Annotated in this window: 45 protein-coding genes and 2 rRNA genes (1 of these 47 running past the window's edge); 13 read left to right on the top strand and 34 right to left on the bottom strand. The window is 45.2% G+C overall.

Annotation, left to right across the window (positions count from 1 at the left end):
* The 5 genes from VNM22_05220 to VNM22_05200 form a co-directional block, all read right to left on the bottom strand.
* Window positions 1–535: the start of a hypothetical protein gene (locus tag VNM22_05220; protein ID HWP46540.1), read on the bottom strand. Its footprint begins 1,376 nt before the window's first position; the window shows 535 of its 1,911 coding nt (coding positions 1–535); it begins with the start codon at window positions 533–535; its stop codon lies beyond the left edge, outside the window.
* 587 nt (window positions 536–1,122) lie between these two features.
* Window positions 1,123–1,338, bottom strand: a complete 216-nt coding sequence (locus VNM22_05215; GenBank protein HWP46539.1) for a hypothetical protein — start codon at window positions 1,336–1,338, stop codon at window positions 1,123–1,125.
* A 301-nt stretch (window positions 1,339–1,639) separates the two neighbouring features.
* Window positions 1,640–2,815, bottom strand: a complete 1,176-nt coding sequence (locus tag VNM22_05210) for a P1 family peptidase (GenBank protein ID HWP46538.1) — start codon at window positions 2,813–2,815, stop codon at window positions 1,640–1,642.
* 53 nt (window positions 2,816–2,868) lie between these two features.
* Window positions 2,869–3,732, bottom strand: a complete 864-nt coding sequence (locus VNM22_05205) for a formylglycine-generating enzyme family protein (protein ID HWP46537.1) — start codon at window positions 3,730–3,732, stop codon at window positions 2,869–2,871.
* A 197-nt stretch (window positions 3,733–3,929) separates the two neighbouring features.
* Window positions 3,930–5,564: a glycosyltransferase family 39 protein gene (locus tag VNM22_05200; protein HWP46536.1), complete on the bottom strand. Its 1,635-nt coding sequence runs from the start codon at window positions 5,562–5,564 to the stop codon at window positions 3,930–3,932.
* A 478-nt stretch (window positions 5,565–6,042) separates the two neighbouring features.
* On the opposite strand from VNM22_05200, the gene VNM22_05195 reads away from it, so the two are divergent.
* Window positions 6,043–6,333, top strand: coding sequence for a SelT/SelW/SelH family protein (locus tag VNM22_05195; protein HWP46535.1), 291 nt, complete (start codon window positions 6,043–6,045; stop codon window positions 6,331–6,333).
* Here VNM22_05195 and VNM22_05190 read toward each other — a convergent pair.
* From VNM22_05190 to VNM22_05160, 7 genes are all read right to left on the bottom strand, one after another.
* Window positions 6,320–7,633, bottom strand: a complete 1,314-nt coding sequence (locus tag VNM22_05190) for an APC family permease (GenBank protein ID HWP46534.1) — start codon at window positions 7,631–7,633, stop codon at window positions 6,320–6,322. The genes VNM22_05195 and VNM22_05190 overlap by 14 nt on opposite strands.
* A gap of 3 nt (window positions 7,634–7,636) precedes the next feature.
* Window positions 7,637–8,062, bottom strand: coding sequence for an alternative ribosome rescue aminoacyl-tRNA hydrolase ArfB (arfB, locus tag VNM22_05185; GenBank protein HWP46533.1), 426 nt, complete (start codon window positions 8,060–8,062; stop codon window positions 7,637–7,639).
* A 7-nt stretch (window positions 8,063–8,069) separates the two neighbouring features.
* Window positions 8,070–9,263 (bottom strand): acyl-CoA dehydrogenase, encoded by a 1,194-nt coding sequence (locus tag VNM22_05180; GenBank protein ID HWP46532.1) that lies wholly within the window; start codon window positions 9,261–9,263, stop codon window positions 8,070–8,072.
* 337 nt (window positions 9,264–9,600) lie between these two features.
* Window positions 9,601–10,677 (bottom strand): phosphotransferase family protein, encoded by a 1,077-nt coding sequence (locus VNM22_05175; GenBank protein HWP46531.1) that lies wholly within the window; start codon window positions 10,675–10,677, stop codon window positions 9,601–9,603.
* A gap of 50 nt (window positions 10,678–10,727) precedes the next feature.
* Window positions 10,728–11,702 carry an NADPH:quinone oxidoreductase family protein gene (locus tag VNM22_05170; protein ID HWP46530.1) on the bottom strand — a complete coding sequence of 325 codons (975 nt, stop codon included), beginning with the start codon at window positions 11,700–11,702 and terminating at the stop codon, window positions 10,728–10,730.
* Window positions 11,703–11,888: 186 nt separating this feature from the next.
* Complete coding sequence (ggt, locus tag VNM22_05165; GenBank protein ID HWP46529.1) at window positions 11,889–13,499, bottom strand: gamma-glutamyltransferase; 1,611 nt, start codon at window positions 13,497–13,499, stop codon at window positions 11,889–11,891.
* A 125-nt stretch (window positions 13,500–13,624) separates the two neighbouring features.
* Window positions 13,625–14,854: a hypothetical protein gene (locus VNM22_05160; protein HWP46528.1), complete on the bottom strand. Its 1,230-nt coding sequence runs from the start codon at window positions 14,852–14,854 to the stop codon at window positions 13,625–13,627.
* Window positions 14,855–14,953: 99 nt separating this feature from the next.
* Here VNM22_05160 and coaE point away from each other — a divergent pair, with 99 nt between their 5' ends.
* Window positions 14,954–15,616: a dephospho-CoA kinase gene (gene coaE, locus VNM22_05155; GenBank protein ID HWP46527.1), complete on the top strand. Its 663-nt coding sequence runs from the start codon at window positions 14,954–14,956 to the stop codon at window positions 15,614–15,616.
* Here coaE and VNM22_05150 read toward each other — a convergent pair.
* From VNM22_05150 to VNM22_05095, 12 genes are all read right to left on the bottom strand, one after another.
* Complete coding sequence (locus VNM22_05150) at window positions 15,594–16,949, bottom strand: acetyl ornithine aminotransferase family protein (GenBank protein ID HWP46526.1); 1,356 nt, start codon at window positions 16,947–16,949, stop codon at window positions 15,594–15,596. The two genes, coaE and VNM22_05150, sit on opposite strands and share 23 nt — an antisense overlap.
* A gap of 96 nt (window positions 16,950–17,045) precedes the next feature.
* Complete coding sequence (locus VNM22_05145; protein HWP46525.1) at window positions 17,046–18,194, bottom strand: PEGA domain-containing protein; 1,149 nt, start codon at window positions 18,192–18,194, stop codon at window positions 17,046–17,048.
* Window positions 18,195–18,299: 105 nt separating this feature from the next.
* Window positions 18,300–18,959 carry a tetratricopeptide repeat protein gene (locus tag VNM22_05140; protein ID HWP46524.1) on the bottom strand — a complete coding sequence of 220 codons (660 nt, stop codon included), beginning with the start codon at window positions 18,957–18,959 and terminating at the stop codon, window positions 18,300–18,302.
* Window position 18,960: 1 nt separating this feature from the next.
* Window positions 18,961–19,725, bottom strand: coding sequence for a protein phosphatase 2C domain-containing protein (locus VNM22_05135; GenBank protein ID HWP46523.1), 765 nt, complete (start codon window positions 19,723–19,725; stop codon window positions 18,961–18,963).
* 74 nt (window positions 19,726–19,799) lie between these two features.
* Window positions 19,800–21,269, bottom strand: a complete 1,470-nt coding sequence (locus tag VNM22_05130; protein ID HWP46522.1) for a protein kinase — start codon at window positions 21,267–21,269, stop codon at window positions 19,800–19,802.
* Between the two features lie 58 nt (window positions 21,270–21,327).
* Window positions 21,328–24,786 (bottom strand): penicillin-binding transpeptidase domain-containing protein, encoded by a 3,459-nt coding sequence (locus VNM22_05125; protein ID HWP46521.1) that lies wholly within the window; start codon window positions 24,784–24,786, stop codon window positions 21,328–21,330.
* 449 nt (window positions 24,787–25,235) lie between these two features.
* Window positions 25,236–26,528: an adenylosuccinate lyase gene (gene purB, locus VNM22_05120; GenBank protein HWP46520.1), complete on the bottom strand. Its 1,293-nt coding sequence runs from the start codon at window positions 26,526–26,528 to the stop codon at window positions 25,236–25,238.
* Between the two features lie 58 nt (window positions 26,529–26,586).
* The gene (locus VNM22_05115; protein HWP46519.1) at window positions 26,587–28,596 is read right to left on the bottom strand and encodes an ATPase, T2SS/T4P/T4SS family; all 2,010 of its coding nucleotides are present in this window, start codon (window positions 28,594–28,596) and stop codon (window positions 26,587–26,589) included.
* A gap of 240 nt (window positions 28,597–28,836) precedes the next feature.
* A complete protein-coding gene (locus VNM22_05110) occupies window positions 28,837–29,892 on the bottom strand; it encodes a chemotaxis response regulator protein-glutamate methylesterase (protein HWP46518.1) in 1,056 nt (351 codons plus the stop codon).
* Between the two features lie 51 nt (window positions 29,893–29,943).
* The gene (locus VNM22_05105; protein HWP46517.1) at window positions 29,944–30,774 is read right to left on the bottom strand and encodes a protein-glutamate O-methyltransferase CheR; all 831 of its coding nucleotides are present in this window, start codon (window positions 30,772–30,774) and stop codon (window positions 29,944–29,946) included.
* Window positions 30,746–33,079, bottom strand: coding sequence for a HEAT repeat domain-containing protein (locus VNM22_05100; GenBank protein HWP46516.1), 2,334 nt, complete (start codon window positions 33,077–33,079; stop codon window positions 30,746–30,748). Before VNM22_05100 ends, VNM22_05105 begins: the two co-directional genes overlap by 29 nt.
* Before the next feature lie 9 nt (window positions 33,080–33,088).
* Complete coding sequence (locus tag VNM22_05095) at window positions 33,089–33,952, bottom strand: protein-glutamate O-methyltransferase CheR (protein ID HWP46515.1); 864 nt, start codon at window positions 33,950–33,952, stop codon at window positions 33,089–33,091.
* 220 nt (window positions 33,953–34,172) lie between these two features.
* Between VNM22_05095 and VNM22_05090 the strand changes: the two genes are divergently transcribed.
* The 6 genes from VNM22_05090 to VNM22_05065 all read left to right on the top strand — a co-directional run bounded on the left by VNM22_05090 (window position 34,173) and on the right by VNM22_05065 (window position 43,127).
* The gene (locus VNM22_05090; protein HWP46514.1) at window positions 34,173–34,619 is read left to right on the top strand and encodes an Hsp20/alpha crystallin family protein; all 447 of its coding nucleotides are present in this window, start codon (window positions 34,173–34,175) and stop codon (window positions 34,617–34,619) included.
* A 97-nt stretch (window positions 34,620–34,716) separates the two neighbouring features.
* Entirely contained in the window at window positions 34,717–37,128 is a 2,412-nt protein-coding gene (gene lon, locus VNM22_05085) for an endopeptidase La (protein ID HWP46513.1), read from the top strand.
* A 152-nt stretch (window positions 37,129–37,280) separates the two neighbouring features.
* Window positions 37,281–38,597: a glucose-1-phosphate adenylyltransferase gene (gene glgC / locus VNM22_05080; GenBank protein ID HWP46512.1), complete on the top strand. Its 1,317-nt coding sequence runs from the start codon at window positions 37,281–37,283 to the stop codon at window positions 38,595–38,597.
* A gap of 123 nt (window positions 38,598–38,720) precedes the next feature.
* On the top strand, window positions 38,721–40,100 hold the full coding sequence (locus VNM22_05075) for a glycosyltransferase (GenBank protein HWP46511.1): 1,380 nt from the start codon (window positions 38,721–38,723) through the stop codon (window positions 40,098–40,100).
* A complete protein-coding gene (locus VNM22_05070; protein HWP46510.1) occupies window positions 40,097–41,245 on the top strand; it encodes a putative sulfate/molybdate transporter in 1,149 nt (382 codons plus the stop codon). Before VNM22_05075 ends, VNM22_05070 begins: the two co-directional genes overlap by 4 nt.
* Window positions 41,246–41,534: 289 nt before the next feature.
* On the top strand, window positions 41,535–43,127 hold the full coding sequence (locus VNM22_05065; GenBank protein ID HWP46509.1) for a protein kinase: 1,593 nt from the start codon (window positions 41,535–41,537) through the stop codon (window positions 43,125–43,127).
* 115 nt (window positions 43,128–43,242) lie between these two features.
* On the opposite strand, the gene hisB is transcribed toward VNM22_05065, so the two are convergent.
* The 6 genes from hisB to VNM22_05035 form a co-directional block, all read right to left on the bottom strand.
* Entirely contained in the window at window positions 43,243–43,830 is a 588-nt protein-coding gene (gene hisB / locus VNM22_05060) for an imidazoleglycerol-phosphate dehydratase HisB (GenBank protein HWP46508.1), read from the bottom strand.
* A 285-nt stretch (window positions 43,831–44,115) separates the two neighbouring features.
* Window positions 44,116–45,783, bottom strand: a complete 1,668-nt coding sequence (locus VNM22_05055) for a SpoIIE family protein phosphatase (protein HWP46507.1) — start codon at window positions 45,781–45,783, stop codon at window positions 44,116–44,118.
* A 5-nt stretch (window positions 45,784–45,788) separates the two neighbouring features.
* Entirely contained in the window at window positions 45,789–46,550 is a 762-nt protein-coding gene (locus tag VNM22_05050; GenBank protein ID HWP46506.1) for an Hpt domain-containing protein, read from the bottom strand.
* A gap of 10 nt (window positions 46,551–46,560) precedes the next feature.
* Window positions 46,561–47,253, bottom strand: a complete 693-nt coding sequence (locus VNM22_05045) for a PspA/IM30 family protein (protein ID HWP46505.1) — start codon at window positions 47,251–47,253, stop codon at window positions 46,561–46,563.
* A gap of 73 nt (window positions 47,254–47,326) precedes the next feature.
* Window positions 47,327–47,713: a YbjN domain-containing protein gene (locus VNM22_05040; protein ID HWP46504.1), complete on the bottom strand. Its 387-nt coding sequence runs from the start codon at window positions 47,711–47,713 to the stop codon at window positions 47,327–47,329.
* A 177-nt stretch (window positions 47,714–47,890) separates the two neighbouring features.
* The gene (locus VNM22_05035; GenBank protein ID HWP46503.1) at window positions 47,891–49,540 is read right to left on the bottom strand and encodes a long-chain fatty acid--CoA ligase; all 1,650 of its coding nucleotides are present in this window, start codon (window positions 49,538–49,540) and stop codon (window positions 47,891–47,893) included.
* Window positions 49,541–50,122: 582 nt separating this feature from the next.
* On the opposite strand from VNM22_05035, the gene VNM22_05030 reads away from it, so the two are divergent.
* From VNM22_05030 to hemC, 3 genes are all read left to right on the top strand, one after another.
* Window positions 50,123–52,261, top strand: coding sequence for a DUF3352 domain-containing protein (locus VNM22_05030; GenBank protein HWP46502.1), 2,139 nt, complete (start codon window positions 50,123–50,125; stop codon window positions 52,259–52,261).
* Between the two features lie 92 nt (window positions 52,262–52,353).
* On the top strand, window positions 52,354–52,569 hold the full coding sequence (locus tag VNM22_05025; GenBank protein HWP46501.1) for a hypothetical protein: 216 nt from the start codon (window positions 52,354–52,356) through the stop codon (window positions 52,567–52,569).
* Window positions 52,570–52,611: 42 nt separating this feature from the next.
* Window positions 52,612–53,550: a hydroxymethylbilane synthase gene (gene hemC, locus VNM22_05020; protein ID HWP46500.1), complete on the top strand. Its 939-nt coding sequence runs from the start codon at window positions 52,612–52,614 to the stop codon at window positions 53,548–53,550.
* An 89-nt stretch (window positions 53,551–53,639) separates the two neighbouring features.
* Here hemC and VNM22_05015 read toward each other — a convergent pair whose 3' ends face one another.
* The 3 genes from VNM22_05015 to lexA form a co-directional block, all read right to left on the bottom strand.
* Entirely contained in the window at window positions 53,640–54,683 is a 1,044-nt protein-coding gene (locus VNM22_05015; protein HWP46499.1) for a DNA-directed RNA polymerase subunit alpha, read from the bottom strand.
* 82 nt (window positions 54,684–54,765) lie between these two features.
* Window positions 54,766–54,882: ribosomal RNA gene (gene rrf / locus VNM22_05010) — 5S ribosomal RNA — on the bottom strand.
* A 235-nt stretch (window positions 54,883–55,117) separates the two neighbouring features.
* Window positions 55,118–55,732: a transcriptional repressor LexA gene (lexA, locus tag VNM22_05005; protein HWP46498.1), complete on the bottom strand. Its 615-nt coding sequence runs from the start codon at window positions 55,730–55,732 to the stop codon at window positions 55,118–55,120.
* 247 nt (window positions 55,733–55,979) lie between these two features.
* Here lexA and VNM22_05000 point away from each other — a divergent pair, with 247 nt between their 5' ends.
* Window positions 55,980–56,189 (top strand): cold shock domain-containing protein, encoded by a 210-nt coding sequence (locus VNM22_05000; GenBank protein ID HWP46497.1) that lies wholly within the window; start codon window positions 55,980–55,982, stop codon window positions 56,187–56,189.
* A 126-nt stretch (window positions 56,190–56,315) separates the two neighbouring features.
* On the opposite strand, the gene VNM22_04995 is transcribed toward VNM22_05000, so the two are convergent.
* On the bottom strand, window positions 56,316–57,269 hold the full coding sequence (locus VNM22_04995) for a phosphoglycerate dehydrogenase (GenBank protein ID HWP46496.1): 954 nt from the start codon (window positions 57,267–57,269) through the stop codon (window positions 56,316–56,318).
* A 260-nt stretch (window positions 57,270–57,529) separates the two neighbouring features.
* On the opposite strand from VNM22_04995, the gene VNM22_04990 reads away from it, so the two are divergent.
* A 16S ribosomal RNA gene (locus VNM22_04990) occupies window positions 57,530–57,671 on the top strand; the annotation flags it as partial.

Below are 57,671 nucleotides of genomic sequence, written 5' to 3'. Positions count from 1 at the left end.
TATTGTCCAGGAAGCCGAAATCTTTTGTCTTAGATATTTTGAACGAACCCCTGGCGATCATATTCCCTTCCACATACAAATCTACATGATAAGAACCGGCTTCCCAATGTCCCGGCTCATCCCAGCCATAACCAAAGGTTTGATAAGACCAGGTCCAATTGGGTTCTATAGAAGTCTTTAGAACCTGTTTTCTAAGAAGACTTCCATCGGGACGGTACCAGAAAGCCTCGATGGCAAGGTTAACCTGACGACCCGGGGCTGGATGTTCAAGATTCAGCTCCCAAAAAATGAATCGTGCCTCTGAATCTCCAAAACGAATATCATAGTTCCTTTCTTTGAGAGGTGGTGCGGTGGCCCCACTTTCAAAAAACCATAAGGCCGTCACCCGGGCCTTAAAAGAGGGAATATAACCTGTTGGATTTTCGGCCCAGCCATACGGGGATAGAAGCAGCCCTACCAGGACCATCCCCAGGGTGGAAACCAGTAAACTTCGTAAGCGGGGCTTTTGCGCCCATAGCATAAAAAAGTATTTCATAGGTCCTCCTTCTTTAGGTCTATAGGTTGTTTAACCTACGACAAGATTGGATTTATTCGAGGTTTTGAATTATCCTGAATATCCTTCAGGTTTTTTATCTTCTAAAATTAGAAACACGGCAGTAGGGGATGAGTTAACTCCTCAACGGGATTTTTCAAAGAGGCAGGCTAATCCTATTTCTACTTGAAATGTTGTAGAGTGGTAGGGACAACTTCCAGTTGCTACGCTATCTAATAGCTACTTTCTCTAAGGGCGACTCCACAGGTTGTTCCTAAACATCCAGCAACATTTTTATATGGAATGATACCATTTTCCCATTGAAACACCGTATAAACCCTGAGGGTAGCTCTACTTCTGGCTACCCTATTCAGGGGTAATTACAAGGATCACCCTTACGCAAGCAGGTAATCTTTTCATAACGAATGGGCATCAGGATATTAATCTGACCTTAGCAGGTATCTTCCAAAGTGTCAAAGAAAATTGGATGATGGTTTAGGATTTAAATTCTTTGTTAAAGAAGGAAAGTCTATAACCATTCCAAAACCGTTGGAGTTAATTGGAAAGGAAGGGAAAGATTTTGGATGAGATCAGGCGGGGGTCGTATAGCGTTTCTCAATAGCTGCTTTGATCAGATGACGACTTTCCTGAGGAGAAAGGTTGGTTTGTTCCTCGATGTGGCTAACTTCGGTTGCAAGATCTTCGTCTTTGATTGCCTCCCGGAACCAGCGGGAATAATCTCCTCTTTGGAGATGGTAGAGCCAAGTGGTATCATCGACTCTTTCTGCCAGTTGGATGAAAAGCACGAGATTTTGGGCGCGTAAATTAAGTTTTCCCCCAGGGCCTCGGAAGTAAAAGCTTTTATCCGGGCCAAGCTCTCCCTCTGCGTATTTACGAATATGGCGGCGACGTTCTACACGGGGTAGAACACTACGAAACCAAAAGGGATCCGTATGGGTTCGCCAGGACCAGAAAAGGGCTTCACCGGGTTCCAGGGTTATCGGAGCAACGATCGGTGGACGTTGACTGAGGGTTTCACTGAAGATTTGAAGGGTTTGCTCCGGTGAGGTACCAACTTCTTTCCCTTCAGACTATCGAACCAAGAATCTATTCTTGGTTCGGTTCCTTTAAACGATTATATTTTCCCATTACTTCTCTCAGACGATCCTGGGGAATAGCGATTACTTTATGATCGTCAACTCCTACCATGGTTTCTGCAGCAATTAAGGCATTGATAATTGCTTCTTCGGTTGCCTGCACCGTTGCTTCAAAGAAAGGATTCAGTTGTTGGTTTGGAAGCATCCTTAAGGGTGCAACCCCTTCAGAGCCAGCAATTCCAGGATTTGCCGTTGAAAAGGCGATAAAAAGATCCCCCGAGCTATTCAGAGCTACCCCTCCAGTTCGCGCAATGCCCAGAGATACCCGTCGAGCAATCCGTTTCAATTGATGGGGTAATAGAGGTGCGTCTGTTGCAACAACCACAATGATGGAACCGTCGATTTCAGGAATCAGATGAGCTTCCTTGGGAGCATAAGGTGGATCTTCGTTAATCTCAAGACCGACCGGAACTCCTGCAATTCGAAGTTGATCCCTGCGACCAAAATTGGCCTGTACCAGCACACCTAATGTGTAAGTACCGGATTGTTCGCTAAGTTTTCTCGAGGCTGTCCCAATACCCCCTTTGAACCCGTAGCAAATCATTCCGGTACCTCCGCCGACATTCCCCTCCAAGACCTCTCCCGATCTGGAATTTTCCAGAGCTGCCCATACATGCTCCCTCCGAATGTGAAATCCGTTAATATCATTTAAAAAACCATCATAGGTTTCAGCTACCACCGGATAAGAAAAGGGTTGAAACAGCAGACCATTCTTTATCTGCCATGCTATAACAGCATCTCGAACGACTCCCACACTATGGGTATTGGTGAGCATAACCGGACCCTCTAAAAAGCCGGATTCCTCCACCCAGGTAGTTCCCGTCATCTCTCCATTACCGTTCAGCGAGAACCAGCCTGCAAAGGCCGGATCTTTGGATTTTTTGCCCCTGGGCAATATGGCAGTAACCCCTGTTCGAACAGGCCCAACTCCCACCTGGAGTTTTCCATGACCGAAGATGAGAGTCGTATGTCCAACCTCTACCCCTTTCACATCGGTAATAGCATTGAACGGTCCTGGCGTTCCTTCAAACGGAATCCCCAGATCCCGGGCCCGGGGTTTGCCCTGAACCGACATAGTGTGGAGAACCAGGAACAAGACAAGAAATAAGCTTAGGATTTTTGGCACAGGTCTAATTCCTCTCGAATCAGGTTACGTTGGACAGGATCAAAGAACCCGAATTACTCCATCGTCCGCACTAAACGAAAACCCAGTCGACCAAGACGATTATCCGGAGCATACCAATCCCGGTTTGCGGATCGACAGAACCGTGCGATAACGTTCCAACCACCCCCACGAACCGCCCGATTTATACCTTCAGACGGTCCCGGTGGATCTATATCCGGACTGTATTGATAATAATTCTCATCATACAGGTCCTGTAACCATTCCCATACGTTCCCATATACATCGTAAAGACCCCAGGGATTAGGTTTGAGCTGACCCACCGGATGGGTTCGATTTCCAGAGTTTTTCGCATACCAGCCATACTGGGCTAACAGCTCTTTATCATCCCCAAAAAAATACTTGGTTGTAGTTCCCGCTCGCACGGCATACTCCCACTCCGCTTCTGTCGGCAGGCGATAGTGCTTTCCACCTTCCCGGGCATTCAGCCGGTCGATAAACTCCTGAACATCGGGCCAGGAAACGCTCTCCACCGGATTTTTAGGATTTTCAAATCTACTCGGATTCTTTCCCATGACGGCAACCCATTGCTCCTGAGTGACCTCATATTTGCCCATGTAAAATGCCTTACTGATCGTTACCCTGTGCTGAGGCATTTCTTCCCGTGTTGCTTCCTCTTCTCGACTCTTATCGGCACCCATTAAAAAACTACCTGCTGGAATTAACACAAACTCCATGCCAATACTGTTTGTAAATTCCCCAGGAGTTGAGGACGTTGGAGAGGCAAAAAGCCCGTCCTGTGAAAAAATAAGTCCCACGATAAAACTAAGAAACATCATGGGATAGAGAAAGTATCCAACGATTTTTTCCCTTCCAGGAATCCCCCTTCTTAGAACTTCAGTTATTGCGTTGAAACGCATTTTTCCCTTCCACCAGGATCCTTTCATCCTGTTACCTTTTTCCATCTAATTTTGAATAAGACATTCTCAATTAAATTGACTATCCCGGGTAGTTTTAGACACTACCTGTAAGTTATAGTAATAGCCCCCTCTTTGCAACTAAAAGGGTCGGAATATCCACTTCAAATTTTACCCGGCAAGGTGAAGCAAGACCCATCTTATGGAATATTTTTTTTGTTACAATGGGCTACAGAAACCGAAACTATTTGTAAGATCTCTTTCGGATAATTTATCCGGGATAGCTCTCTACAATAAGGATTCAAGGACTGAGGCCCTGCTATCAGATAATAGTCACCAAAATTTGCACTACGCCTGGAATAAATCGGCTTTCTGATGGTTCTTTCAATATCTAAAGCCAGGCGCATATGGACTACCTCGTTATCAATCACTATAGGTTTGTTTTTATCAAGGTCTTTAACAAGAAGACCCGCCGTATCTTTATAATCTGGACGCGTTTCTATCCTATGAAAATAAATCCCATTTTCATAAGCGACCAGGTAAAGGAGGGAAAGGATAAGAATGTAATCCAGAATCCGGTACTGTCTTCGGGATATTAAACTGGAGATAATGGCTAATAGAAAAAAGACAACCCCATTAACATAAAAACTCCCTCTCAAAAAGTAAATTCCTGCCGATAAACACACTCCTGAGAAAATCCAAAAAGACAGTCGACTAAATGTTTGGTTTAAGGGCTTAGGAGGGTTTATATGAAAGGCGGCTACGACAGCAAAAAACGGAAATGCCGGCATCAGATGCCTGCTTCTACTACCGGCAATTATCATGAAAATTAAAAACGAACTGGCAAAGATCAGGAAACTGGATTCGTAAACCTCGTTTTTGATTTTCTCCTTTTTGAAGGTAAAAAATAGAACCAAGGACCAGGGTAGTAAAGCTGCCAAAACCTCCCAGGGATAAATCAGCAGATAAGATAAAAATTTCTTAAAATTTCCCTTTGCTCTCCCTCCCACCTCGAATAAAAATCCATTTATAAAGCTATGGCTATCGGTGCGAAAATAATATAATACGACCCAGGTTAATGGAAGTATTGACGAGAACAGCAAATGAAAAAATAAAGACTTTAATCTTTTAATCCTGATCTCCGGATTCAATAGAGCGTGAAGGATCAGGCCGGGATAGAAAAATAAGGGTGATACCCCCTTGGTTAGAATTCCCAACCCCATACATACCGAAGAGATCATAATATATCTTATATCAGCAGGATTTTTAATATAGAAAAAATAGGCCAGCCAGGTGAACAAAACTTGCAGGATTTCAGGCTCTGCTTTGTTTCCATACTCATATAACATTGAATAATTGGTCACCGACACAACAAAAGCAACAAAGGCCATATCAACGGAAATTCGTAACAAAAGGAGGTAAACGGTTATACCCACCAACAGTAGAGAAGCCACAGAGACTATCCGGGCATTAAAATTTGAAACAATCCCATCTCTGATGGAAACAGCCACCATTAGCCAGTTATGTAGAGGAGGTTTTTTATGATAAAATTCTTGATAAACTTTTGGAATGATATAGTCTCCGGTTAGGATCATTTCCTGGGCAATGATAGCCCTTCTTGGCTCTTCGTGGAATAAAGGAACCCGGTTGATATACAGAATAAGATTAACAAAAATAAAAACTAATATCAGAATGACCTGTAGGTGTCTGCTTGTTCGATATTTGTCCTTCAGACTCCGGGATAAGGATATAAATCTTCTATCGGATCGATGAGGAAGATCTCGAAAGGTTGTAAACCTGGAAGTTGTAAGAGATTTTAAAGAAAATCGCCGCAATTCTTTAAACTTCGGTAAAAACAGACTCTACTATTACATAATAGGTTCTATTCGCCTGTGTCAAGGATTAGTGGAAGATTTTTTATGTTTTTAAGTATGGCCTCCATTAGATTGGATCTCATTATACGATAACCCTTTTGACTCCTCTTCCCTTCCAGGGAAGAGGGAGCATTGAGACCTAGGCAATCCCCGAGTTCCCCTTTCCCGATGCAGGAAGAGGGCCAGGTTAGTAAAAAAGATTCCCTTGAAAGATTCCCTCCAGGGGGGAATGGGGTGAGCAACTTTCTAAATCCCCCTGGAGGAGGCAAGGGGTCTACGTGCCAGGATAAGAGGGTTAGCCTCGGCGGGGCGACCTGTTTAACAGCTACAAAGCTTGAAGAAATTCTGAATTTCCGAATCCCCTAATGGGGCTTTTCAGCTTAACCTGACGCATAGGGGGGCAAGGGGGTGTCTAGATCCCAGGTCCGATAATCGAGTCATGAAAAATCGACCCCGCATAGAGATTGAATACTGTACCCGGTGCCGCTGGCTCCTACGTGCGGCCTGGATGGCTCAAGAACTCCTGACGACGTTTGAGACAGAATTGGGAGAGGTTGCCTTGATTCCGGGGACCGGGGGTATTTTCGAGGTACGGGTGGACGGGGAAACCGTCTGGTCACGTAAAGATCAGGGACGCTTTCCCGACCTAAAAGAACTGAAACAACGGATTCGTGATCGTGTTGCCCCGGGTAAAGATCTGGGGCATTCAGATCGTTTCAGTCCGTGCTAATGGTTTGCCGGGGAAAGGGGATTATCCATCTGGCCAGAGCATGCCAGAGGAGACCACCGAAAATCAGCCCCAGTCCGACGAGCCAGGTTTGTCGTTCCACCCAGAAGGCCAAAAAAAGACAGGCTATCAGACCTAAGCCTGATATCCAGGGTGGATAAAGTCTTTGCTCTGCTGAAAGGCGTAGGGCGGCTAAATTGGTAAGGGCATAGTAAATCAGAACTGTAAAGGCGCTGAACGACCAGGTTGTTTTGACGTTACCGATAAGCACCAGTCCTGCAATGACAAAGCCAACCACCAATACGGCCCAGTAGGGTGTTGTTTGGGCTTTATTAAGGCGTGCCAGTGAGGTGGGCATGTCCCGGCGACGACCCATAGCCAGAAGTACACGGGACAGACCCAGGATGAGATTGAGGAGGACACCCAGCATCGCCGTCATAGCTCCAATGGCCAGAATCTGAGAGCTGAAAGGTACTTTGAATTGCCGTGCAGCAACTGCCAGGGGCGCTACCTGGGTGTTGGCCGCCACACTCAATTTTTCGGCTCCTACGGTGCCAACACCCACCAGTGCCACTGCGGTGTATAGCCCCATGGTGATCAGCATAGTGGCTATAATGGCTCTGGGAATTGTATGGATGGGGTTGTGAACCTCCTCACCTAATGTGGCAATCCGTCCATACCCTGTATAGGCAACAAACATCAAGGCAGTAGCATGGAATAGCGCGGCCAGGGGGCCACTTCCTTCTCCAGAGGTTTTGAAGAAAGGGGTAAGATTCATAAAACCGCCGGAGATGACCAGGGGTAGACCGACCATTACAAAGAAAACCAGAGAAAAGAGGGTCGTTGTCACGATGAAGAGGTTGGCAAGATGGGAGCGTTGAATGCCACCCAGGACGATCCCAACAAAGAGAATTACGGCCATCAGAGCGCTGGGGATTAAAAATTCTCGCGAAACACCCAGAAAGTTTAGCAAGTAACCGGCAAAACCCAAAGCTGCGGTTGCCGCAGAGGTAGATTTAGCCAGTAAAAACATCCAACCTGCTGTAAAGCCCAACCAGGGAGTAAGGTATTTATAGCCATATTCATAGGTACCTCCGCTGACCGGATGGCTGGCAGCAAGCTGGGCACTACTCAATCCATTACAGAGGGCTACCCCTGCGGCCAATATGACCGCCAGAATTACCGATGGGCCGGCAATTCCTGCCGCAATACCAATACTCACGAATACTCCCGTCCCAACCATGGAACCCAGACCCATGAGGATGGCCCCCCAAATTCCCAGTTCTCGTTTGAGTTGGAGCATAGATTAATCTTCCGAGGGTGAAACCGACCTCCGTCTGCGTTTGGTCTCACTTCGATGGCGTTTGGTCTTTAGCCGATGTTCTTTTGAAGCCGGAGATGGTTTCGTTTTACGACGGGGCTTAGGCTCTTCGGAAGCTTTGCGGATTAATTCTATCAATCGATCCAGAGCATCCCGACGATTTTGTTCTTGCGTACGAAATCGCCGGGCGTCGATCCTCAATATCCCCTCTTTGGTGATCCGTCGACCGGCCAGATGAATTAAACGCTTACGGACATCTTCCGGTAAAGAAGGGGAGTTAACCACATCGAAGCGAAGTTGCACACCGGTAGCAACTTTATTGACGTTCTGTCCGCCTGGACCGGAGGTACGGATGAAATCCTCCTGAATCTCGCTCTCATCAATGGCCAGAGAGGGTGTAATTTGAATCATACCCTGGTTATTTGTTCAGTTCCATCCTGGCAATGGCTTCACGATGCACTTCATCGGGTCCATCTGCAAGACGCAGGGTACGCGCATGGGCCCAGGCCCTGGCCAGGCCAAAATCCTCACATACCCCGGCACCCCCATGGGCCTGGATGGCCCGGTCGATCACCCTCAAAGCCATATTAGGAGCAACGACTTTAATCATGGAGATCTCAGCACGGGCTGCTTTGTTACCCACGGTATCCATCATATAAGCGGCTTTCAACGTGAGGAGTCGAGCCTGTTCGATCTCTATTCGTGAGTTGGCAATATCTGCTCGAATGGTACCCATCTCGGCCAGGGGTTTACCGAAGGCAACCCGAGATTTAACACGTTTGCACATGGCTTCCAGGGAACGTTCGGCTAATCCGATTAGACGCATGCAATGATGGATACGGCCCGGTCCTAACCGACCCTGGGCAATCTCAAAACCCCGACCTTCACCCAGCAAGATGTTCGATACCGGAACTCGAACATTTTCATAAATAACCTCGGCATGCCCGTGGGGGGCATCGTCGTAACCGAAAACCGTCAGCATCCGTTTAACGGTAATCCCCGGGGTGTCCATGGGGATGAGGATCATGGATTGTTGTTTATACTTGGGAGCTGTTGGATCGGTCTTACCCATAAAGATAATAAGCTTGCACCGAGGATCCCCGGCCCCGGAACTCCACCATTTGCGACCGTTAATAACATACTCATCCCCATCTCGAACGATACTGGATTGGATATTAGTGGCATCTGACGAAGCCACATCGGGTTCGGTCATGGCGAAGCAGGAGCGAATTTCCCCAGCCAGCAAGGGTTTGAGCCATCGCTCCTTCTGCTCCTGGGTCCCATAACGTACTAGAACCTCCATATTACCCGTATCCGGGGCCGAGCAGTTAAAAACCTCAGGGGCTATAGGGGATCGGCCCATGATCTCACACAGGGGAGCATATTCCAAATTGGTAAGACCGGCTCCATATTCACTATCCGGCAGAAACAGATTCCATAATCCTTCTGCCCTGGCCTTCGCCTTTAATTCCTCAAGAATGGGGGGAGGTTGCCAGCGATTTCGTTCAATCTGCTCGTAATAAATCCTCTCGTTGGGGTAGATATAGGCCTCCATAAACTCCATAAGTTGTTTCTGAAGCTTCTTGACTTTATCAGAATAATCGAAATTCATATAACCCTTCACATTTCTGTATCTGGTTTATTTGACTTTGATGGATCGGCCCTTCCTTTACCTGTCCTGAGCGCGTTGAAGAATGATCTTTGACTATCTGCTCTGGTGTAGAGGTTGAGGATTACCCCTCGACCCGACTCGAGGCAAACGGAGGAAGGAGTACCTTGTAAAGTTAGATTTGAAAAACCGTTCTCCCCTCTCCCCCTCCCTCCCCGTCCACGGGGAGGGAGGGGGTGAGGCGGGGAAGAGGGGAGAGAATAACCCAAAATTGACTTTACAAAGTAATAACATATCCTCCGATTATCAAAACCAAGATAACCAAGTACAGATCATTTTTTTAATAAAACTTTCCCCTCTCGGCTGCCCGAACCGCGATTCTACTCAGGAGAATTACACGTTGAAGCAAGTTAGCAAATCGTTCATCCTGCGTGTATCCTTTAACATAGCGATAGTAAATTTGCTGGACAATGACGGCGGTCTTGAAAAGTCCGAAACAATAGTAAAAAAGAAGGTTTGAGAGGTCACGGCCGGTTTTTCTGTTATAACGTTCGGCAAGCTCACATCGGGTCATGCTGCCCGGCCAGGTAGTTGGGCCCGGACCTCCGGCAGCCATCTGGTGAAACTCTTCATCATCGGCCTGGACCCAATATCCCAATGTGGTACCCAGGTCCGCCAGCGGATCACCAAGGGTACACATTTCCCAATCCAGCACGGCAACAATGCGGGAAGGATCTTGGGGGTCCAGCATGAGGTTATCGTATTTATAATCATTGTGGATGAGGGTGGCACCGCCCTGCCGGGGTATCCGTTCCATCAGCCATTTACTGATCTGGCCAATATAAGGAATCTCATCGGTTTGGGCATTCCTATAGCGCTGGATCCATCCTTCCACCTGTCGCCGGATATAACCTTCGGGTCGACCCAGGTCTCCCAGACCTGCGGCTTGATAATCGATACCATGCAAATCAGCAAGGTTATCAATGAATGATTCTGACATACGCCGAACGGTCTGGGGATCCAGGTGAAAACCGGGGGGCAGACTCTGGCGGAGAACGATCCCATACCTTCGTTCCATCAAGTAGAAGGGAGCCCCGAGGATAGAGGCATCCTCACAATACAGGAACGGACGTGGGGCCGGTGGATAAACCTTATACAGTTTGCTCAGCACCCGATACTCCCGGTTCATATCGTGGGCCGATTTAACCCGATTGCCGAATGGCGGGCGACGCAGTACCATTTCCTTTCCATTCCAGCGTAGAAGATAAGTCAAATTGGAGTGACCTCCGGGAAACTGCTCGACCCTAAGCGGTCCGGAGAAATCCGGTAGATGCTCTCGCAGGTAGGGCTCAAGGCGATGAAGATCTAATTCTTCACCCCTCCGAACAGGTTGTGTTTTATCCAGATACTCGATCATTACTCCTAAGGGTCTCTTATCCTCAGACCCCTTAATACCCTTTTACTTTCTTACATGAGAAGAACTACTTTACCGTATGTTTTTCGCTCTGCAAGGGCTCTTAAAGCGATAACGGCCTCAGATAGCAGATAGGTTTGGGAGACGACTGGTTTAATCTGACCGGCTTCATACATGGCAAGCAAGTTTGCCTGGGCCTTTCCCAGGAATTCGGGATGGTGTTCCACATAACCACCCCAATAGCATCCGATGACAGATATATTTTTAAGCAGAATCCGATTGGCTGCAAGGGTTGGAATACGACCGCCGGCAAAGCCGATCACCAGGAGCCGTCCTTCAACTGCGATACATTTGGTTGAGAGATCAAAGATATCCCCTCCTACGGGATCATAGATTACATCGGCTCCCCGTCCATCTGTGATCTTTTTGACCTCCTCCACCCAGTTTGTATCGCGATAGTTCAGGGCATGGTCAGCTCCCTGGCTTAAACAGAAATTCAGCTTATCCGGACTACCGGCTGTAGCAATGAGGTGAGCGCCCCAGGCTTTACCGATTTGCACGGCAGAGGTACCCACGCCTCCGGCGGCTGCATGGACGAGCAACCATTCTCCGGGTTTGAGGACCGTTCGATACTTCAGGGCATAATAAGAAGTTTGATAAGTAATAATCATTGCAGCGGCTTCTTCAAAACTCATCTTTAAGGGAATAGGAAAGGTCTTACCGGCTAAAGCCAGGGAGTATTCGGCATACCCACCGGTGGAGACCAGGGCCTGTACCCGGTCTCCAATGGAAAATTGGGTAACCCCGGGACCTATCGCATCAATTGTGCCTGCAACTTCTGCTCCAGGTATAAAAGGTAACGGTGGTTTCACCTGATACTTTCCCTGAATTTGAAGAATATCAAAAAAGTTGAGGGCTGCTGCCCGGTTCCGTATCCGAACCTCTCCCTGTCGAGGCTCCGGTCTTGGAATATCTACCAGCTTCATTTGCTCGGGTTCTCCCCAATCCTGCACTTGCCAGGCTCTCATTGATTAACCTCCTTTAGGTTTCTCCAATGTCGGATCAGGTAATTCTCCTGATACGGATTTGCTTTCAAAGGGAGTAGGGTGGGAATATTTGACTTTATCCTGGCCCCTGGGAGGCCGAAAAGAGAAAGAGGGATGAATCAGAAATGGCCTCCCTTCTGGATTCAAAAGCATACCCAACCCGGAGGCTTAAGCCATTAAGGCTACCCCATCCCCTGCCGGATCTGCACCACCTTGTAAGATTCCACGGGATTTATCCATCCAGATTCCATGCACACGGGCTACAGTCCCATAGCTCTTGACCGTCCGTTCCACCTGATTTCCCATTCTTTGCAGTTCTTCACAAACATCATAGGGAATCCTTGCCTCCAGGATAATTGGTCCGCGTTGACAATCAAATCGAGGAGCTACAATGGCTTCTACCAGGCTCATTTTATGATCGATGACATTCAGGATGACCTGAAGAACCCCCGTAATAATGCGGGCACCTCCCAGGGCACCCAGGATAAGAAAAGGTTCCCGTCCCTTCCAGACAATGGTGGGGCACATACCGGTCACACGACGTTTACCGGGGGCAATGGAATTTGCGCCGCCGGGTATGGGATCGAAGGCAATCATGGCATTATTGTAGGTAAATCCCAATCCCGGCGTAACCACGCCGGAAGACATACCCAAAGAATGGGTCAGGGCCACGACATTCCCGTCTTTGTCCAGGACGGACACATGGGTCGTATCCGGAGAATCGAAGACCGGTTTTGAAGTTGAAGAACTAGTTTTTGGATTCTGAATCTTCCTTCGACAATCGTCGGCGTATTCTTTAGAAATGAGTTTTTCTATGGGAACCTGGACAAAAGCAGGGTCTCCGACCCACTTATCCCGGTCAGCAAAGGCGATTCGCATGACTTTAGATACCAGGTCAATATATCGGGCAGTATTATGACCCAGCTTATCCAGATCGTATCCTTCTAATATATTGAGGATCTGGATCAAGGTAATTCCTCCACCGGGGGGAGGGTTGGTTTTAATGGTATATCCCCGGTAGGTGGTTCGTAGGGGTTCTGTAAAGACGACCTGGTAGTTCTGGAGATCTTTTTCCCGAATAAGCCCCCCGTTCTTTTCCATATCTTGTGAAATAGCCCGAGCTATATCGCCACGATAGAAGACGTCAGGACCTTCCTCGGCTATTCTCTCGAGGGAGTGGGCCATATCCTCATTGGTGAGTATCTCACCCTCCTCGTACCATTCTTGGGGGCCTTTGGTGTAAAGCCTGGCCGAGGCAGCCGTGGTTTGTATTCTTTCCCAAAAATTAACCCGCCCGGAATCTGTTTTACTGAGCCACCAGTTCTTTAAGCTCGGAGTAACCCGAAACCCTTCCCTTGCATAGCGAATGGCCGGTTGAATGACTTCCTTCCAACTCCAGGTTCCGTACCGGTTTAATCCTTCGTAAAGTCCCAGGACGGTTCCGGGTACGGCAATCGAAAGATATCCTACGTCGTTAACATTCCCTTTGAGGAGATAGCCAAAACCGTCCTTAGCCATTCCAATAACCAAATCCTTCCACATATCCGGAGATGCCAGGTAAGGGGCCGTTGCATGAAAATCGATCATTTTTTCTTCTCCGGTCCTGGCCATATGAACCTGCATCGTTCCAAAACCCCCTATACCACACATCTGGGGATCCACCACGCCCTGAACCAGTGCGGTGGTAACCGCTGCATCCATGGCATTTCCGCCTTTTCTTAACACCTTAATTCCTTCCTCAACCGCAACGGGTTGAGGAGCTACAATCATACCCTTCATATCCCAAGTTCCTTTCTGATCTGATATCCTCACTTTTCCCAGAGCTTATTGTATTCCTGCTTCACCGGATCGCTTCCCGGGTAAGTCTTCCCTATTCCCCTGGAAAGAGCTTAAATCTACCGGGTTCATCTTAAAGCGACGCTCCAAAACTCAAATTCCCGACTGGGATGCTCTCCCTTCTTATAGAAAATGGCATAATTGAGGGTTTGCCAGGAGGTAAACAGAACCCTATCCCTTCCAAATTTATTTCGGGTATGTACGCTGCGCCATGTTCCTGTGTTGAAATAAAGTTTTTCGATTCCGTTAATACGATCCATAGACAAAAGGCGACTTTGATGGGTATGCCCTGAAACAATATATTGAATCGGATCCAGTCGTATAAAATCCTCATTATAGGCCTCTCGAGGATGCCGATCTTCCCCTCGAATAAACTGGCTCATGGCTTTAGATAAAGGTATCTGCTTTCCAACGAAGGTTTTAGAGGAAAAAGCGGTTGTTTTCAGCAAATCTTTTAATCGATCCGCTTCATCCAGAGGGGCCCAACTATGGTGGGTTTTATACCACTGTTGCACATAGGCCAGGTTGTTAAACTGGTCTACAAGATCATCCCAACACCTCTTGATAGCCTTTGCTAACTCCGGCGTAGTGGACTCATCGGCTACAGCAGATATCCAATTGGGTACCTCCAAAAGAGGTCGAACATCTTCAATTTTCCTCAATTTCTGGAGGATCTTTTCATCGACTTTCTCCCCCAGCGTCTTCACCAGTGCTTGTGGAAATCGGCTGATTAACTCGATAGCCACAGCATCTCCTATGGAAGGCGCATCATAATCCCCTTCAAAGTGATAGGTATCATACTCATGACCATGGCGGGCAAAGACATGATATTCTTCCCTTCGAATGAAGGAAGGAAACCGTTCGGTCGGGTTGTGGTTTAGCTGAAGCTCTTTACAGACCTTTTCTCGCAAACTCTCATATCGATTGATAAGCCAGTCATGATCTCCAAGAATATACCCGATTTTAATATTTACCTCATCGGACCGGGGTGTATCTGCCAGATAGGTAATCAGCTCCTGGTTTTCTTGAAAGATACGGTTTAAAATGTCTTCTACAACTTTAAATTGTTCTTCTCCTTTCTCAAACCATGGTTTGGCTTCTTCCGGACCTTCCAGCCATCTCGTGGAGTGAAGAAGATCTAAAAGATCTCCTACGATGACCAGCTCGATTTCTTTGATACTAAAATTCTGGGCAATCTCAAGGATTTTATCCCAGAAATTACTAAAGGTCGTCACATCCACGTTATACCGACCGGTGGAACCGTCAGTAAGATGTAAATCACTGATACAAACCAGCATGCCTGTCCCCCTTTTAAGCCTTTCAAGTTGGTTTAAGTTAAAATGTTTTTACCTTGAAAAAACTGTTGCGTCAATAAAAAAGTTATGAAATAAGAAGGTATGACGGTTGAAGATTTTAAAGTGGTCGGGTTAACCGGTGGGATTGCCAGTGGAAAAAGTACTGTGTCTCACATTTTCCGTTCTCTGGGCGCTCAGGTTATCGATGCCGATGTCCTGGCCAGACAGGTTGTAGAACCTGGAAAACCGGCCTGGCAGGATATCGTAAATTCTTTTGGAAGGGATATTCTCCTTCCCGACGGGAGCATTGACCGGAAAAAACTTGGGGCTATTGTTTTTCAAAATCCGGCTAAACGGGAAGTTCTCAACCGGATTGTTCACCCCAGAGTTTTTGAAGAGGAAAAACGTCTTTATCAGGAACTTCGCCGTCAATATCCCGAGGCTTTAATTATTGTAGACGCGGCCCTGTTGATTGAATCGGGATCATATCAACGATTCCATAAGCTCATTGTTGTTTATGTAGACGAGCAGACCCAATTGCATCGGTTGATGCTTCGAGACGGTATCTCAGCCGAAGAGGGCTGGGCCCGTATCCGCTCTCAGATGCCCTTATCGGAGAAAGTTAAGTATGCGGATTATGTCATAGACAATCGAGGTTCCCTGGAGGAAACGCGAAGACAGGTAGAGGAGGTTTATAAAAAGTTAATGGACCTAGGGACCCCCGGACAGGCCTCTCCCTCTTCTAGGATCCCGTGCCCTCCATAGCTTTCTCCACTTCTATTAAACTCTCTTCGAGGATAGCTAAGGCCACATCGGCCTCATGGCGAGAGATAATAAGAGGGGGAGCAAGGCGGATTACACTTAGACCACATCCCAGAATCAGCAGGCCTTTTTCAAAACACTTATGGATGAGCTTGTCCCTTTGTTGGATTGCCGGAGTTTTGGTTTCTAAGTTTTGAACCAACTCTATACCGATCATGAGTCCCATACCCCGGACATCTCCAATTAAAGGATGTTGGATTTGTAGTTTTTTCAAATTATCCAGCAGGTAGGCTCCCACATCGGCGGCATTTTGCATAAGTCCGTTTTCTAATAGCTCGATGGTAGCCAATGCTGCCTCGCAGGCAACGGGATTCCCACCAAAAGTACTGGCGTGGGAACCGGGTCCCCAATCCATAATGGACGCCGAGGCGATCATGACTCCCAGAGGGAGACCGGAAGCGATTCCTTTGGCCGTTACCACAATATCGGGCTGGACTCCGTAATGCTCAATGGCGAACATTTTACCGGTACGACCCATACCAGACTGGACTTCGTCTACAATATAGAGAATTCCATACTTTTGGGCCAGCCTGGAAAGGTTCTGATGAAAGTTGAGCGGAGGGACCACATAACCGCCTTCTCCCTGGATGGTTTCGACGACAATACCGGCTACTTCCTCTGCGGGAAGGATGGTTCGAAATAAAACCTCTTCAATCCATTCGGCAGAATCTATCCTGCAGCTTTCCGGATTTGAGTTATAGGGACAACGGTAACAATAACCATAGGGAGCTTGAACAACTCCTGGAATTAAAGGACCGAATCTTTCTCTTTGGACTACTTTGCTACCGGTTAAGGATAAGGATCCATAGGTTCGCCCATGAAATCCTCCCAAAAAGGAGATAAAATATTGGCGTCGTGTATGGTATCTGGCCAATTTCATGGCAGCTTCGATACCTTCGGTGCCGGAATTTCCAAAATAAACCTTAGCCGGTCCTCGCCCTGGAAAGAGTTGAGCTAATTTTTTAGCCAATTCGATCTGGGGTTGATAGTAAAAATCGGTTCCAGACATGTGAATGAGCTTTTGGGCCTGTCTGGTTATCGCTTCTACCACTTTTGGATGGCAATGGCCGGTTGAGCAGGTAGCGATCCCGGCGGTAAAGTCCAAAAATCGATTTCCGTCTACATCTTCAACCACGAACCCTTCGCCTTTTTCGGCTACTAAGGGGTAATATCGCGTATAAGACGGGGATACAAATCGGTGATCTTCTTCTATCAACCTCCGGGCTTTAGGACCTGGAAGCTGGGTTTTTATCTGAGGGTAAAAATTTTGTTCCATATAACTAGAAGCAAGAAGCAAGAAGTAAGAAGTAAGAAGCAAGAAGCCGAGTTTCTTGCCTCCTGCCTCTTGCCTCTTACTTCTAGTCTCCAGTTTCTATCGGTAAGGTCTTTCCGGACGCCGTTCTCCTGGAAATCTATTGGGAAATCCCATACGCGGGAAAGGTCTTCGATCGGGATAGGGCACTCCCAGACGTTTAAGGGTTACAAATACTTCGGTTGCTTTTCCATCAACGACTTCAATGGTCCGTGTAACCGTCTCAAATCCATCCTTTCGGACCATTAGCCGATAAGTTCCCGTGGGCAAATCTTCAATAGTCAGAGGGGTCTGGCCTCGATAGGTTCCGTCTAAAGAAACCTCGGCTCCAGAACTTGAGGAATTTATAATAAGGGTTCCCATGTTCTCAAATCTCTGGAAAACCGAAACCGTATCTAAAGGATTCACGGTAATCAATTGAGAAATCGGGGGCGCATCCTTGTAAATGAGTTTGAGTTCATGTCGGCCGGCCGGGACCTGGAATTCGATGAGAGGGGTGATGCCTATTAACCTTTCATTGAGATAAACCGAAACATTTTCCGGTATGGTGCGAACGGTTATAAATCCGAAACCCATGGGTTCTGGTATCCGATTTCTATCGGGGCGTCCCCGCTCGGTACGGTCTCCCAGGCCCCCTTTCTGTTCTGCCGCTTTAATTTCGCCCCATAAAGAAAACCTATCGGAGCGTATACGTTCTGAAGACTCTTCGGAATTGCCTTTCAGTTCTGAGACCTTCATCTCCCCTGCCGGGGAAGGTTTATCCCCTGGGCGGGAGCCCGTTCCTTTATCTTTCTTAGGAATTGGAGTGGCGGCAATAGTTTTGTCCAACCCGGCAGAAGCCTCCTCTGTCGGCTTTGGGGAAAGCTTAGGTTCTGGAGGTCGGGTGGAAGAGTCTTTGCGATCTGAACTTCCAGAATCTGAACCCCGGGCAGCTTGTTGCATAGACTCTGCCTTGGGAGTCTCGGTAGGTAGTAAAGGAGGAGATTCCTGTTTTGCAGCAACCTTTCCAGTCGGTCCTTCCGTTTTAAGATGGATGATTTCTGAAGAAGGGGTTAGAGAAGGGGTTTTATAAAGCGTAAAGATTAAAAACGTCGTAGCACTCACAATCCCCATCAGTAAAGCCAGCAAAAACAAAGTGAGAGAGCCGCGCGCACTCCGTATAGGATCGCTCTTCTTTAAGTCAATAATTAAAGGTTCGTAATCCTTCATTATAAGCAAAATAAATAAAAAGGATAAGCTTGTGGAAGTAGAGAAAAATAGATTCCCTCTCTACACATTCCTACTTCCCCATGCTTTCCTCCTTGCATAGTCCTTTTAAAAGGCGATAGTTCGCGGGCCTTCGGGTTTTCGATCGGGATCGAGCTGAATCATAAATTCCGTATCTGCTTTGTCAAAGTGTTTGAGGATCACGGGTATTTCGGCTTTTTTCTTTTCCTTTTCCAGGGTTTCCAGGAGGTTTAAATAATTCTGGGCCTTCTGATATTGACTATCCAGTTCCAGAGCCTTTAAAAAGTTTTCCCTGGCTCCGGCCCAGTCGCCTTTTTCTCTCAAAATCCATCCCAAATTAAAGTAAAGTTCTTTGATTCGGGGCTTTAAAGCCACGGCCTTTTCAAAATTGGCCAGGGCCTGGTTATAATTTCCGGCATATAGATATATGCTTCCCAGATTGTAATAAATGACCGGGTTCATAGGTTTTTGTCTGAGGACAAATTCAAGCTCTTGAATGGCCTCCGGGTATTTTTCTTCAGAAGCATATGCAAGTCCAAGACCATAATGCGCATCCAGTAAAGATTTATTTTTTTCCAGGGCTTTCTGAAACTGAGCAATGGCCTTATCGGCCTCTCCTGTTTGGAGATAGGAAACGCCGGTATTATAGTAAATGATGGCCAGATTGGCTTCCCGATCTTTCAGGAAGATAAAGATTAAAACCCCCGCCAGAATCATGGTCACAAGAGGAATTAAAATCGGCAGCATTTCAATCTCCCACAACCTCAATGACAATAACTGTGATATCATCGATTAACCCATTCTCGGTGGCTTTTCTAACCAGCTTTTTACAAATATCTTCAGCATCCTGAGAGTTTAAGACAATCGATTTCATCTTAGATACCGATACCGATTTGGTTAAACCATCGGTCGCCAGGATAATATAGTCTCCGGATTTGATAGCCAGTTGGCCCAAATCGATTTTCACGTTTCGGGTAAATCCCAGGGCCTGTTCCAAAATGCTACTGTCTTCTTGTTCAGCTTCTTGCGCACTTAATTTTCCTTCTCGAAGGTATCGGGCGACCAGCGTATGGTCATAGGTTATCTGTTCCAACCTTCCCGTAGCACCCGTAATAAGATACAGTCGACTATCTCCTACATGTCCGTAATAAAGCCAACCCTCTTTAAGTACCACTGCCGTAAGGGTCGTGCCCATTCCCTTATAGGCCGCGTTACGATAGGCAGTTGCTAATATTTTCTCGTGGGCATTCTGAAAAAGAGCTTCCAATCTGTTTAGAGGGGATAAATTAAAATTGGGTTGAGTGTAATACTCTTTCAGTGTGGTTACAGCCAATTTGCTTGCCACCTGACCCGCCGCATGACCACTCATTCCATCGGCCACAGCGTAGAGGATTCCACACCGCGTCAAAAGATCTTTAGGAAGACCCAGTTCTGTACTTACCAGATAACTGTCTTCATTGAAAGCCCTTTTTGGTCCCGGCTGACTACTCACGTAACTTTGAAAAGAAAGCAAGCTTCGTCGTCCGCTATCCGTTGTCCGTTATTTGATACCGTAACAAAAAACAACAGACAACACACAACGGATCTTCATTGATACCTGGCACAAACTGCCAAATTATTTCGTACAATTGGACTGGTCCCTTCTACCGCCTTTAAAAGACGCTCAAACTCTTCCGTAGCCTTTTTAATCTGACCGGACATAAAGGTACAGGCGGCTAAGTTGTTACGAATCTTCAAAATATAGGTTTCTCGTGCTTTAACCGAAAGAACCTGGGATTGTTGCATCAGGATAGTTTCGGCTTTGAGAAATTTATCCCTTGCCAGGGTGAAAGAGCCCGAGTGAAAGAGCGTCGCACCGGACCCCAGACAGACCTTCAAATACAAGTCCAGGTGAGTCTGCAAGTGTCGGATCATCCGCTCCCTAAAAAGGGGATCTTCATCCTCGCTTTCCAAAGCGATTTCATCAAAATGCCGTTCGAGATGTTTGAAGTCCCGGAGAGCCGCCTCCCAATCCCCTTTTGAGAAATGTTTTTTTGCCTGTTTCATCAAATAGGAGAAAAGGGCCGTAAGAATTTCCTCTGCTTTTGGACGTTCCGGTGGGAATATGGATAAGGTATTGGTAAGAAGCTCGGCCAGTGTCTGAGAAAACCCTTGCTTATCCAGGAAATTTTTGTAGTTCTCCATTCTTTGAACATATTTCCGGATAATACTTCCGTATTCCTGTTTCATTTTGATGAGCTGCTTGATGAGTTCGGCCTTATGGGTCTTGATATCTACACCGGCCGGCGGAGTAATCTCGGGCAACTCAGCGTAGTAATCATAAATAAATTCTTTCAATTGATTGGACTCATCGGGGTTGTCAAAAAAAGTTTTCCCCGTGATCATTTCATAAAAAATAGCTCCAATAGAAAAAATATCGGCTGTTTCGAAACTCCCCATTTTACTTTTTCGCAGAGTTCGGAATTTTTTGATTCTAAGTCGGGTAGGGGATACTTCTGGAGCCGAATAGATTTCCCCTCCAAAGATAACCGTGCCGGACCGCCTTGCAGCTTCCCGCATACCTCCCATATCCAACAGAATCAGATTATCTCCGTCCATTTTAATGTTATCTGGAAAAATATCTTGATGGTACTCCCCCCGCTGGTGAATACTATAAACTGCGGAACAGAGCTGGAAGAGTGCAAGCACGGCAAGGTCTTGTTCCAAATTTAGCTCGATCTTATACTTACTGGAACCCAACCGGTCTCCGTGCACATATTCCATAACAAAAAACAGGTAAGGATCCTGGTCTGTAAATTCGTAAGGTTTGTCGACCAGGTTGGCTATATTCGAGCGTCTGGCATACTTGCTGAGCGCACGAACTTCATCCTGCCAGAGTTTTAATTGAAGATCCCGGGGCAAATTGGGTTTAATGACTTTAATACAAACTTCCGCTCCATTTCGATGAGAATCTTTAGCTTTATAAAGCCTGCCAAAGCCGCCCTCTTCATAGTGCATTTCGGTAATGTCCTGATAGCGGCCTTTGGATTTTGCAGTAATAAAAGCCTCGATAGTCATAATTCCTCATAGGTCTTTTCAAAAAACCCGTCTTTAATCCTTTTAACAGGTTTATACTTTATCTTCTCAAACTCTTCGGTTCTTTAGGCTTCTGAAGCGTTGGATGCTCGGAAGGTTTAAGAGTTTCAACGTTATCCGGGAGAAATTGATCGTGGTAGAGCAACACGGTTTTTTCCCAAATATCTCGGGCAACCATCACAGGTTCTCGGGAGATGATGGCCCCTTTTTCGATGACAAGGGCAATGGCTATCTTAGGGTTTTCTATGGGGGCTACACTCAAAAACCAGGCGATGTTGGATTTTTTTCCGTTTTCCCCCTGGACTTCGGCAGTACCGGTTTTCCCAAATACATGGTGTTTTAAAGAGTAGTAGGGAATTTTACTCAGGGAGATCCGAATGGCCGTCCCCTCCTGAACGACTTTTTGCATCATAGGCTTCAAGGCTTCAGCCGCTTCCCTAGAGAGAACCCGTTTTTTATCCGGGTAGTGGAAATATTTTATCTGCCCGGTTTCCCCGTCCTGGATTCCTTTGATCAGGTGGGGATAAGGGCGCAAGCCGGAGTTTCCAATGGTCATAGCTACCAAAGCCATCTCCAGGGGGGTCGCCTGGATCTCCCACTGTCCAATCCCCATTCGGGCCACCTTTGACATCTGGAGATCTTCCTCCGGGAGGGGTACCTGGCTTTTAAGAGCAAATAGAGTATCCCCTTCTTCACGGTTGATACGTCCGATGGCTTTTACATCCCCTTCAAATACCGATAAAGGTAAAAGATCGTCCTGTTGATTGAACCCGTATCGCTCGGCATACTGGGTAATAAGGTCACTTCCAGCCTTTAGAGCCAGGAAAGCAAAGGCATTATTACAAGATTGGGCCAGAGCATCTTCCAAATGCAAGGGTCCTCCATGCTTTCCACCTCGAAAGTCCGGTATGGGTTTACCGATACGGACCCCTTCAAAACTACTCAAAACTCCGGTACAGTAAAATCCTCCAGCCCCATCTCTAATCAAGTAATTTTTATTTTCCCACAGGAACCGATCTTTGTTCTCAAGGGCCAGGGAGGACATGATGAGTTTGAAGGTTGATCCCGGCGGATAGGTTTTGTGAAAGGCTCTATTGATAAAAGAGCTATTCCAGTTATCTAAAGAAGATTCTTTTAAGGCAGCCAGAATACTATGGATATTGTGAGGATTATAAGTTGGAAGGCTCACAGAAGCCAGAATCTCTCCGTCTGAATTGATGGCAACCGCAGCACCCCGAAAGACAGCTTCTTTGGAATATTCCTCGCTCTCTACATCAGGACCTTCATCCTTCATTTCCGGCTCATCGGGTTTCTGCTTTCCCTCCTCTACCCGCCGATTTAATTCATCCAGTTTTTTCTTCAGAGCTTCATAAATAATCTGCTGAAGATCATCATCTAAAGTCAGAATGAGGTTGTTCCCTACCCGCCTGTCTGACCTGGAAGTAAACATATACCAGGGTTTCTTACGCTCTTCCCCGAGTAATACCTGATCAAAAATATCCTCCAGATTTGCTTTAAAATTACTTCGGGGATAATCATAGCCGATCACATGGACCAGCTTTTCCCCTAAAGGATAATATCGGGTCTGTCCCCCGTCTTGGGCCTTTGGTCTATCGGGATCAGACTCTTTATTTCCGGCTAGAAGTCCTGAACCTCCCTTTTGATAAGTAAAACTTAAGTCTCCTATCTCAAAGGTTTCCCCGTCCGCCAATTCCTTCTCTTCTGTACAGGTATAATTGGGTAACAGACTTGAACCGGGAAATTCTCCATCTGTTACCCCATCCGACGGGAGTGGAGGGGGCATATGCCGGGTCCCAGCTTGTCCAGACGGCCGGCTGAATAAACAACCCAATGCCAATTTAACCTGGTTTGCTATTCGTCTGACAATGATACGCTCCTTCGAGGTCGGGGGAGTTTTGGGGATCTCTGTCGTAAGGTCGGGTTTTAAACCCCTTCCTACCCCAGGGATAAATAAATAGCCACTACCCACATATATCTTACTCTCCAGGGGTTTATTTAGATTGATTTCAAGTACGGTATTCGGATCGTCATAATCTATCAATAAGAACTGGACAGGTCCTTTGATTGGGACCGCATTGGCCCCGGCTGAACTTTGACTGACCAGTTGAACCTTTTCCAATACCTGGGGATTGGATAAAATCAATCGGGGGAGCGTCTGTTGATCCCGATCATATATTACACCCCTTCGGACCAGAAGTTCCTTCTGAAGTTTATGGGGATTGGATAGTCGGGCTGCAAAATTATAAATTCCTTTTAGCTCATCATCTTTTATGATAAAGTTCTCCAGTTCGGTGCCGTCAAACACGTGGGGATCTTCTTGATTTCGATTAAAAGGTCTTTTCCATCGGAGTCGGGAGCCCTCTTTAGGGGAAAATCGAAATACCCCTTCTAGGAGTTGCTTTTCTCGCTTGGTAAGCGCATCAAACTCCGGTGCCATGAGTTTTCCTTCTTTTGTAAAACCTTTAACCCGTAGAAAACTCAGAAAGGATTCTTCTCCTTCACCTTCTTGCGTCCATCTTTTTCTTTCTGCCCCTTCGCTTCGGTCCGAGGTAGGTTTCTGGGTCTCGTGTACGAGATAAATAAGCCGGGCTTCAATACACCTTCGAACATTCTCCAGGAATTCTTCATCCACCAGGGCATCGGGAATATATCCTCCCGGGATGGTATCTGAACCGCTTAAAATCGTGCGTTTATCAAGATAAACTCGAAAACTTGGGGTGAGACCTCGAAGGATCTTCAATTCGACTCCCCTTCCAGTTCTACCGGGAACAAACTGAAGGATGGTTTCACCGACCCTGATTTTATCTCCCATTTTAAGGGGCTGCTTATTGCGAACAGAACTCCAACCCTGGGTATCCCCATGATCAATCTCGATACTTTTTTTACCCCGGTTTTCAATGAAAAAACTTAAGGGAGCTGTTGCTTCGGAGGTTCCTTTTATGGGAAAAATCCAGAACTGAACCGGTTCAAAGAAGGTATCCGAAACCACAATATCATTAGGCTTCCATTTATTTTCCTCCTCCGGACGAGGGGACCGCCCGACCGATATTTTTTTTGAATTGAGCAGACGCTCATTTAGATAATACCCCACAACTTTAAGCTGAGGTAACCAACCGTGGGTATCCCTGAGCTGAAGAATGGTATGACCCAGGATAAACTGATCACCTTCCTTTAAGAGAAGAGCCCGGTTCACCTCCTGGCTATTGAAGAATACTTTTCCATGGAGGGGTTTCAGATAAAAGGAGCCATCTTCATAATACACTTCTGCATGGCCACTGGCTATGGAAGGATCTCGAATCAGTACAAACTCTGTATCCGGTTGCGGATGCAGCGAGAAGAGCCATTTACTTATAAACCAGACAAACAAAATAAGTCCCAAGGCCAGCCAGATCAAATTATGGGACATCCGGTTTAATCGGAAAAGCTCAATAATCCGATGCTCCAGGCTTAAAAAAGCAAGCTCTATCTTTCGATACATAAAATCTTTGGAGTCATTATTTCAGTTTTCAAACCTATGGGATATGCAGGGACTCATCTGGAATGTATGGGGCCTCTCTCCCGGCCCAGGTCTTGGATAAATAACATTTGTTTTTACCTATGTTACCACTTATCCCATAAGGGTTCAAGAAAAATCTGATGGAATTCTCAAGTTTTGACAGAAGATGAACCTGGTAGGAGCGGCCTGTTTATAGTAGGACAGGGTCCCCCCGCTGATGAAGCGCGGTTCCCCATCCTTTATACCCCTTTTCAATACCGATGGGGATAAAGCCCGGTCCTGAAGTATGGAAAAAAATAGAAAGTTTCTTTAAAACCCTGAGGATTAGGGAAGGTGACAGGTCTGGCAGGGTTAAATCATGTTTTTGTCTCGAAACTCAGGGTATCAGGATGGTTCGGTTATAGGTGAACTGATCTGGAGTTAAAAGGGGATCACCCAAATACCCGCTGAAAAATAAAATCTACCCTTTGGAGATGGTGTTCCAGGTTGAAGCAGGCTTCGATTTCCTCTTCAGTCAGGTGGGTGCGAATATCAGGATCTTCCAAAATCAATTTCTTAAACTCAACACCTCGATCCCAGACTTGCATGGCGTTTCGTTGAACCAGTTTATAGGCCCTTTCCCGGGATAAGCCTTTAGTGGTAAGGAGGAGCAGAAGGCTTTCAGAAAAAATCAAACCACGGGTTAATCCTAGATTTTTCTTCATATTCTCAGGATATACCCTCAGATCTCGAAGGATTCTTGTAAAGTGCGTCAACATATAGTCAAGGAGAATGGTACTGTCGGGGAGGATAATCCGTTCTACCGAGGAATGGGAGATATCCCGCTCATGCCACAACGGGATATCCTCTAAAGCTGCCACAACGTATCCGCGAACGACCCGGGCAAGACCCGAGATTTGCTCACAAGAAACAGGATTCCGTTTATGAGGCATGGCCGAAGAACCCTTCTGCCCCTCATAAAAAGGTTCTTCAACTTCTCTGATTTCGGTCTTCTGGAGCCCTCGAATCTCCGTGGCAAATTTATCCAGAGAACTGGCAATAAGGGCAAGGACCGATACAAATTCCCCATGCCGATCCCTTTGAACAATCTGGGTTGAAACCGGAGCCGGAGTTAACCCGGCTTTCTGGCACACATAAGCTTCCACAAAAGGATCTATATTCGCGAAAGTGCCTACGGCACCAGATATCTTTCCACAACTGACCATTTCTTTAGCCCGTCGAAGCCTTTCTTGATTCCTTTTCATCTCAGTATACCAAACGGCCATTTTCAGACCAAAGGTAATAGGCTCTGCATGAATCCCGTGGGTTCTTCCTATCATAAGGGTATCTTTATGTTCCAGGGCCCGGCTCTTTATCACCTCCAACAGGTGTTGAATATCATTTTCTAAAATTTCCGAAGCCTGTTTCAATTGAATCCCCAGCGCAGTGTCAATCACATCGGAGGAGGTCAATCCAAGATGGAGATAGCGGGCATCTTCTCCTACAAACTCCCCCACATTGGTTAGGAAAGCGATCATATCATGCCTTACTTCCTTCTCGATTTCTTCAATCCTTTTGACATCAAACTTAGCACGCTCTCGAATCCGGTTTACCGCTTCCTGAGGAATTTTTCCCAATTCCGCCAGGGCTTCACAGACCAGAATCTCCACCTGTAACCAGGTCTTAAATTTATTTTCTTGAGTCCAAAGCTGTCCCATTTCAGGGCGGGTGTAACGTTCGATCATAACATCCTTGGTGCTTGATTTTATTCGTTCCTAAAGGACTGCAAAAGTATCGATTTACCTAGCCTAGCATTCGGGTATAGTTACCGAGTCCTATTACTCGAGCCACCTCAGCAATGGTTGTCACGCCTTGTAAGGCCTTTCCCAATCCATCATTCATAAGAGTAACGGTCTCAGGTGAATAGAAGATTTTTTTGAGGGTTACCTCGGAAAGCAAGGAAGATAGGGATTCCTTGGATTCGGCGATCAATCTGGACCTGACTTTATCATCCATGACCAGCAACTCGAAAATAGCCGTTCGTCCTCTAAAACCCGTATGCTGACACTTCTCACAGCCATCACTTTTATAAAGGACGAAATCCGTAATCCCTAAAAGCTGTTTGATGCGTTCTTGGGTTCGTGGAGAAGGGGTATAGGCACTTTTGCAGTGATCGCATAAGCGGTTCACCAACCGTTGGGTAAGGACGGCATTCAAAGAGGTAAGTAAAACGTGAGAATTTCTCAGCAATTCCAGAAAATAAGAGAGGGCTGCCAGGGAGCTATCCAGTGTGGATCGAATAAAAATCTTGGCATAAGAAGAATTCTCATGAAAGAGTAATTGAGCCGATTGAGGATCGACCACTCTATCTACGTATAAAACATCTGGATTTTGGTCCAGGATATCACTGAGGCCTGTTATATAGTTTGCTTCGTATTTATTTTCCGGCTCGGTCTGAAAGACCCCTTGTAACTGGTATCGTATGGGACTCTCGTAGGTTACAATAGCCCTTTTTTCCGAGATAAGCTCCTTCAAGGCAGTATAGATGGTTGTTGTTTTTCCGTTGCCCGGAGGGCCTGAGAAGAGAATAATCCCTCGGGGATAAGAGAGCACTTCCTGGAAAGACTTATACATGCTGGGAGAGAATCCCAGGCGATCCAGGCTCCAACTCGAATCAAAACGTCTCTGGATATGAAGGACCACCCGGATTAAATCCCTATAGGGAAAGAAGTGAGAAGTAATGGGAATCTCACTTTGCTGGTAAGGAAACTTAAAAAAACCTTTTTGAGGGCATCCCCATGTCATGGGATCTACCGAGGAGAGTTCTTTAAGTTCCCGGATTAAGGGCCTGAATAAATCTCTGGATAAGGTGGATAAAATCTCCAATTTACCGGAGATTCGGACTTTAATTTCAAAACCTCGTTCATTTAATTCCAGGTGAACATACTCTGCCCCCTTTTCGATAGCTTTAGAAAGCTCCCGGTTTAAAATCTGATCCTTCTCATCTTTTCCAACTATCAAGGGTTTGTCGGTTTTATCTGAAACTGTTTGATCCGAACTACAGGTTTTGAACTCCTCGTCGGGAATAACCGGAGAGATTTCAGGTGCAGGTTGATCCACCTGAAAAGTTAAAACTTCTGGAGACTCCCCCGAGGTTATCCCAGCTTTAGAAGCCTTTTCAGAAGGTATTCCGGGAGCGCTCTCGACCTGGGATTCCGACGGGTTTAGAGCATAGGTAAAGGGAAGATCCTGGTCCGGCAGGGAAGAATCTTCCCGGGAAAGACCCTCAGGAGATCGTAACATCAAATAACTATCTCTATCCAGCCGCTTCCCCCGGTATTCATGGGAAGTTTGCTCAAGGGTAGCCTTCTCTTCTTCTTTTTGGGCCCGGTTGAATAAATCCTCGAGAGCTCTATCGATGGAAGTTTCTGGCGCAACGACCGCAGTAACCCTCAAATTTGTAATAAACTCTACCTCCCGAATAGTCGAGTAATCATTAGGTTTGGTCATGGCTACAATCAGATTTTTATCTTTGATTTGTAATGGAACGATATGCTTTTGATAACAGTATTCTTTTGGGAGGATACGGGCCATCTCTACTTTAATAGAATAATTCCCCAAATCGATGGAAGGTACTTTATAAATGTTGGCAAGTATCTGACCGAGGTTGCGAGTACGGAGGTATTTCAACTCGACGAGGATCGACCCCAGTTTCTTGCCTGTCATTTCCTGGATTTTGAGGGCCTGTCGAAGTTGATCCTCGGTAATTAAACCTTTTTCTAAAAGAATTTCTCCAATTCTGAATTTAGCCATAATTTTCTGAAATTCGGGATTTTTAAAGTATCGGTATCAATCTGATAAGTATAACCTGTTTTTTCTTTCACCTATTAAATTGCTACCATGGATACAGATCTTAAAAAAACCTGGCTTATGTCCTATTTTTCTCTTCAAGCCTGGTATTATATCTGGTATAGTAGTAGACGAGGATTTTAACAAAAAGGTTTAAAGGGAAAAATTCCGATTAAAAATGTCCAGGCTCTGGGGGCGAGGAATTTAAACCATTTCCATGATTACTCCTGCAATATCATAGAGAGGGACGACCTTATCTACGATTCCTGTATTAATGGCTACTTGAGGCATTCCAAAGACCACACAAGTACTTTCATCTTCTGCAATGGAAAGCCCTCCGCTCTGTTTGATTTTTTGAAGGCCCTGGATTCCGTCTCTCCCCATACCTGTTAAGATAACACCTAAGCTGCGCTCGCCATAAATATCTGCTACGGAACTAAAGGTAATGTCAATGGAAGGAATATGAATGATATCGGAAGGTTCACGATGAATTCGGGTCGTAACTGCATGTTTCTTTCTTTCCAGACTCAGGTGAAAACCCCCCGGGGCGACAAGGGCTCTTCCCGGTTTGACCAGGTCTCCTTCTTTGGCTTCTTTGACCTCAATCTGGCTGTTGCGATTTAAGCGGTCTGCCAGGGACTCCGTAAAACCCGGCGGCATATGTTGAACGATGAGGATGCTGGCCGGAAAATCTGCCGGCAATTTAGGGATAATTTGATGAAGGGCGGTCGGTCCCCCCGTTGAAACACCGATACATACGCAATCAATCCGGAGGGGCTTCTCCTTTCGCGTAACGACTTTGACCTCTTGTTGGGATATGGTGGGTTGTATCACCCGGTCCTGTAAGGCCTTCCCTTTAAGGGAAGCCGCGGTAATGACTTTATTGATCAACTCTGTTTTTATCTGGAAGAGTTTTTCGGAGGCAAATTCGGTGGGTTTCAAAATAAAGTCTACGGCCCCACGCTCCAGGGCCATTAAAGTTTCTTTGATAACCTCTGGATTTAAGGAACTAACCACAATGATGGGAGTCGGCATTTCCTTAATGATAACATCCAGGGCTTGAAGCCCGGTCATATTCGGCATGACAATATCCAAAGTGACCACATCGGGTTTTAATCTTTGGATTTTTTCCAGGGCTTCTCGCCCATCCCAGGCTGTTCCAATCACCTGAATCCTGGGATCCTGTTCCAGGATTTTGGTGAGGGTTCTTCGGGCAAACGCCGAGTCATCTACAACAAGAACTTTTACTTTGGAATTCATTCCAACTCCCATCTTTCAAGGATTTAAAACCTTAGAAAGGTTACCGTTTTCTTAACCAACCTTTTCATATCCCAGGGCATTTTTAAAATGCTTTAATTTGAAAAGATCCGTAAAGTCCATCAGGGATTCCGAATGCCCCAAGAATAAATATCCGTCTTTTTTTAAAGATTTATGAAATTGCGTGATAACCTCCTGTTTAGATTTTTTATTGAAGTATATGATTACGTTACGACAAAAGATCACATCAAAAAGGGGGAGAAATGTCAATTTATTTCTATCCAGTAAGTTCATGCAGGAGAAATTCAGAAGGGATTTTACTTCGCTTTTTATTACATACTTATCTCCCTTGGGGGTGAAGTACTTTTCCCTATAAAAGACCGGCATGGTTCGAAAGGACGATTTCATATATTCCCCGATTTTTGCCCTTTGAATGGCCTCCTGACTGATATCATTTGCAAAAATTTCCAGACTGAAGCCCCTTTGGTGGAGTTCCTGTTCCAGAATAAGTATGGCGATGGAATAGGGTTCCTCTCCTGAAGAACATCCTGCACACCAGATTCGGATTGGACTCGGATCCGATTTTTTATTCAAAATCTCCGGAATGACCTCTTCAACCAGGGCTTTCAATTGACCTTCTTCTCGAAAGAAATAGGTTTCCCGGATCGTTACAAGATTCATAACAATTTTAAGTTCCTGATCGCTATCTTTATTGTACTTCAGGTAGTAGTAGTAATCATAGAAGGAACTTAAGTTATGAAAATCCAGGCGCTTTTCCAGCCGTTTAAGCAAGATCTTTTGGTAATCATCGGAGAAGTACATCCCGGAATATTGGTAAATCACTTCCCGAATGAGTTTAAAGGCTTCTTGATTGTGATCTTCCATGGTTACCCTTATTCAAAATACTCTTTACGAGACGGTACACCAGAGGATTTGGATGGGATCGTCCTTTTTCTTCCATAAGAAGTGTAAGGACATCGGACCGATCATTTTTATCTACCCAGATAAGAAGAGCCTGATAGGCCTCTTGGCATAGGTCCTCATCTATCAGGAGGGAGATGAGCATTTCTAGAGCTTTTTCAGAACCTATTTCTCCCAAAGCCTGAATGGCTGCTTTTCGAAGACCTATCTTTGGATGATTCAGAAGATGGAGGAAGAGATCTTCACAGTCCTTAATCCCCAATTTTCCAAGGGATTTTATGGCGGCTTCCTGAACACTCCAGTGGGGGTCCTCCAAAGCCTGGATCAGGAGACCTTTAACACGTTCACGATGGTCTTTGGTATTCCCCAGGGCGTAAACGGCTGCCCGGCGTACTACAAAGTCGTAATCCGTAAGCATTTCGCTCAGAAGCGTAATACTTTTTTCCGAATTTAGAAACCGACCCAACGTTTCACAAATGGCTACCCGGAGGGTCCCATCTTCTCGCCGCTTACAGTAGGGAAGGATACCGGCTAAGGTATCGATTATCCGGAGGTTTTTAAACTTTCCCAGGGTATTAATGACCGCCCGTTTAACCCGGAAATCTTCATCCTGGATGGCCTGGAGGAGAGCCTCCAAGGCTTTAGGCTCTGGAATAGATCCCAGGGCCAAAGCGGCCTGCTCACGAACTTTTGGATCCTCATCGGATAAAGCCAGGGTAACAGAATCCAGTAAGCCGGAATCGCGTCGGGCTAGCCAGCCGAGTTGAGTAATGGCTGCAGCCCGTACTCTTCCGTCCAGGTCTTTGGTAGCAAGATGTAGCAGGTTTAAAGCGGTAACTCCTTTTAACTGCCCCATGAGTTTGATGGCTTCTGCCCGTAAAAACGCATCCTGGGACTGCAAGGCTTCTTCAATCAAAACAAGGAGCTCCCGGAAAAGGGGAAGCGTGGAGATGGTCTGAAGTTTCAGAAATTTAATAAATCTTTCTGAAGCAAGCCCTCTCAGAATCTCCGCCTGGAGTTCTTCTTCCCCCTCTTTTTTAAACAGATCTATAAAAATCTGGAGGACTTTTAACACATCTTTTAGTCCCTGCGAGTACCCTTCAGAAACGATTCCTTCAACGGACTCAAAATTCTCTCCAAATCTGTCCCCGGAGTCCCTGGAGATGGGCTCCTTTTCTTCCAGATCCGACAGGAGGTTCCAGCTCAATCGATTCAGGCACTCCAGGATACGAAGTTTCTGGTCATACTCGTTAAATTCATACCGTTCTTCCAGACCGGAGAGGATTCGAGTCCCTTGATTAAGTAAAGCCTCCATGGCCGAATCGGATAACCTTTCATGGTTTAGAAGTTCCAGCAGAGTCTCTGTAGCTTCAGGTGCCTCTGACCATCCCAGCAAGAAAACAGCAGCTTCGGCTATTTCAGGATTTTCATCCCCTATAGCCCTCATGAGGTAGTTTAAAGCTCCTGAGGTAAAAGCCTGATTAAATTGCTGCCGAAGTGGGGAGATCTTATCCATCATTCGATTGATCCGATCCGTTTTGAATAGGATCTTTTTTAAAGCCAGCAGAGCGGCTTTCTGAATATCCGGGTCAGGATCTTCCAGGTTTGGGATCATAAGAGGTATACCGGCTTCATCTCCAATGGCCCCCAGGGCTTCTATAACGGTTTGTTTGAAGAGAAAGTCTTGGGCCAGGGGAAGTAGATACGGAATTGCCCGTGGATCTCCGAGTTCTCCCAGAGTGGCTATGGCCGGAAGCTTTAGCCAAATATCCTCTCTTTGAACAATCTGGATCAGAGGGTCTACGGCCCGTGGATCTTTTACTTTAGCCAGAGCATCGATGGCAGCGTGGCAGACATTTTTTTCAGGATCTGTTAAAGCTTTGATCAGGCAAGGATAAGCCGTGGGATCTCTTATGGCACCCAAGGTGTTTACGGCAAAGATCCTTAAATCCTTATCAGGATCTGATAAAAGCTGGCATAAAGGGCTTACCGCTTCTTTTCCGATATTTATCAAACACTCCATGGCAGCATTCCGTACCCCGGCATGATCCTCGCGAAGAGCCTTCAGGAGAAGGGGAATAAGTCGATGTTTATCCGCTTTCTCTAAAGCCTTGATAGCAGCTTTCCGAACCCGCCAACTGGGATCTGCTAAGGCCAACATAAGAGGTTCGAGAATCCAGTTAACATCTCTATCGGCCAACCGAACCAGGGCGGCACATCGAATATCCTCATCCGGGGAATCTAAGAGTTCGAGATCATCTTCATACATAGGGCTCTCCTACTTTTTTCTGTAAATCATAGCATCTTCTATTTCGATAAATTCAAACTTTCTTGCAATTTGGGGAAAGGTATGGAGGGGTTCGGCATCGCCTAAAAACAGGTAACCTCCCGGAAGAAGTAGATTCGTCACTCTCTCCATAAGAAGGTCCTGGGCTTTTCGATCAAAGTAAATCAAGACATTCCTGCAGAAAATGAGATCATAACTTGCAGAATGAAATTTATCCAGATCCCTGAGATTGAGGTATTGAAATCTTATCCATCGCCGGACTTCAGCGGCTATCTGATACTCTTTCCCTCCCAGATCTTTAAAATATTTGTCAACATATCTGGATTCTACCTTTTTTACTTTATCCTTAGAATAAATACCCCTTTGGGCTTTAGCTAAAGCCGAGTTACTGATATCTGTAGCAAGGATCTCAATATTCCACGCGGCAGGATCTCCAAGGACTTCTAAAAGGGACATGGCGATAGAATAGGGTTCTTCCCCTGTAGAGCAGGCAACCGACCATATCCGAATTTGGGGTTTTTGAGGTAGAGGCAGGGACTGGCTTTCTTGGGACTTTTGGGTGAGTAGCTTGGGAAATATACTTCGTTCGAGTTCCAAAAAATGCCCCCGGATTCGGAAAAAGGAAGTTTCGGGAATGACCAGGGTTTCTATCAAAGCCGAAAGTTCTTTAGAAGAAGCCTTCTCCCCTTTTAGGAGCTGATAATAAGCTTCATAAGAAGAAAGGTCCAGCATCTCCATGCGTTGCCGTAATTTACTCTCTAAAAAGGTCTTTTTCTTTTCCGTGAAGAAAAGCGAGGTATGCTGATAGATGAGATCGCGAAATTTCTCAAATTCCTTAAGAGTCAACGGTGTCATGGGACATGACTGTAGCATAGGAGTTTAAAATTTGTCAATGGAAAAGCAGAGGATCCTTCAAGTTTGAGGACTCAGGGGGCTCTTCCGGAACCCAGAATAACTATTGACAGAACCTGATTTTAGTTTCATCGTGTAGTTATAACCTTCTGATTAAAATCACAGGATAAACCCCACAGGCATTCCTGGATTAAAGACAGAGAATGCAACAGGAGATCAAGTTATGGATATCATAGACCTGGATAACCTCAAGTATTTTGAGGATCTTCAGAATCAAATGGAGAAGATGATCAAGGATATCCGCGCAATGGGTTCCGTAAATGTTTCATGCGACAGAGTCTGGAAACCCTTGGTAGATATCTATGAAACGGTTGATAACATTGTGGTACTTGTAGATATAGCCGGTATAAAGAAGGAAGATATCCAGATCGTGTTTAATAAAGATCTGTTAATTATATCAGGTAAGCGGATTAATCCGACTCAATTCGTTGCCCGACAGAAAATGCACCAGGTAGAGATCGATTTTGGTTATTTTGAGCGGGTTATTAAACTGACGATTCCTATCCAGGACGATAAAATTGTTGCTTCTTATAAAGATGGGTTCCTTTGGATCCATTTACCTAAACAGAATGTACCGGTAAGTCGGAAAGTGGAAATTTTAGCAGAATAAAAAGCCGTAACTTCTATAACCAGGAGTCAGGGGTCAGAAGAAAGGAGCTTCTAACTTCTGATTTCTAATTTTTTCTTAAAACATACGAGGAATCAGGATGGAACAAACTGGCATCAGCGAACCAACTGGTTTGGGTCCCTCTGAAAAAGATAAGGCTGTTTTACCTCCGGCGTTAGCGATACTTCCTTTGCGGGATTCTGTTTTATATCCCAAGATGGTTTTACCGTTGGTGGTGGGTAAAGAGCGCTCGATTAAATTGGTGGATGATGCCCTGATGGGGGATCGGATCATCGGGGTAACCGCTTTAAGAGATTCCAAGATAGAGAATCCGGAAATTAAAGATCTGTATACGGTTGGGACTGCGGCCATTATCCTAAAGATGATCAAAATGCCCGATGGGAGCCTCCGTTTGTTAATTCAAGGGCTTTCTCGAATTCGCATCCAGGAGTACATTCAAACCGAGCCTTATTATCGGGCTAAGGTGGAAGCGATTCCAGATCAGTATACGAAAGACGTTCGAGTGGAAGCTCTCACCATGAATGTACGGAGCCTTTTTCAAAAGGTCGTAAGTATGGCTCCCTATCTCTCCGATGAAATTGAAATTATGGCGCTCAATATCCAAGAGCCCAGTGAGCTGGTCTATTTAATCGCCTCCAGTATCAATATCTCGACCCAGGAACGACAAGAAATTCTGGAACTCCAGGATATTCGGCAACAATTAGAGCGGATTACCTTTTTCCTTAATCGAGAACTGGAGATCATGGAAGTTCGGGAAAAGATCCAATCCCAAATTAAAGGGGAGATGGATAAGAGCCAACGGGAGTATTACTTACGGGAACAGCTCAAAGCTATCCAGAAGGAGTTGGGAGAGAAAGACGAGCGAACCCTTGAAATTGAGGAGTTTAAAGAAAAAATCGAGAAAGCCAACATGCCTCCAGAAGCCAAAGAAGCCGCCGAAAGAGAGCTGAATCGATTGGCAAAAATGCCACCTGCTGCCGCCGAGTATACCGTTTCCCGTACTTATTTAGAATGGTTAGTGGAGCTGCCCTGGTCTATTTCTACGGAGGATAATCTGGATATAGAATCTGCACAGAAAGTCCTCGATGAAGATCATTATGATTTAGAGCGGGTTAAGAAGCGTATTTTGGAGTATCTGGCTGTTCGCAAACTTAAAAAGGATATGAAAGGTCCGATTCTCTGTTTCCTGGGTCCGCCCGGAGTTGGAAAAACATCCCTTGGTAGATCCATCGCCAGAGCTTTGGGGCGTAAGTTTGTTCGTGTATCCTTGGGAGGAGTCCGGGATGAAGCTGAGATCCGTGGACATCGGCGAACGTATATTGGAGCGCTGCCTGGCCGTATCATTCAAGGAATTCGCAAAGCCGGCTCCAACAATCCGGTTTTTATGCTGGATGAGATCGATAAGGTGGGAACGGATTTTCGAGGGGATCCCTCCTCGGCTTTGCTTGAGGTCCTGGATCCTGAACAAAATTACGCTTTCTCAGATCACTATCTAGAGGTTCCCTTTGATCTCTCCAAGGTTATGTTTATTGCTACGGCAAATGTTTTGGATACGATTCCTCCGGCTCTCCGAGATCGGATGGAAGTGCTGGATCTTCCAGGCTATACCGAAGAAGAAAAACTCATGATTGCCAAGACCCACTTATTACCTAAGCAATTGGAAGCCCATGGTCTGGAACCTAGGCATCTCCAAGTCGAGGACGAAGCTCTTCGCTTGATTATCCGATCCTATACCCGAGAGGCCGGGGTAAGAAATCTGGAACGCCAAATTGCAACTATCTGTCGAGGGGTTGCCAAAGAAGTCGCTCTGGGAAAGGAGACCACGGAAGTTATCACGCCGGATAAAGTTCCTCAGTACCTCGGGCCTATCAAATTTTTCTCGGAGGTGGCCGAACGAACTTCTGTCCCCGGTATAGCTACCGGATTAGCCTGGACTCCCGTTGGAGGGGATATCCTGTTTGTAGAGGCCACGATGATGCGTGGGGGAAAAAATCTTATCCTGACCGGGCAACTGGGGGATGTCATGAAAGAATCGGCACAGGCCGCTTTAAGTTACATCCGTTCTAAAGCAAAGGATCTTGGAATTCCGGAGGATTTCTACGAAAAGAACGATATCCATATCCACGTTCCGGCCGGGTCCATCCCTAAAGATGGACCTTCCGCAGGAGTTACCATGATGACGGCTTTGGCTTCTCTTCTAACCGGACGGCCCGTACGAAGTGACGTGGCTATGACCGGTGAAATCACCCTGCGAGGACAGGTACTTCCGGTCGGTGGAATCAAAGAAAAGGTCCTGGCCGCTAAACAGGCCGGAATTACAACCGTTATTTTGCCTAAGAAAAACGAAAAAGATCTGGAAGAAGTCCCCGAACATATTAAAAAAGATATTAAATTCCTCTTCGTCCAAACCATGGATGAAGTCCTGGAAGTTGCCTTGGAGAAAAATCAAAGTCCAAAAGGCAAACACCCAAAGGCAAAAGTAGCTGTTTAACCCTGAGCTGTGAGAACTCTCTTCCCGGAAACCCGGTGACGAAAGAACAGAAGGAGTTTTCTTATCCCTGTGTCCCCAGGTTCCGGGGTCTCTCAAACCATCCTGGGCGGTGAATCCTTACTTCCTTTTGCCTTTTGCGTTTTACCCTCTGTATGAAAGATGTTCTTACCATGATTCTAGCCGGTGGTAAAGGAAGTCGGCTATATCCCCTAACGAAAGATCGGGCTAAACCTGCCGTCCCTTTTGGAGGGATTTATCGGATCATCGATTTTGTTCTCAATAACTGTATTAACTCCAACCTCCGTAAAATTAATGTTCTTACCCAGTACAAATTTATGTCCCTGGATCGTCATCTCAAAGAAGGATGGGGTTTTCTAAGTCGACAACTGGGAGAGTATATCGATATCATCCCCCCTCAGCAAAGAGTTGGAGAACAATGGTATCAAGGAACTGTCAATGCCATTTTTCAAAATATTTATACCATTGAAAAGGAATCTCCCTCCTATGTCCTGATCCTTTCCGGGGATCATGTTTACAAGATGGATTACTCTCGAATGATCCTTTTCCACAAGGAAAAAAAAGCAGATTTAACCCTGGCGGTCACTCAAGTAGAAAAGGAGCAGGCTTCCCGATTTGGAGTCGTGGAGCTAAATCCCCAGGGTCAGGTTCTATGGTTTGAGGAAAAACCTTCGCCGGAGAAAATAGAAGCGTGGGAGAATAAGACAGTAGGAGGATGGAAAAGAGAAGGAACCGATACCCACTCCCCTATCTTCTCACCTTCTTACTCCCCATCAGCTGGCTATTGTTGGGTTTCCATGGGTATCTATCTCTTTAGCACAGAGGTTTTACTTAAAAAGTTACGGGAGGAATCCGTGGAAAATTGCACCCAAGATATCGGCGAGAAATTTGTTCCAGCCATGCTGGAGCAAAACGCGGTTTATGGGTATCCCTTTGGAATTCATAACCCGGAATTTCCATCTCCCCATCCCCCCGCCGGGGATGCAGGATATTGGCGAGATATTGGAACTCTAGATGCCTATTGGGAAGCACATATGGACCTGGTCTCTGTAACTCCCCTCTTTAATCTCTATGACCGAAACTGGCCCATACGAACCTATCAAGAACAATTTCCACCTCCTAAATTCGTCCATGCAGAGGACTACCCGGGAGGTAGAATGGGAATTGCGCTAAACTCTATGGTCTCTCAAGGATGTATCATCAGTGGGGGACGTGTTCAAAATTCGGTTCTCTCTCCCAATGTTCGGGTTAACAGTTATGCGCAAATTTATGAATCTGTTCTTCTGGAAGGCGTACAAATTGGTCGTCGGGCTAAAATCCGAAGGGCCATACTGGATAAGGGGGTTATCGTCCCTGAAGGATTTGAAATCGGCTTCAATCCTGAGCGAGATCGGCAGCAGTTCGTGGTAAGTCCAGGTGGGATCGTCGTCGTCTCTAAAGACTCCTTCTAAATCTGGAAAAAAAAAGAATCTTATCCCAGAAAAACCCTGAAACATCCTGATAAAGGAATTAATTTGCTGCTCAATCTATAACCCCCCCCCATTCCAGAATTTGTCCGTGCGGTATAGAAAAATATGAGAATCCTTATTGCAGCGGAAATTTATCATCCCCATACGACCGGCTCTGCCTATGCTACCTATCGCCTGGCCCATGGACTGGCTTCCAGGGGCTACCAGATCTTTGTGGTTTCCTCCGGTCATGGCCCTCGTATAGAGAAAATTAAAGAGGATCGGATCGAAGTCTTCCGGATAAGCTCCGTACCGATTCCTTTTCATCCTCACTATTATTTTTCACCTTTTGCCTATTTTTTTATACCCTCGATGGGGGAGGAGATAAAACCGGATATTATCCATGTGCAGGATCATTTCTTTATCTGCTGGGCTTTCATAGAATATGCCAGAAAAGCCTCCATTCCGGTTATCGGTACGAATCACTTTCACCCGGATAATTTGGTGCATTACCTGAATTTACCGCCCAAAATCGAGGACAAACTCAGAGCCCTGGCGTGGAAACATTTTAAAGGGGTATTCGGTCAGGTGGATGTGATAACCACACCGTCTAAAACAGCCTGTAAAATAATGATGGAAAATAGCCTTAAACAGGAGATCCAGGTCATTTCTAACGGAATAGATTTAAATAAATTCAAACCCAGACCGGCCCATGAGGTCCAAGAGGTGATAAAAAAATACCGTATGGAGGGAGAGGATAAAAAAATTCTTTTTGTGGGAAGATTAGAGAAAGAAAAAAACATCGACGTTTTGATAAAGGCCTTAAAATTAGTAAACCAAAAAATGATGGCAAAACTGTTCCTCTGTGGTTTTGGCTCTGAAGAAAACCGTCTTAAAGAATTGACCAGAAGATCCGGCCTTGAAGATAAAGTTTTATTTCTCGGCCGAGTTCCAGACGAAGATTTGATGAAAATCTATAATGGAGTTAATCTTTTTGCAACTGCCAGTACTGTTGAACTGCAAAGTCTGGTGGTCATGGAAGCCATGGCTTCCGGCCTACCCGTAGTTTCATCGGAGAGTATGGCGTTACCCGAATTGGTGGTGGACGGTGTAAATGGGTTCACTTTCCCACACGGGGATAGTCGGATAGCTGCAGACCGGATAATGAAGATTTTGAGTAATCCGGAACTTGCAAAACAGATGGGTCAAAAGAGTTTAGAGTTCATCCAAAATCATGATTTTGAAAAAACCCTGGATGCCTATGAGCGACTCTATAGCCAACTGGCAGGACATAAAAAGAACAATAAACTGAGTCCGGGCTGGTTTTTAATCCAAAAATTAATCTTAAATTTTTTGTTACTGGGTGGATATTTCTTTTCAAGAATGATGGATCTCCCCCAGAGCCCTTTTTACTTAAAAACAAACTCTTCTCAGGATAGAATAGAACTTACACAGTTAAGTAGAAGAGGGAAGAAGTTACCTTTTGTCAAATACAGGAAAAAATGATCTCCACGAAAGCCCAAGGAAATAAATATAATTTACAAGAGCTGGCCGGAGCTTTCGGTGATTTAGGCACTCTCATTCCTTTTCTCATGGGATATATCATCCTTAACCAGATGAATCCTGTAGGTATTCTTACGGTCTTTGGATTCTTTAAAATTATAATGGGTCTTTATTATAAGACTCCTATTCCGGTTCAACCCATGAAGTTGATTGGTGCAGCCGTGATCAGCCATCCAGGAGCCATAACACCAGGTGCGGTTTGGGTCTCGGGGTTGTTTATGGGGATTTTATGGCTGATCATGGGTCTGACAGATGCAGTTACCTGGATCTCCAGGATTACCAGTCGTCCGGTCATCCAGGGCCTTATACTCGGTCTGGGACTTGGGTTCATGCGAGAAGGGATTAAAATGATGGAAACAGATCTTCTCCTGGCCGGGGTTACAGCCATCCTGACCTTTATCCTCCTCTCCCAACAACGGATCCCGGCGATGTTATTGCTTCTGGGTTCTGGCTTTATCCTGGCTATAGTTAAAGAACCGGTTCTTCTTAAAGAGCTGGATAAACTTTCTTTCCGTTTCCAGCTTCCCCAATTTACCTTATATCAGCTCAGGTGGGAAGATTTCCTGACCGGTATCCTGGTCTTAAGTATTCCCAAGGTCGCTTTAACCTTAAGCAATGCGATTATTGCAATAGTTGAGGAAAATAATACCCTGTTTCCAGATCGACCCATTACGGTCCGGACCGTCGCCATCGATCATGGAATCATGAACCTTATAGGAGCCAGCTTTGGCGGGGTTCCCATGTGTCATGGGGCCGGAGGTATGGCCGGTCATGTCCGCTTTGGGGCTCGAACCGGCGGCGCACTGGTAATCCTTGGGAGCCTTCTCCTGTTTACAGGCCTCTTCCTGGCCGATTCCATAGCCATCCTCTTTAAACTCTTTCCCCGACCAATTCTGGGAGTGATCCTCCTGTTCGGGGGCCTTGAATTGGCCGTCAGGATTCCCGGGATTCAAGGGTCCAGGTTCCAAAAAGGAGATCTCTACGTGATGATTCTCACCGCCGGGATCTCCCTGGTAAATATAGGTGTAGGCTATCTGGTCGGGTTATTCCTATGGCATGCCTTCCAAGGAAAGTGGCTGAAGGTCTAAGAATACATGTCTTTAAGAAGGCTAGAAACAAGTCACTACTACGAGACTGTTAAGGGAGATCAAAATCACCGGGACTGCCTGCCTGTTACCAAAGCTCCAGAGTTTAACACCACGCTTCTCCGAATACCTGCCTAAAATTTCCCTTGACGCTTTCAAAATAAATTGAAAAAATATCCTCCTGTCGAGAGAAGTTATATCTTTTTGTTGAATATTTGAGATCCCCGGTTTAAAATCCGGAATTAATTAAAGAATTAATTAAAGGGATGGCATAGAATCAAAGAGAGTCTTTATGTTCATTTCTCAAACGGATCGCTACAAGCTTATAGAAGAATTACGGAAAGAGGGGCGTTCCATCATTTATCGAGGATTTGATTCCGTACTTAAAGAGAAAGTCCTTATACGGATAACGCCGATCATTCGGAATAAAGATAATATACGAGAGGGGTTTAAGCAGGGAGTTATCCTGGCGGATAAGCTTTCACACCCCCAGATCGTTAAGATCTATGACCTGGGAAGGTTCTTTAGACAATCTTATTTAGAAACTGAATACACGGAATTTGCCTACCTCGTTATGGAGGATATAGACTGGAATACCCTGGCTTATGAATTAAAATCCCAAAGACCCTTTCCGATCGAGAAGGCTATAGATATTGCGTTGCAGATCAGCAGAGTTCTGGAACATGTTCATCAACGGGGTATTATCCATAAATTCCTTAACCCCTTTAATATTTATTGGAATGGAGAGAAAGTTAAAATAACTGATTTTGAGCTGCACCGATCTTTTTTCGATTATAATCTCATTACCCCCAAAGAAGGAAATACCCTGTATTATCTTTCCCCAGAACAGATCCAGGGAAATCCGCCCGATGCCCGATCGGATATTTTCTCTTTAGGCGTCATCCTCTATGAGATGTTGACCGGGAGAAAACCCTTTGAAGGACAGGATTATAAATCGGTGGTGGCCAGCATTCTGGAAGGAAATCCCCTCCCACCTTCTTCCCTCAATGAGAAGTTTCCCTCTGAAAAAGACGGTATAATTTTAAAAATGCTGGCTAAAGAGCCCAGGCAGAGATATCAAACGGCGGCTGAGCTTGTAAACTTGTTCTCTGAATTTGATAAAAAAGAGATCTCCCCGGAATTCATTCTAAAGAACAATGACATTTTTAAAAACCTGGACAGTAAATCTTTAAAGAAGATCAGCCAAAAACTCAAACTTCAGAGCTTCGATAAAGATGCCGTCATTATCCAGGAAGGAGAATTGGGTCGCACCTTCTATATTATTAAAAAAGGTTTTGTTAAAATCCTTTTAACCGAAGAGGGAACTCGGGAAGCCCGGGTGGCCACTCTGAAACCGGGGGATTGTTTTGGTGAGATGTCTTTACTTACTGGAGAACCTTCTTCGGCTACCGTTAAAGCGGCCACTTATACGGAGCTGTTCACGCTTAAGAAAATCGAATTCGAAAAGATACTGGAGGAAATTCCCGCCTTAAATCGTTACTTTCATAAACTCCTGGCCCAACGTCTCCGGGTAACCAACATTAAAGCCGGTGAAGAAGTCAGCAAAGGCTTTTCCGGGAAATTGAGCGCCATGGGCTTGGGAGAACTTATTCAAACCATTCACGCCGCTCAAAAAACCGGTATCCTCACGTTTTCCAAAGAAACCGAAGAAGGTCACATTTATATCAAGGAAGGAAACATTATTGATGCCACCGTTAAAGATCTTCAAGGAGAAAAAGCTTTCCTGGAATTGGCAACCTGGGTAGAGGCCTCTTTCCATTTTATTCCTCAACCTCTCACCCGGGAACCTCGAATTAAAATGGGAACCCACAAGCTCCTTATGGAAGCCATGAAGAGGATAGATGATTTACGCTTGAATACCTAAGCGTGGAAGTGCAGTTACAGGGTCGATCCCTCTTTTTTCACTCCTGGAAACTTTCCGGGGCTGCCTGGGGTAAGAAAGGATTGTTTACTTTATCCTCAATGGATTTCCCTGCCCCCTATAAAACCCCTTTAGTCGTAGGCAAAGCATCCATAGCCCTCGAATCAAACTCACAGGCCATCCGCAAAGCCCGGGCAAAGGCTTTAAAGATTCCTTCAATTTTATGGTGGGTGGATTCCCCATAGAAGATTTTGATGTGCAGGTTACAAAGTACGTTCATGGTAAAAGAATAAAAGAAATGGGGAATCATTTCGGTGCTCAGATCTCCGATCTTATCTCGATGGAAGCTGGCGTCGAAGACCAGGTAAGGTCTTCCGCTGAGATCTATGGCAACCAGGACGAGTACGTCATCCATGGGAAGAAGGACATGACCGTATCGATGGATGCCTTTCTTATTTCCCAGAGCTTCTTTGAAGGCCTGCCCCAGAGCAATGGCAATATCCTCTACGGTGTGATGGTCATCGATCTCCAAATCCCCTTTTGCTTCTATCTGAAGATCGAAGAGACCATGTCTGGCTAACAGTGTTAGCATGTGATCAAGGAAACCTATACCCGTGTGAATGATACTGTCTCCTCGACCATCGAGGTTGAGTTCCACCTTTATTTGAGTTTCTAAAGTATTTCGTTCGATTTTACTGATCCGCATAGAATTCAATCAAAAGTAAGGAAGGGTGAATTGTTCACCCTTATCCCAGATCCCTCTTCCGAAGCCCCAACGACATTAAGTTAAGGCCCCCTTTCTGACCTTCCCCCGCTTCGCAGGGGAAGGAACGTTGCAGTCAAAATCCCTTCCCCTGTGAAACGGGGGAGGGACAGGATGAGGACGCCTTTAACCTTAGTACGGGCGGTTCATGAACCGCCCCTTCCTTCACTTAAGGCCATTGTCCCAAAGCCCTGGGTGAAGGACTAGGGATGAGGGTCTGTTACAACTTTATTTGCATCTTACCAAAACCAAAGTCCTGTCATCCCCCACAGGTGCAGTTCCACAGAAAGCCTGAACACCTTCCAGGACGTGTTGCTTAATCTCTTCTAAAGATAACCGACAGTTCTTCAGAAGAATCTCTTCCAGCCGTTCATAGCCGAATAACTCCCTGTTTTCATCCATGGCTTCCACGATTCCGTCGGTATAAAAGAATAGAAAATCCTCCGGGTTTATCTTCTGTTTAGAAACCCTATATTTACCGGACTTTTCGAGTCCCAGGGGTAGAAAGCTGGATTCCAGGAATTGGAGTTTCTGAGTTGATGGAGAGACTAAATACGGAAAGTTATGACCCGCATTCACGTAAGTGAAAACCTGGTGGGATAAATCCAGAATTCCAAAAAATAAGGTCATATACTGGCCTGCCCGTTGATCCCGGACAAATGCATTGAGAAAGGAGAGTAGTTCCGGAAGTTCAGAAGTTATACTGACTTTAACCTGAAGAGCGGTTTTCACCATGGCCATCAGCAGAGAGGCCGGTGCTCCTTTTCCTGTGACATCTCCAATGGTAATAGCCAGTTTGTGATCGTTTAAGAGGAAGTAATCATAATAATCCCCTCCAACCTCACGGGCAGGGATCATGACAGACTGGATCTCAACCCATTGCTCCAGGGGGTTGGTATGGGGAAGGAGGGATCTTTGAATACTGGAAATTTGCTGGATTTCTTTTTCCAGGTCCATGTAAAGTTGCGCATTGTAATCATAGAGTCGGGCATTATCGATCACCACCGCGGCTTCTTTGGCTGCTATTTTGAGAATGTTCTGATCTTCCTCCAGTAACTTCCCCGTCTTGGAATCCCCGAGCAGAATACTTCCAATCTGACCCCCTTTACTGATGAGGGGAACTTTGCAATAGCTGGCAAGGGTCCGAAGTGATGAGGTTTCTGTAATACGACCTTTTAACTCCAGGAAAGTTTGTTTACTTTTACTATCTTCCTGGAACAAGGCACTTATTTGATTTAATAAAGAAGGATGGAGAGTATCCTGGACGTAGAGGTAAATTTTTTGAAGATCAGGTCCGATGATGGAAACCACGCCGATCTGAAATTGTATAATTCGACTTAACAGTTGAAAGACAGATTTCAAAGTCTCCTCAAAATTCTGCATGGAAACGGCGAGCTGGTTGATTTCGTTTACAATGGTAGACTGATAGAGTTTACGGTCCAGTAAATTATTTACCTGAGAGAGAATATCCACAGAGGTTACCTGACGGGGTTTCTTTCGGAGAGCCCGCTCCTCGGTCGTATCTACCTGTTTCAGAATACTCTCGATCCGCTCGATGAGGTTTTCGTGTTCCAGATCCTTGATGAGATATTCATCGGCTCCGGCCATAAATCCCCAGTATCGGTCTGCGGGTTGATCCTGGGCTGTGAGAAATACGACGGGAATATGGCGGGTATCTTTATCATCTTTCAGCAATCGGCAAACCTGATAACCATTCATGTGAGGCATCATAACATCCAGTAAAATGAGGTCTGGGCTTTCCTGGTAGACCTTTTCAATGGCTTCAATCCCGTCCTGTGCAGTAATGACTTCACAACCCAGATCGGTCAGCAAATAGGTCAGGATCTCCTTGACAATCAGGCTATCATCGACAACTAAAACCTTTTTGGTATTCATAATCTCTAGACTCGATTCCCGCCGCTTTCTTTATATTCTTCCATGCGTCGGCGAATCTGTAGAATTTGATTCTGTAGAGCCTGACTCAGTTGAAGCGCTTCTTCGTGGTCCTTATTGAGAGTCTGGGTCAAAGTCACTAACTTCTGGGCCAGGCCCAGGATCGCATAGAGATCATTTACCTGAATGGGGATAAAATCTGAAACCGATACGGAAGGTTGGGATGAGGTCTGTACAGAGGTCTGTACAGAAGGTTGAGAGAGTACTGGAGGTCGATTTGTGACTTCTGTTTGGGATTGCAGGGATGGACTCATGGGTTTACTGAAAGATAGTTTAAAGTTTCCGCCGATTTTCGAAAGGTAAGTTATATCGATTTCCCGTTTGGTCAGGAGCGTATCGATAAGACGATGGATGGCGTTGAGATCAAGTGTTTTGGAAATACCCTGGTAAATCCCTTCGATAAGATCATCTAATATGCTTAAGGCGTATACCAGAACCGTCATAACCGAGCGGTTTAAATTCAGTCTTTTAACCTGTACGGCCACCACAATTTCTTCGATTTTCTGGGCTAAAGAGCTAATATCATAGTAACCTAATAATCGGGCAGCGCCCTTAAGACTACGAATTTCTCGAACTACATCGCTGACAAGCCTGTTATTGTCGGGATCGTTCTCGAGTTGAAGGAGCCACTGACAGATCTGATGAATGTAGCGGGTCGTTTCTTCTCTAAAATGGTTTATAAACAGGGCTTTATCCAGCTTTTTGTTCATTATAATCCCATTAAGAGGCTTTTGGGTTTGATTCGGTATTTCCCTTGAGGGCTAACTTCGCCTTCAAAGCCTCCAATTCAGCATCGACACCAGCATCGGATTCCAAAGCCTTAAACTTATCTTCCAGGGTATTGGTACTGAGTTCTACGGCAGCCGCCGCCTGGGCTTCCATTTCCTCAACTTTCCGTTCCATTCGAGCAAAGTTATCAAAGGCACTGGTATCCGACATACCTATCATGACCTCTTGAATTTTCTTCTGGGCTTCGGCCCTCTTCTGACGAGCAATAAGCACTTCTTTTTTTCTTCTGGCCTCATCGATTTTGGCTTCCAGGGCTCGGAGACTCTCTTTCAGCTTGTTCACCACTTCATTTTGATCTTTCCACTGAGGCTCCAGGGTCGTCGCAATGTCTGCATAGCTTTTCTTTCGTTTCAAAGCCTCTCTGGCCAGTTCCTCATCCCCTTTCTGCAGCGCCAGAACTGCTTTGCTCTCCCAGTTCTGAGCCTGGGCAAGATTTTGATCCAGCTGTTGTTTGAGCCTTTTTTCATCGGCAATTGCTTTAGCAACCTGAATTTTAGCATCCCTCAATTGCTCTTGCATCTCCAGGATGATTTGATCCAACATCTTAGCCGGATCTTCTGCTTTGCTGATCAAATCATTTATGTTGGACTTAAGAATGTCAGCCATTCTTTTAAAAATTCCCATATCCTTTTCTCCTCCCTTTAAGCAGGTAAGAATCTAGAACTCGCCTCTTTCCCATTATCTTTTTGATTTAAGTCTACTTCTCACAATATTCTTTCAGCTCGTTATAGTATTGAGCTACCGTAAAAGCGAGGGATTCTATGGATGCCTGAAGTTCATTACGGTCCAGATTTTCCATTTGAAGTGAATCAATCAAAACAACCTGGCCGTCTTCCACTCCAAAAGCTCCATGAGGTATGTCCTTTGCGTTAAGCTTAAGAAGATGTTCATAAAACTGTTCTCGATTTTTTTCCGGCACCTGCATGAGTTTGATTCGTAGAACCAAAATGGGTTCCACCACGCTCATAATAATATTGGTTACTTTGTTGGCAGGGGATTCTACACGCCAAACCCCTTCACTGATTCTTTCAAAAGGGAACCCACTGTCATCCAGATAAATTTCTATATCATGTGGGGTTACCATCCTTTACCTCCTCCTTCTTGTTTAAAATTTTATCGATGGCCTTTATGAGTTTAAGAAAATAAATATCCCCTGTTTAAAAACAAAAGTCAAGAAAAAAGTCCCTACTCTCTTCCACAACGTCGGTTAACCTTTCTGTCTGCTTCTCCTTCAACCCTCTGTAGAGGGTAGGAACCAGGTTTATCCTTCCCTTAACATCCTGCGTAATACCTTCCCCACCAAGGTTTTGGGTAGCTGATCTTTAAATTCTATCTGAGTAGGAACTTTATAGGCCGCTAAATTTTTTCGACAGAAATCCAGGATTTCCTCCTCTGTGGCCTTTTGATCTTTTTTAAGAACAACAAAGGCTTTAACGGTTTCTCCACGATACGGATCTGGAATTCCGATCACGGCGGCTTCCAGAATTTTGGGATGTTCATAGAGCACTTCTTCTACCTCTCGGGGATAGACGTTGAAGCCGCTTGCAATAATCAGGTCCTTTTTTCGATCTATAATATAAAAATATCCATCTTCATCCATTTTAGCCAGATCACCTGTAAAAAGCCATCCCTCCTTTAAAGTACTTTCCGTTTCCTGATCCCGATGCCAGTAACCCTGCATAACTTGAGGCCCCCGGATAACCAATTCGCCGATTTCACCGACGGGCAGGTCAGCCCCTGTATCAGGATCTACTACCTTTGCCTCGGTATCGGGAAAAGGAAATCCAATACTCCCCGGCTTCCTGAGTCCCCAAACCGGATTACAGTGTGTAACGGGAGATGCTTCGGTCAATCCATAGCCTTCTACGATCCGACTCCCAGTAATCGCTTCAAATCGTTCCATAACCTCTAAAGGAAGAGGGGCCGCTCCACTTAAACAAAACTTGAGGGAGGAGAGGTCATAGCGATGCAGTTTTGGATAATTATTGATGGCCACATACATGGTTGGAACTCCTGGAAAGAAGGTCGGTTTATACTTATCGATGGCTTTAAGAACCCTGACCACTTCAAAACGCGGAAGGAGAATCATGGAAAATCCTGCATAAATAGCTAAATTCATGGCAACCGTCATTCCAAAAACATGAAAGAAAGGGAGAACTGCCAAAACTGTTTCCTCTCCGTCTCGAAGCTTGGGAAGCCCGTTCCTGCACTGAACGGCATTAACTACAAGATTTCGATGGGTCAGGATAACTCCTTTGGAAGTTCCTGTGGTTCCTCCCGTATATTGTAAAAGGGCTATATCCTGCGGTTTTACTTCTATATTGGGAGGTGCCGAAGGATGCTCTCTGATAAGCTCTGTCAAATAGAGGACTTCTTCCTCTTTACGAATCTTAACTCGATTTCGATCTTTAAACTGTTTGAGAGTATAAAGCCGATTTAAGGGAAAAGGAAGATAGTCTTTGATACTTGTTAGAATAACCTGCCTGAGAGGGACTGTTTCTCGAATATTACGGATTTTTGGGTAAAGTAAATCCAGGGCAATCAAAACCTCCACCCCGGCATCTTCCAATTGATATTTCAATTCCCTTTCCACGTAAAGGGGATTAACCTGAACCACAATGGCTCCCAGTCGGAGGGCCGCATAGTAAGCGATAACACTTTGTGGACAGTTAGGTAAGAAGAGAGCTATCCGATCCTGTTTTTGAACCCCTTGCTTATGGAGAGCTGTCGCCAGGCGATCTACCTGCTCAAGCAATTCCCGATAGGTTATCCGGTTCCCAAAGAAAATAATCGCCGGATGATCGGGATATTTCTGAGCAGAACGATGAAGAATTTGATAAAGGGATTCCTCCGGATAGGAGATTGTTTGAAGTACATCTTCTGGATAATGGGCTAACCAGGGCTTTTCCATATTTTATCAACACCTTTTAAAAAGTATTTTTCCCTCAGAAATCCACTTTCCGGGAAAATGGGTTTCTGAATAACCTGAAGATAATTTTTGCATATCTCTTGCCAAAGAACTTTACTCGTTTTGAAAGAAAAGGTCAAAAATAACACCGTTTCATAGGTTCTTTGTAAGTCCGAAACCTCTCTGCCCTCATCCCCGGTCCCTTTCCCAAAGCCTTGGGAGAGAAGGGCAGTCCTTAGGGGTATCTTTTTGAGCCTCCCCTCCTTTCCGTTGAGTCCCTGGATTTTGCCCAGGTGAACAGGGCGTACGAAGACGACTTTTTGACCCAGATCGATTAGAATTTTAATAAAATCTTTACAGGTATATCTAAAAAAAGTTGTGTTTTTTAAAACGTAAGGTATAGTAATTAAATTAAAAGAAGTCTCTTTAAGCCTTTGTAAGGATTTGAGAAATATTTATCCCTTTAGAGAACATTGATTTTTATAGAAGGAAAAGTATCTAAAAACCAGATAGGGTTTCTAAATTTTTTGAGGGGGTTGGAGCTAGGTTCTCTGGCCAGGCTTGAGCCACTTTCAAAAAGCAAATATGAAAAAACTTACGGCCGGTCTTTTATTCTTAATTTTGATCTTTTGGCTATCTGGACTCTCTATAGCCGAAGAGCCTCTAGAACGGCTTGTTCCTGATGGGAGTCTGGGATTGATTTCTTTTCAGGGATTAAAACAATCCCTGGAGAAATTTCAGGGAACAGCCCTTTTTAAGATTCTTCAATCCCCAGAGCTATCTGAGAACACTTCCGGGTTTTGGAAAGTAATAAGTAAGAGCTATGAGGAGTTCCGTTCCAAATTTGTCGAGGAGATGGGCTTTGAGCCTACGGAACTTCTGGATATTTTCGGAGGGAAACTGACCTTTGCATTGGTGAACTTAGACCTGGAGGAATTAAATAAAAAAGGATCACAAGCCCTTCCGGAGGTTCTTATTCTGGCCGATGTAAGCAAAAATCAAGATCAACTGAAGGATCTCCTGGAGAAGAAGATCCTTCCTAAAATTAAGCGAGAGGATTCCCAAACCCAGGTTACCACAGAAAAGTATAAAACCGTTTCACTAACGACCCTTACCAATAAAGAAGGAGAAGCCATCAGTTATGCTTTTCTGGGTAACACCTTTGCCGTTTCGTTAAAACCTTCCCTGATGAAAAGGGTTGTCGACCTTCAGAGCGGTCAGGGGGGAAAGAAAAGTATGGCCAGTAATGCTTCTTACCAATCAGTAGCCGAAGCCATTGCACGGGATAAAAGCGAATTCCATCTGTATATGGATATGCGAAAGGTTTTGGATCTGGCTAAAAAGCAGATACGTACTACCGGCAAACCCTCTGATCAGCAAGCCCTCAAATTTTTGGACTACTACAATTTGAACTCCTTGAGCTGGAGTTTAGCGGTAGAAGGGGCCGGATTGAAAGATCGGTTTTTTATTCAAACCTATCCTTCTGAGAAGGGTTTCTGGACTCAGATGCTTAAAGATTTAGAAGGAAGTTCAATAACCTCCGAGTCTATGATTCCGGCTGATATTCTTTATTACCAGAGTAGCTTGATTAATTGGGTACAACTCTGGCGCTATCTCCTGACGGTCTTTCAGGAAACCATGCCTCCGCAAGAATATCAGAAGTTTGAATTAGGTCTGGCTTTTCTGCGAGATGGATTAAAATTAGATCCAGAGAAAAATCTTCTGGAATATTTGGGAAATGAAGTGGTTCTGGCTTTAAATGTAAAAGGGTTAAATGAGTTAACGGCCGGTGGGAAACCTTCTCCGGATAATTTCCCCTTCCTGTTTATGTTGAAGCTCAAAAATCCTTCTGGCCTTCAACAGACCCTTACGCAAATAGGAACCCTTCTCCAGTTGCAATTTAAGCGAGACAAGATCGGAGATACCCCTATTCAGTATCTGGATATTCCCAGTCCTGATTTTCCGGTTCGGCTTAATTATGCGTTTATTAATGATTTTTGGGTTCTCAGCCTTTCCAAATCCATGATAGGCGAAGTCAATCACGCCTTAAAGGGAGATACGGCCCTGGCAAACGCTCCAGATTATAAAGAGCTTAAAACTCATTTCTCGGAAGAAAAGGTAATCGGGCGTGTTTATATTAATCTTAAAGATATTTTAAAGCTGATGGCTCCTTTAGCCGATAAGGGGATGGCTTCCTTAGCACAACAAATGAAAGAAACCGCGCCGGGTCTGGATCAGGTGAAGCCCCCCGAGTTAAGTAAAATAGCCGAAACCCTATTCGGGATGATGATGGTTTCTACAACCCGGGAGGATGGATTTGTTTCAGAGGCTTATTCCCCGGTAGGGGGTTTTATGAGTTTAGCCCTGGCAGGGGGGCTTGTCGGAGCCCTGTCATCATCCACAACCCTGAAGTCCTCCGATGATAATGCCAAGCAGGCCAAGACCCTGGCCGATATGAGAGTTCTGACGACGGCCATTGAGAGCTACATAGCTGAAAAAGGTGCACCGCCGGAAACCTTAGAAGAGCTGGTCCCAAAATACCTTCCGGAAATTCCCCTTAGGGATGGTTGGGGAAATGAATTTATCTACGAAGTTGGAGAGGACAATCAGACTTATTCTCTCATCTCCCTGGGAAAAGATGGGGTCGAAGGGGGAGAAGGTTTTAATGCCGATATTGTTATCGAAAATGGTGAATTTATTGCGGGGCCTGGAGTTAGGGATTAATACGTCAGGAAGAAAGTTCGTGGTAACGACCTGGGTCGTTCTCCAGGAAGAGAAACATAAGAAGGTCGTTATTACCTTCACAGGTCGGAGTTGTGTCACCGATTTATCCGCGTTACCGTAATGGTCCCATAAAGTTGGGAAAGGTAGCCGATCCTACCCGATGTTTACAATTTCGGAAAAAGAACCTGATGCGTCTTTCCAACTGGTATTGGATCCGGCTGGACCGTAATCCCAACTGGAATTTCTTTCAACTCTATCGTAAAGTTGTGGATCTTCTCCATGGGCAATTTTCTATGAGGGAATTTTAACCGACCGGAACAAGAAAGGGTCCATTTTTATTGTTGGATAATATGAAATCGGTTGTAAGGATTGGAACACGTGGGAGCCAGCTAGCTCTCTGGCAGGCTAACTGGGTCAAGAACCGGTTGGAAGGCCTGTACCCGGATCAAAAAATAGTTCTGGAAATTATTAAGACCCGGGGGGACATCCTGTTGGATACTCCCCTGGCCCGGGTGGGTGGTAAAGGGCTCTTCGTTAAGGAAATCGAAGAGGCACTCCTGGAAAATCGCGTTGATCTGGCCGTTCATAGTATGAAAGACGTCCCTATGGAGATTCCAGAACCGCTGTGGATTCCGGCTATCACAGAAAGAGAAGACCCCCGGGATGTACTTATCTCTAAAAGAAATCTAACCTTAGCCGATTTACCTCCAGGGGCCAGGATCGGAACCAGCAGTTTGCGCAGACAATCTCAACTCCTCCATTATCGACCGGATTTTCGGATAGTTCCCCTTCGTGGAAATGTAAACACCCGATTACGTAAATTGGAGCAGGAGGATTTAGATGCCATTGTTTTGGCCGCAGCCGGTATCAAACGAATGGGCTGGGAAGCCAGGATTACCGAGTATCTTCCTTACCATATTAGTTTACCGGCTATTGGACAGGGCGCCCTGGGGATTGAATGCCGTCGGGAGGATGGGATCATCAATGAAATGGTCGCTCGTTTGAACCATAGCTTGACGGCCCGGGTTGTTACAGCAGAACGGGCTTTTTTACGAAGGCTAGAAGGGGGTTGTCAAGTCCCCATTGCCTGTCACGGGGAGATACAGGCCCATATTCTCCGTTTAACAGGTCTAATTAGTACACCAGACGGGAAATGGATGATTCGGGATCAGGTAAGTGGTGAGGTAGGAGAGTGGGAAAACGGCCAACAGGAAGAAAAACTCGGGATCCAATTGGCAGAGCGACTCCTTGCACAAGGTGCCGGCCAGGTTCTGGAGCGATGGAAATAAGGAGTAAAAAAAGCGGGAGAACAGGAGAGGGGAAGATAAGAATTCTCCCCTCTCCTGTTCTCCCTTTCACCTCTTCTTCCCCATCTCTTTTATTCAGATGTTCCTACCTTGGTGGTGGATTTTTTCTTGGAAGTTCCTTTATTTTTAGGTGGGAAATTCTCTAACTTCATACCCAGGGACAGACCCATTTCAGCAAGAATCGTTTTAATTTCATTGAGGGATTTTTTCCCAAAATTTCTGGTTTTTAACAGTTCAGCTTCCGTTTTCTGAACCAGTTCTCCTATAGTCCGGATATTGGCATTGTTCAGGCAATTGCTGGATCGAACCGATAACTCCAATTCATCAATGCTTTTCAAGAGATTTTCATTAAATTTCTCCTCTTCTTCATCAACCTCTTTTTCCTCAACCTCGGGTTCTTCTTCAAAGTTAATAAAAATATTTAACTGATCCTTCAGAATCTTAGCGGCGTGGGCAATGGCATCGGCCGGGGATATGGTCCCATTGGTCCAGACTTCCAGGGTTAATTTATCATAATCGGTTCGACCTCCAACGCGGGAAGCATCCACATCATAAGTGACCTTTTTAATCGGTGTAAAAATAGAATCGATGGGAAGAACCCCGATGGGCTGATCCTCTCTCTTATTGAGCTCACTGGGTACATAACCCCGACCCAACTGAACTTCCATTTCCATATCCAGGGACCCTTCTTTACTCAGGGTTGCAATGTGCAGGTCAGGATTCAGGATTTCGATATCCGGATCTCCTTGAATGTCCCTAGCCGTGACCTCTTTACTTTCTGAAGAGGAATTGGAGACTTTGAGGTAGAGCTTCCGTGGGTACTCCAGGTTATCGGAACGCGGTTTTAAAATGAGCTCCTTTATATTAAGAATAATCTCAGATACATCTTCTACAACTCCCGGAATAGTTGAAAATTCATGTAAAACTCCCTCGATCTTGACAGAGGTTACCGCTATACCACGTAGAGAGGCCAGGAGAATACGTCTCAGAGAGTTTCCAATGGTAATTCCAAATCCCCTCTCAAAGGGTTCGGCGTAGAAACGTCCGTATGTTCCGGTTAACGTTTCATAGTCGCATTTAAGTTCTTTAGGTTTTTGAATACCTTTCCAGTGCATAGATCCCCTTTTCCTTATCTAACACGGCAACAAGCCTATGAGCAGACTTTACAAGGCTTTAAAAACTAAAGAACAAAAAAATTCCCAGTAACGACTCGCTTCCCCACAGAATCCGCCCTATAGGACCGCAGGCCCTACAGGACCTAACTTCTGTACCTGGAATGGAAACAGGTGTTTCCCTTTTGTTATAGTCACTGGGAATTTTCTGCCCTAAAGTTTTGATGTGTTTGCTTATTCTTGTATATCAGAAGACCTCTTTTTTCCTGAAAGGAAGAAAACCGGTTAGATAAAAGATGGTTCTACCAAGTTAATTATCTACGAAGTGCCTACTTTCCTGGAGTAAAATATAAAGCAAGGAACAAAATTTGTCAAGTATCCCTTTATCCCTTCCGGGGATAGTCTATGCACCGGATTCCAAAGCCGAACCAAAACCCTCAATTGTATTTTCGATAAACTGCAATCACCTTACCCTGGATATGAACATCTTCTTTCAGAATATAGGGTTTTAATTCCGGGTTAGCCGGTTGTAATCGAATATGATCTTTTTCCTTGTAGTACTTTTTTAGGGTCACTCCTCCATCGGAGAGGAAAGCAACCACCGTCTCTCCATTGTTGGCATGATTTTTTTCTTCGACTACTATATAGTCTCCATCGTTGATAAACTCATCAATCATACTGTTTCCTTGAACTTTTAGCACATACAACTTCTTAGGATCTTTTCCCGATATAAGTTCCATGGGGATGGAGAGGGTTTCTTGGGGATCATCGAAATTTTCAATGGGTTTACCGGCAGCAATAAGACCTTTTAAAGGAAGCGAAACAAAGTTCTCATCGCTTTCTATAATTTCAATGGATCTGGCCTGACTGGTTCGTCTTATCAAGCCTTTCTTCTCTAAAGCTCCTAAATGCTTATGAACCGTAGCCAGAGAAGAAAGTCCAAAGTTATCGGCAATTTCTTTTAAAGAAGGGGCCGAATCATTGGCTTTAATAAACGCTTTAATATATTCTAAAATTTCTCTCTGACGTCTGTAGAGAACCGGGGCTTTCATAGTATTCTCCTTTTGGTTAAGAATATTTTAAATATCCTGAGGATTCTTAAGTTTCCTCAGCTTAGGATCTTTATCTATTTCCTCCCTGTCTGACCATCCTAACTTTAATTAATACGAAGAAAAGGCAAAAATCAAGTAAAAAATTTTCTTAATAAGAAAAAAAATTTCTTGACAAATTTTAAAATCTGTATTTACTGGGCATGTCGTTTATACATTGTAGGATAAGTTTTTTTTCCAGGAGGTTATTATGTCAGTACGAGGACGTGTCAAATGGTTTAATGAAGCAAAAGGTTATGGCTTCATTGAACGTGAAAATGATACCGATGTTTTTGTGCACTATACAGCTATCCAGGGAGAAGGGTTTAAGACTCTCAGCGAGGGTCAAACCGTAGAGTTTGAGGTCATTGAGAGCGAGAAAGGCCCCCAGGCCGCCAATGTAATCAAACTCCAATCTTAGTAGTTTTTATAGGAATTTTAATTTTATTATAAAATCCTGGAGGAATCTCGGTAAAAGTTTATAAACTTTTGCCGGGATTTTTTATTTTATTTAAACCCTCTGTTTTTCCCCTTACTTATTTTCCCATTAAACGACCCTGTTTTTTACGGTCCCACCCAGATAGCTTATCACGTTATCCACGGCCATACTGAGGCCCCTTTCCAGGACCTCTGGACTTGAAGGCGCGCAATGAGGGGTTACTACCACATTCTCTAATGCCAGGAGGGGATCATCGGGATCGATAGGTTCCTTATCAAAAACATCCAAACCCGCTCCGGCAATCTTTTTTTCTCTAAGAGCTTCCAGTAAAGCTTCTTTTTGCACAATAGCTCCCCGAGCGGTATTGATAAAAATAGCAGAAGGTTTCATAAGGCCAAATTCCTTTTTTCCGATCAGACCTTCGGTGGTTTTTGAAAGTCTCAGGTGGAGGGAAATCACGTCAGATTGTCTTAAAAGGGTTTCCCATGGAACGTAGGTAAACCCGATTTCTCTGGCTTTTTCTTCAGAAGGATGGTAGGTCCAGGCAAGAACCTGCATACCAATTCCACGGCATAACCTGGCCGTTTGCTGGCCGATAACTCCGGTGCCGATAATTCCGGCTGTTTTACCGAAAAGCTGGGTAATAAAACCCCGGGTCCAGACCCCTTTTTTCATCTGGGTATGAAGGTGGGGGATCTGTCGGGCTACGGCCAACATAAGGGCTAAAGCGTGTTCTGCAACGGATTCTGTGGAGGTGTTGGGAGTATTTGTTACAGTGACCCCGTACCGTTGGGCCGCCTCCAGATCTACATTATCCACACCGGTTCCCCAAATGGAGATGAGTCGAAGGGAGGGAGATTTCTGAAAAACTTCTTCAGTAAATTTACAATAAGCCCGAATATTAATAACGACCTCTGCCCCTTGCATTCGCCGAATAAGCTCTTCGGTAGATTCCGGCCTGGTCGTCCAGACCTTAACCTCTCCATAGGGTTTAAGCCTCTCCAACATGGGGGTACCGGAAATAACAGAAGGGAAATCATCTGGAATTACAATTTTGATCATAGGGTTACCTCCTCAAAGGATAAAAGATAGGGTTAGGTTCTAGAGAACCTTAGGGTTTTTATCTTCCTATAGCAAGAGAATTTCTATTAAAATTTAATTCAAAGACAGGTTTTTGAGGAAGTTCTTGACAAATTGAAAGGGGATTCTTATAATAATAGTGCAAGGTAAGTTGCTCTTTGAAAATCGAACGGAAGAAGTTTCAGCCTTTGAGTGAGATCGTAACTACCCCGTATCAAACTTTTTAATTTTTTAAGAGTTTGTTTACGGAGAGTTTGATCCTGGCTCAGAACGAACGCTTGCGGCGTGCCTAACACATGCAAGTCGAGCGAGAACGGGAGGCAACTCCCTAGTAAAGCGGCAGACGGGTGAGTAACACGTGAGTGACCTGACTTTGGGACGGGG

This window comes from Candidatus Limnocylindrales bacterium, from assembly GCA_035559535.1.
Lineage (GTDB): Bacteria > Moduliflexota > Moduliflexia > Moduliflexales > JAUQPW01 > JAUQPW01.
Note: the sequence above shows the minus strand (reverse complement) of the source record. Positions and strands in the feature narration are given on the sequence as shown.

Excerpts from the sequence above, each read along its gene's own strand:
- VNM22_05205 (HWP46537.1), bottom strand. The coding sequence starts at position 3,732 with ATGCGTTTCAACGCAATAACTGAAGTTCTAAGAAGGGGGATTCCTGGA.
- VNM22_05195 (HWP46535.1), top strand. The coding sequence starts at position 6,043 with ATGAAAAATCGACCCCGCATAGAGATTGAATACTGTACCCGGTGCCGC.
- VNM22_05190 (HWP46534.1), bottom strand. The coding sequence starts at position 7,633 with ATGCTCCAACTCAAACGAGAACTGGGAATTTGGGGGGCCATCCTCATG.
- arfB (HWP46533.1), bottom strand. The coding sequence starts at position 8,062 with ATGATTCAAATTACACCCTCTCTGGCCATTGATGAGAGCGAGATTCAG.
- VNM22_05180 (HWP46532.1), bottom strand. The coding sequence starts at position 9,263 with ATGAATTTCGATTATTCTGATAAAGTCAAGAAGCTTCAGAAACAACTT.
- VNM22_05175 (HWP46531.1), bottom strand. The coding sequence starts at position 10,677 with ATGATCGAGTATCTGGATAAAACACAACCTGTTCGGAGGGGTGAAGAA.
- VNM22_05170 (HWP46530.1), bottom strand. The coding sequence starts at position 11,702 with ATGAGAGCCTGGCAAGTGCAGGATTGGGGAGAACCCGAGCAAATGAAG.
- ggt (HWP46529.1), bottom strand. The coding sequence starts at position 13,499 with ATGAAGGGTATGATTGTAGCTCCTCAACCCGTTGCGGTTGAGGAAGGA.
- VNM22_05160 (HWP46528.1), bottom strand. The coding sequence starts at position 14,854 with ATGCTGGTTTGTATCAGTGATTTACATCTTACTGACGGTTCCACCGGT.
- coaE (HWP46527.1), top strand. The coding sequence starts at position 14,954 with ATGACGGTTGAAGATTTTAAAGTGGTCGGGTTAACCGGTGGGATTGCC.
- VNM22_05150 (HWP46526.1), bottom strand. The coding sequence starts at position 16,949 with ATGGAACAAAATTTTTACCCTCAGATAAAAACCCAGCTTCCAGGTCCT.
- VNM22_05145 (HWP46525.1), bottom strand. The coding sequence starts at position 18,194 with ATGAAGGATTACGAACCTTTAATTATTGACTTAAAGAAGAGCGATCCT.
- VNM22_05140 (HWP46524.1), bottom strand. The coding sequence starts at position 18,959 with ATGCTGCCGATTTTAATTCCTCTTGTGACCATGATTCTGGCGGGGGTT.
- VNM22_05130 (HWP46522.1), bottom strand. The coding sequence starts at position 21,269 with ATGACTATCGAGGCTTTTATTACTGCAAAATCCAAAGGCCGCTATCAG.
- VNM22_05125 (HWP46521.1), bottom strand. The coding sequence starts at position 24,786 with ATGTATCGAAAGATAGAGCTTGCTTTTTTAAGCCTGGAGCATCGGATT.
- purB (HWP46520.1), bottom strand. The coding sequence starts at position 26,528 with ATGATCGAACGTTACACCCGCCCTGAAATGGGACAGCTTTGGACTCAA.
- VNM22_05115 (HWP46519.1), bottom strand. The coding sequence starts at position 28,596 with ATGGCTAAATTCAGAATTGGAGAAATTCTTTTAGAAAAAGGTTTAATT.
- VNM22_05110 (HWP46518.1), bottom strand. The coding sequence starts at position 29,892 with ATGAATTCCAAAGTAAAAGTTCTTGTTGTAGATGACTCGGCGTTTGCC.
- VNM22_05105 (HWP46517.1), bottom strand. The coding sequence starts at position 30,774 with ATGGAAGATCACAATCAAGAAGCCTTTAAACTCATTCGGGAAGTGATT.
- VNM22_05100 (HWP46516.1), bottom strand. The coding sequence starts at position 33,079 with ATGTATGAAGATGATCTCGAACTCTTAGATTCCCCGGATGAGGATATT.
- VNM22_05095 (HWP46515.1), bottom strand. The coding sequence starts at position 33,952 with ATGACACCGTTGACTCTTAAGGAATTTGAGAAATTTCGCGATCTCATC.
- VNM22_05090 (HWP46514.1), top strand. The coding sequence starts at position 34,173 with ATGGATATCATAGACCTGGATAACCTCAAGTATTTTGAGGATCTTCAG.
- lon (HWP46513.1), top strand. The coding sequence starts at position 34,717 with ATGGAACAAACTGGCATCAGCGAACCAACTGGTTTGGGTCCCTCTGAA.
- glgC (HWP46512.1), top strand. The coding sequence starts at position 37,281 with ATGAAAGATGTTCTTACCATGATTCTAGCCGGTGGTAAAGGAAGTCGG.
- VNM22_05075 (HWP46511.1), top strand. The coding sequence starts at position 38,721 with ATGAGAATCCTTATTGCAGCGGAAATTTATCATCCCCATACGACCGGC.
- VNM22_05070 (HWP46510.1), top strand. The coding sequence starts at position 40,097 with ATGATCTCCACGAAAGCCCAAGGAAATAAATATAATTTACAAGAGCTG.
- VNM22_05065 (HWP46509.1), top strand. The coding sequence starts at position 41,535 with ATGTTCATTTCTCAAACGGATCGCTACAAGCTTATAGAAGAATTACGG.
- hisB (HWP46508.1), bottom strand. The coding sequence starts at position 43,830 with ATGCGGATCAGTAAAATCGAACGAAATACTTTAGAAACTCAAATAAAG.
- VNM22_05055 (HWP46507.1), bottom strand. The coding sequence starts at position 45,783 with ATGAATACCAAAAAGGTTTTAGTTGTCGATGATAGCCTGATTGTCAAG.
- VNM22_05050 (HWP46506.1), bottom strand. The coding sequence starts at position 46,550 with ATGAACAAAAAGCTGGATAAAGCCCTGTTTATAAACCATTTTAGAGAA.
- VNM22_05045 (HWP46505.1), bottom strand. The coding sequence starts at position 47,253 with ATGGGAATTTTTAAAAGAATGGCTGACATTCTTAAGTCCAACATAAAT.
- VNM22_05040 (HWP46504.1), bottom strand. The coding sequence starts at position 47,713 with ATGGTAACCCCACATGATATAGAAATTTATCTGGATGACAGTGGGTTC.
- VNM22_05035 (HWP46503.1), bottom strand. The coding sequence starts at position 49,540 with ATGGAAAAGCCCTGGTTAGCCCATTATCCAGAAGATGTACTTCAAACA.
- VNM22_05030 (HWP46502.1), top strand. The coding sequence starts at position 50,123 with ATGAAAAAACTTACGGCCGGTCTTTTATTCTTAATTTTGATCTTTTGG.
- hemC (HWP46500.1), top strand. The coding sequence starts at position 52,612 with ATGAAATCGGTTGTAAGGATTGGAACACGTGGGAGCCAGCTAGCTCTC.
- VNM22_05015 (HWP46499.1), bottom strand. The coding sequence starts at position 54,683 with ATGCACTGGAAAGGTATTCAAAAACCTAAAGAACTTAAATGCGACTAT.
- lexA (HWP46498.1), bottom strand. The coding sequence starts at position 55,732 with ATGAAAGCCCCGGTTCTCTACAGACGTCAGAGAGAAATTTTAGAATAT.
- VNM22_05000 (HWP46497.1), top strand. The coding sequence starts at position 55,980 with ATGTCAGTACGAGGACGTGTCAAATGGTTTAATGAAGCAAAAGGTTAT.
- VNM22_04995 (HWP46496.1), bottom strand. The coding sequence starts at position 57,269 with ATGATCAAAATTGTAATTCCAGATGATTTCCCTTCTGTTATTTCCGGT.